Annotated in this window: 49 protein-coding genes (1 of these 49 running past the window's edge); 18 read left to right on the top strand and 31 right to left on the bottom strand. The window is 59.3% G+C overall.

Annotation, left to right across the window (positions count from 1 at the left end; all coding sequences use genetic code 11):
• Positions 1-753: 753 nt before the first annotated feature.
• The 3 genes from ED661_RS02930 to ED661_RS02940 all read right to left on the bottom strand — a co-directional run bounded on the left by ED661_RS02930 (position 754) and on the right by ED661_RS02940 (position 2,558).
• A complete protein-coding gene (locus ED661_RS02930) occupies positions 754-1,104 on the bottom strand; it encodes a RidA family protein (protein ID WP_122072463.1) in 351 nt (116 codons plus the stop codon).
• Between the two features lie 92 nt (positions 1,105-1,196).
• Entirely contained in the window at positions 1,197-1,562 is a 366-nt protein-coding gene (locus ED661_RS02935) for a hypothetical protein (RefSeq protein WP_122072464.1), read from the bottom strand.
• Between the two features lie 123 nt (positions 1,563-1,685).
• Positions 1,686-2,558, bottom strand: coding sequence for a MurR/RpiR family transcriptional regulator (locus tag ED661_RS02940; RefSeq protein WP_122072465.1), 873 nt, complete (start codon positions 2,556-2,558; stop codon positions 1,686-1,688).
• A gap of 158 nt (positions 2,559-2,716) precedes the next feature.
• On the opposite strand from ED661_RS02940, the gene ED661_RS02945 reads away from it, so the two are divergent.
• From ED661_RS02945 to ED661_RS02975, 7 genes are all read left to right on the top strand, one after another.
• A complete protein-coding gene (locus ED661_RS02945; RefSeq protein ID WP_122072466.1) occupies positions 2,717-3,502 on the top strand; it encodes an N-formylglutamate amidohydrolase in 786 nt (261 codons plus the stop codon).
• Positions 3,495-4,091, top strand: coding sequence for a TRAP transporter small permease subunit (locus ED661_RS02950; protein ID WP_122072467.1), 597 nt, complete (start codon positions 3,495-3,497; stop codon positions 4,089-4,091). The genes ED661_RS02945 and ED661_RS02950 overlap by 8 nt, the downstream gene beginning before the upstream one ends.
• Entirely contained in the window at positions 4,091-5,593 is a 1,503-nt protein-coding gene (locus tag ED661_RS02955; RefSeq protein WP_122072468.1) for a TRAP transporter large permease subunit, read from the top strand. Before ED661_RS02950 ends, ED661_RS02955 begins: the two co-directional genes overlap by 1 nt.
• Before the next feature lie 78 nt (positions 5,594-5,671).
• Positions 5,672-6,706, top strand: coding sequence for a TRAP transporter substrate-binding protein (locus ED661_RS02960; protein WP_122072469.1), 1,035 nt, complete (start codon positions 5,672-5,674; stop codon positions 6,704-6,706).
• Between the two features lie 59 nt (positions 6,707-6,765).
• On the top strand, positions 6,766-8,127 hold the full coding sequence (locus ED661_RS02965) for a glutamine synthetase family protein (RefSeq protein WP_122072470.1): 1,362 nt from the start codon (positions 6,766-6,768) through the stop codon (positions 8,125-8,127).
• 76 nt (positions 8,128-8,203) lie between these two features.
• Positions 8,204-9,586 (top strand): aldehyde dehydrogenase family protein, encoded by a 1,383-nt coding sequence (locus tag ED661_RS02970; protein WP_122072471.1) that lies wholly within the window; start codon positions 8,204-8,206, stop codon positions 9,584-9,586.
• A 91-nt stretch (positions 9,587-9,677) separates the two neighbouring features.
• Positions 9,678-10,823, top strand: coding sequence for an iron-containing alcohol dehydrogenase (locus ED661_RS02975; protein WP_122072472.1), 1,146 nt, complete (start codon positions 9,678-9,680; stop codon positions 10,821-10,823).
• A 91-nt stretch (positions 10,824-10,914) separates the two neighbouring features.
• On the opposite strand, the gene ED661_RS02980 is transcribed toward ED661_RS02975, so the two are convergent.
• Complete coding sequence (locus ED661_RS02980; protein WP_122072473.1) at positions 10,915-11,919, bottom strand: LacI family DNA-binding transcriptional regulator; 1,005 nt, start codon at positions 11,917-11,919, stop codon at positions 10,915-10,917.
• Between the two features lie 164 nt (positions 11,920-12,083).
• On the opposite strand from ED661_RS02980, the gene gap reads away from it, so the two are divergent.
• The gene (gap, locus tag ED661_RS02985; RefSeq protein WP_122072474.1) at positions 12,084-13,121 is read left to right on the top strand and encodes a type I glyceraldehyde-3-phosphate dehydrogenase; all 1,038 of its coding nucleotides are present in this window, start codon (positions 12,084-12,086) and stop codon (positions 13,119-13,121) included.
• Positions 13,122-13,297: 176 nt separating this feature from the next.
• Complete coding sequence (locus ED661_RS02990; protein ID WP_254054757.1) at positions 13,298-15,241, top strand: cache domain-containing protein; 1,944 nt, start codon at positions 13,298-13,300, stop codon at positions 15,239-15,241.
• 181 nt (positions 15,242-15,422) lie between these two features.
• Here the strand turns inward: ED661_RS02990 and ED661_RS02995 are convergent, their stop codons facing one another.
• The 8 genes from ED661_RS02995 to ED661_RS03030 form a co-directional block, all read right to left on the bottom strand.
• Entirely contained in the window at positions 15,423-16,799 is a 1,377-nt protein-coding gene (locus ED661_RS02995; RefSeq protein ID WP_254054758.1) for a sigma-54 dependent transcriptional regulator, read from the bottom strand.
• A gap of 63 nt (positions 16,800-16,862) precedes the next feature.
• Positions 16,863-18,092, bottom strand: a complete 1,230-nt coding sequence (locus tag ED661_RS03000) for a formate dehydrogenase subunit gamma (RefSeq protein ID WP_122072476.1) — start codon at positions 18,090-18,092, stop codon at positions 16,863-16,865.
• A gap of 98 nt (positions 18,093-18,190) precedes the next feature.
• The gene (gene fdh3B / locus ED661_RS03005) at positions 18,191-18,784 is read right to left on the bottom strand and encodes a formate dehydrogenase FDH3 subunit beta (protein WP_122072477.1); all 594 of its coding nucleotides are present in this window, start codon (positions 18,782-18,784) and stop codon (positions 18,191-18,193) included.
• A 12-nt stretch (positions 18,785-18,796) separates the two neighbouring features.
• A complete protein-coding gene (locus ED661_RS03010; RefSeq protein WP_122072478.1) occupies positions 18,797-21,691 on the bottom strand; it encodes a formate dehydrogenase subunit alpha in 2,895 nt (964 codons plus the stop codon).
• Positions 21,692-21,821: 130 nt separating this feature from the next.
• On the bottom strand, positions 21,822-22,013 hold the full coding sequence (locus tag ED661_RS03015; protein ID WP_122072479.1) for a twin-arginine translocation signal domain-containing protein: 192 nt from the start codon (positions 22,011-22,013) through the stop codon (positions 21,822-21,824).
• 86 nt (positions 22,014-22,099) lie between these two features.
• A complete protein-coding gene (locus tag ED661_RS03020) occupies positions 22,100-22,729 on the bottom strand; it encodes a molecular chaperone (RefSeq protein WP_122072685.1) in 630 nt (209 codons plus the stop codon).
• 35 nt (positions 22,730-22,764) lie between these two features.
• Positions 22,765-23,409 (bottom strand): DUF3306 domain-containing protein, encoded by a 645-nt coding sequence (locus ED661_RS03025; protein ID WP_122072480.1) that lies wholly within the window; start codon positions 23,407-23,409, stop codon positions 22,765-22,767.
• Positions 23,406-23,945 (bottom strand): DUF3305 domain-containing protein, encoded by a 540-nt coding sequence (locus ED661_RS03030; protein ID WP_122072686.1) that lies wholly within the window; start codon positions 23,943-23,945, stop codon positions 23,406-23,408. Before ED661_RS03030 ends, ED661_RS03025 begins: the two co-directional genes overlap by 4 nt.
• A gap of 422 nt (positions 23,946-24,367) precedes the next feature.
• On the opposite strand from ED661_RS03030, the gene ED661_RS03035 reads away from it, so the two are divergent.
• The 4 genes from ED661_RS03035 (at position 24,368) to ED661_RS03050 (ending at position 28,752) form a co-directional block, all read left to right on the top strand.
• Positions 24,368-26,329, top strand: a complete 1,962-nt coding sequence (locus tag ED661_RS03035; RefSeq protein WP_122072481.1) for a 4Fe-4S binding protein — start codon at positions 24,368-24,370, stop codon at positions 26,327-26,329.
• A gap of 175 nt (positions 26,330-26,504) precedes the next feature.
• A complete protein-coding gene (locus ED661_RS03040; protein ID WP_122072482.1) occupies positions 26,505-27,572 on the top strand; it encodes an Mrp/NBP35 family ATP-binding protein in 1,068 nt (355 codons plus the stop codon).
• Positions 27,569-28,273 carry a biotin/lipoate--protein ligase family protein gene (locus ED661_RS03045; RefSeq protein ID WP_122072483.1) on the top strand — a complete coding sequence of 235 codons (705 nt, stop codon included), beginning with the start codon at positions 27,569-27,571 and terminating at the stop codon, positions 28,271-28,273. Before ED661_RS03040 ends, ED661_RS03045 begins: the two co-directional genes overlap by 4 nt.
• Entirely contained in the window at positions 28,273-28,752 is a 480-nt protein-coding gene (locus ED661_RS03050) for a DUF6505 family protein (RefSeq protein ID WP_122072484.1), read from the top strand. The genes ED661_RS03045 and ED661_RS03050 overlap by 1 nt, the downstream gene beginning before the upstream one ends.
• Positions 28,753-29,123: 371 nt before the next feature.
• Here ED661_RS03050 and ED661_RS03055 read toward each other — a convergent pair whose 3' ends face one another.
• From ED661_RS03055 to phnC, 5 genes are all read right to left on the bottom strand, one after another.
• Positions 29,124-29,738: a chloramphenicol acetyltransferase gene (locus tag ED661_RS03055; RefSeq protein ID WP_122072485.1), complete on the bottom strand. Its 615-nt coding sequence runs from the start codon at positions 29,736-29,738 to the stop codon at positions 29,124-29,126.
• A 77-nt stretch (positions 29,739-29,815) separates the two neighbouring features.
• Positions 29,816-31,195 carry a phosphonate ABC transporter, permease protein PhnE gene (gene phnE, locus ED661_RS03060; protein ID WP_122072486.1) on the bottom strand — a complete coding sequence of 460 codons (1,380 nt, stop codon included), beginning with the start codon at positions 31,193-31,195 and terminating at the stop codon, positions 29,816-29,818.
• Positions 31,192-32,061 (bottom strand): phosphonate ABC transporter, permease protein PhnE, encoded by an 870-nt coding sequence (gene phnE, locus ED661_RS03065; protein WP_122072487.1) that lies wholly within the window; start codon positions 32,059-32,061, stop codon positions 31,192-31,194. Before phnE (ED661_RS03065) ends, phnE (ED661_RS03060) begins: the two co-directional genes overlap by 4 nt.
• Positions 32,062-32,178: 117 nt before the next feature.
• The gene (phnD, locus tag ED661_RS03070) at positions 32,179-33,081 is read right to left on the bottom strand and encodes a phosphonate ABC transporter substrate-binding protein (protein WP_122072488.1); all 903 of its coding nucleotides are present in this window, start codon (positions 33,079-33,081) and stop codon (positions 32,179-32,181) included.
• A 70-nt stretch (positions 33,082-33,151) separates the two neighbouring features.
• Positions 33,152-33,964 carry a phosphonate ABC transporter ATP-binding protein gene (phnC, locus tag ED661_RS03075; protein ID WP_122072489.1) on the bottom strand — a complete coding sequence of 271 codons (813 nt, stop codon included), beginning with the start codon at positions 33,962-33,964 and terminating at the stop codon, positions 33,152-33,154.
• Between the two features lie 183 nt (positions 33,965-34,147).
• Between phnC and rpe the strand changes: the two genes are divergently transcribed.
• Entirely contained in the window at positions 34,148-34,837 is a 690-nt protein-coding gene (gene rpe / locus ED661_RS03080; RefSeq protein WP_122072687.1) for a ribulose-phosphate 3-epimerase, read from the top strand.
• Positions 34,838-35,236: 399 nt separating this feature from the next.
• Entirely contained in the window at positions 35,237-37,081 is a 1,845-nt protein-coding gene (locus ED661_RS03085) for a methyl-accepting chemotaxis protein (protein ID WP_122072490.1), read from the top strand.
• A gap of 153 nt (positions 37,082-37,234) precedes the next feature.
• Here the strand turns inward: ED661_RS03085 and ED661_RS03090 are convergent, their stop codons facing one another.
• From ED661_RS03090 to ED661_RS03145, 12 genes are all read right to left on the bottom strand, one after another.
• Positions 37,235-38,728, bottom strand: coding sequence for a class I adenylate-forming enzyme family protein (locus tag ED661_RS03090; protein WP_122072688.1), 1,494 nt, complete (start codon positions 38,726-38,728; stop codon positions 37,235-37,237).
• A 53-nt stretch (positions 38,729-38,781) separates the two neighbouring features.
• Positions 38,782-39,564 (bottom strand): oxepin-CoA hydrolase, alternative type, encoded by a 783-nt coding sequence (locus ED661_RS03095; RefSeq protein ID WP_122072491.1) that lies wholly within the window; start codon positions 39,562-39,564, stop codon positions 38,782-38,784.
• Complete coding sequence (locus tag ED661_RS03100) at positions 39,561-40,028, bottom strand: PaaI family thioesterase (RefSeq protein WP_122072492.1); 468 nt, start codon at positions 40,026-40,028, stop codon at positions 39,561-39,563. The genes ED661_RS03095 and ED661_RS03100 overlap by 4 nt, the downstream gene beginning before the upstream one ends.
• Positions 40,009-41,151, bottom strand: a complete 1,143-nt coding sequence (locus ED661_RS03105; RefSeq protein WP_122072493.1) for an acyl-CoA dehydrogenase family protein — start codon at positions 41,149-41,151, stop codon at positions 40,009-40,011. Before ED661_RS03105 ends, ED661_RS03100 begins: the two co-directional genes overlap by 20 nt.
• Positions 41,148-42,347 (bottom strand): acyl-CoA dehydrogenase family protein, encoded by a 1,200-nt coding sequence (locus ED661_RS03110; protein ID WP_122072494.1) that lies wholly within the window; start codon positions 42,345-42,347, stop codon positions 41,148-41,150. Before ED661_RS03110 ends, ED661_RS03105 begins: the two co-directional genes overlap by 4 nt.
• Positions 42,348-42,454: 107 nt before the next feature.
• A complete protein-coding gene (locus tag ED661_RS03115; RefSeq protein WP_122072495.1) occupies positions 42,455-43,630 on the bottom strand; it encodes an acetyl-CoA C-acyltransferase in 1,176 nt (391 codons plus the stop codon).
• Entirely contained in the window at positions 43,630-45,726 is a 2,097-nt protein-coding gene (locus tag ED661_RS03120; protein WP_122072496.1) for a 3-hydroxyacyl-CoA dehydrogenase NAD-binding domain-containing protein, read from the bottom strand. The genes ED661_RS03115 and ED661_RS03120 overlap by 1 nt, the downstream gene beginning before the upstream one ends.
• 440 nt (positions 45,727-46,166) lie before the next feature.
• Positions 46,167-47,405 carry a Tm-1-like ATP-binding domain-containing protein gene (locus ED661_RS03125; RefSeq protein WP_122072497.1) on the bottom strand — a complete coding sequence of 413 codons (1,239 nt, stop codon included), beginning with the start codon at positions 47,403-47,405 and terminating at the stop codon, positions 46,167-46,169.
• Positions 47,406-47,495: 90 nt separating this feature from the next.
• Positions 47,496-48,962 (bottom strand): aldehyde dehydrogenase, encoded by a 1,467-nt coding sequence (locus ED661_RS03130; protein WP_122072689.1) that lies wholly within the window; start codon positions 48,960-48,962, stop codon positions 47,496-47,498.
• Entirely contained in the window at positions 48,845-50,464 is a 1,620-nt protein-coding gene (locus ED661_RS03135) for a tripartite tricarboxylate transporter permease (protein ID WP_122072498.1), read from the bottom strand. Before ED661_RS03135 ends, ED661_RS03130 begins: the two co-directional genes overlap by 118 nt.
• Before the next feature lie 15 nt (positions 50,465-50,479).
• Complete coding sequence (locus tag ED661_RS03140; RefSeq protein WP_122072499.1) at positions 50,480-51,010, bottom strand: tripartite tricarboxylate transporter TctB family protein; 531 nt, start codon at positions 51,008-51,010, stop codon at positions 50,480-50,482.
• A gap of 69 nt (positions 51,011-51,079) precedes the next feature.
• Entirely contained in the window at positions 51,080-52,024 is a 945-nt protein-coding gene (locus ED661_RS03145) for a tripartite tricarboxylate transporter substrate binding protein (protein ID WP_122072500.1), read from the bottom strand.
• A 174-nt stretch (positions 52,025-52,198) separates the two neighbouring features.
• On the opposite strand from ED661_RS03145, the gene ED661_RS03150 reads away from it, so the two are divergent.
• Together ED661_RS03150 and ED661_RS03155 are read left to right on the top strand one after the other, a co-directional pair.
• A complete protein-coding gene (locus ED661_RS03150) occupies positions 52,199-52,978 on the top strand; it encodes an IclR family transcriptional regulator (RefSeq protein WP_122072501.1) in 780 nt (259 codons plus the stop codon).
• Between the two features lie 61 nt (positions 52,979-53,039).
• Positions 53,040-54,395, top strand: coding sequence for an aspartate aminotransferase family protein (locus ED661_RS03155; RefSeq protein ID WP_122072502.1), 1,356 nt, complete (start codon positions 53,040-53,042; stop codon positions 54,393-54,395).
• Positions 54,396-54,592: 197 nt separating this feature from the next.
• On the opposite strand, the gene ED661_RS03160 is transcribed toward ED661_RS03155, so the two are convergent.
• Positions 54,593-55,882: a glutamine synthetase family protein gene (locus tag ED661_RS03160; protein WP_122072503.1), complete on the bottom strand. Its 1,290-nt coding sequence runs from the start codon at positions 55,880-55,882 to the stop codon at positions 54,593-54,595.
• 138 nt (positions 55,883-56,020) lie between these two features.
• On the bottom strand, positions 56,021-57,280 hold the full coding sequence (locus ED661_RS03165; protein WP_122072504.1) for a cytochrome P450: 1,260 nt from the start codon (positions 57,278-57,280) through the stop codon (positions 56,021-56,023).
• Between the two features lie 172 nt (positions 57,281-57,452).
• On the opposite strand from ED661_RS03165, the gene ED661_RS03170 reads away from it, so the two are divergent.
• Positions 57,453-57,671 carry the start of a type 1 glutamine amidotransferase gene (locus ED661_RS03170; protein WP_371412387.1) on the top strand. Its footprint extends 393 nt past the window's final position, so only the first 219 of its 612 coding nucleotides appear in the window; the start codon lies at positions 57,453-57,455; its stop codon lies beyond the right edge, outside the window.

Here is a 57,671-nt window from a genome sequence, read left to right on the forward strand (position 1 = left end):
TTGATATACAGCCGTTGATCCATCGAAACGAACCAAACCGCCCACATATCTCTTCAGTTATCATCAATGTCAAAGAGCAACACCAAAAGGCCAAAAACAAGACCACTACGCCAATTCCTTAGCGCAACCGCCTCACATCATACCATCAGATGCCCCAGTCTCTCCTGAGCGTCTCAACCGTCTTTCCGATCCGTCAGCACTGTCTTTCCAGTCCGTCAGCACTGTCTTTCCAGTCCGTCAGCACTGTCTTTCCAGTCCGTCAGCACTGTCTTTCCAGTCCGTCAGCACTGTCTTTCCAGTCCGTCAGCACTGTCTTTCCAGTCCGTCAGCACCGTCTTTCCAGTGTGTCAGCAGCGCCTCCGCCGCCCACCGTGCCGCGTCTCCGCTGCCGGTAGAGGGGGTTCTAAGTATAACTCAAAACACCCGCAAGCCCTAAATTACAAAAATCAAAACTTTCTACAAAACAATTCACATAATCAAACAAATTCAACACCTTAACACAAATCAAAGCCAAACAAACCAACCATTCAAAACCACAATACCAACCCAAAGCACCGCCCCAACCCGACTCGCAACACTTACTCACAACATTACCCACAGACTCAAACCGAATAGGTGCGCTGGGAGTCGGTTCGAGTCACAGATGCGAGTCGCAAACCTCATGTCTTAGGCCGCCTGATCACCCCAAAAGGAAAAAGGCCCGACCAGGGGTCGAGCCTTTGACTTAAGAACTGCCAGCGTCGCGCCCGCCCCTCAGGGCTTGGCAGCGGTCACGATGAACTCCACCAGGAATTCAGGCAGCGCCAGCTTGGCCTCGCCACAGGCGCGCGCGGGCGCATGGCCTTCGGGCACCCAGGCATCCCAGACCGCGTTCATCTCTTCAAAGTCGGCCATATCGGCCAGCCAGATGGTGGTCTGCAGGATTCGGGTCTTGTCCGAACCGACTTCTGCGAGCAGAGCGTCGATCTTGTCGAGGCAGTCCTGGGTCTGCTGTGCGACACTTGCCCCTCTGGTGCCAACCTGACCGGCCAAATAAATGGTATCGCCATGCATGACGATCTGGCTCATACGGGCGCCGGTGTGGAGGCGGGTGATTTCACTCATAGTAGTCTTCCTGTTTGATTGAGAAATCCCGCCGCCAGAACTGGAGCGGGAGCATTTCTGTGAGGTGGGAACAAAGCCCCCTGCCTATTGTGTTACTGCGACAGCAGCCAGGTGCCACTGGCAGATTTGCAGAACTTGCGAGACAGTTCGGACTGCGACGAACCGCCATTCGGGTAGGCCCGATGCTGGAGCGAGATGCAGCCTCCCCGCTTGGAGGTGACCTTGACCACACCGTGAGAGCTGGTTTCCGGATTGTTCCATTTCACTGAGCTGCCAACCTTTACGCCAGCATGCTCATATAGAGCCGCCTCTGCTGCCCGCATGGCATTAAAATCAGCAGGAGCCAGCGGCGATTGCGCCAGGATTTGGCTCAGAGGTTTGGCAGAAACCGGCATAGCAGCACATGCCGCAAACACAGCCAGAACAAGCGCGGGAAGAAAAGCAGCGGATTTGAACATGATATCTCAACCTAAATGGATCTTTGCAGAATACCCCAGTCGAATGAGAGGCAGACCTAAAGCAACATGGCGCAAGCCTTCCGCCCTGTCCATCCGACAAGGAGAAAATGCCCCCGAGATGCGTCAGGAGAACTTGCGAAACAGACGTGTGGTGTCAAAAAGCTCATCCAGGCGATCATAGCGATCCTTGGTCTTGTCCCAGCTCTCCTCCTGGGTGGCGGCAATCATCGCCTCCAAGAGCATCATGGTGGAAATATTGGAATCCCAGGCCGAGGGGATCTCAACCCAGCAGTTAAAGGCGTGCTCTGCCACCGCAGCTACCGGGCTGGCCCATTGATCGGTGATCAGCACCACTTTGACACCGCGCTCAGCCGCCAGTTCGGCCAGGCGTTGCAGGTTGGTTTCATAGCGACGCACATCGAACATCAACAGGGTGTCACCTGCCTCCATATCCAGCACGTAATGCGGCCAGGTGGCGGAAGACGAGGTCATATGAGTGACCCGCTGTCGGATTGCCTGGAAATGGGTAAAGGCATAATCCGCCAGGGCGCGGGTAATGCGACCACCAACCACATAGAGACGCCCGTCGGTATTGGCGAGTTGGCGCACCGCCGCATCAAACTGCTCTGAATCGACATTGGAGAAGGTCTGACCAAGGTTATCCGTCACCGCCTGGGAAAACCGGTTGAGCAAATGCCCCTCCGGCGCCTCGGACGCCCAGTTCTCCCGCCGCTGGGTTGGCCCCGAGACCTTGGCTTCCAGCTCTTTCAGCAAGGCCTGATGGAACTGCGGATAGCCCTTGAACCCCAGCTTCTGCACCATCCGCGCCACGGTGGGCGTAGAGACATCGGCATTGGAGGCCACAATAGTGATCGAAGCCAGCCCGGCCGCCGGATAATTCTCCAGCAGGGAATTGGCAAACTTACGCTCCGACTGGGTCAGGCTGGCATATTGATCCCGGATCAGCTCTCGCACGGTGAGCGGCGGTTTGGTCAAGGTGACATCCTTCCTCGGGTGATCAAAAAACAGGCGACGGGAGGTAAGCTATAGCCGAAACGGCCCCATCATTACCAGCTTCGGAGAAATCTCTTCTGAAACTATATTGACAGAATTATCCCTTCATGAAAAGATTTTTCCAAACTTGGGAGGAATGAATGGTTTTGAGCGATTCCAATGCTCACTGCGAGGCTTATGAAGTGTTCAACGGCGCAGGCCGTGGGGGGGCTTTGATCCTGTGCGAGCATGCCAGTCACCATATCCCGCATCGCTATGGCGATCTGGGATTGGCAGAGGCGGATCGCCAGAGCCATGCAGCCTGGGATCCCGGCGCAAAGGCGGTGGCGCTTGCCCTTTCTGAAGCGCTGGATTCCCCGCTCATTGCCTCTCGCATTTCCCGGCTTGTCTATGATTGCAATCGCCCGCCAGAGGTGGCGTCAGCAATGCCGGTGAAATCCGAACTGATTGACGTGCCCGGCAATCGCGGCCTGAACGCCGAACAACGTGAAGAGCGCGTTCACACGTCCTATCAGCCCTTTATCAAGGCTGTCAGCCGGATGATCGAGGCCCGCAAGGCCGAGGGGCTGGAAACCGCCTTGATCACCATTCACAGCTTTACCCCCGTCTATTACGGCACCCCCCGCGCGGTAGAGATCGGCATTCTGCATGACGACGACACCCGGCTTGCGGATGCCATGCTGGAACAGGCCCCTGCCCTGTCGCCGCGCCGGGTGGAACGCAATGAACCCTATGGGCCCGCAGATGGTGTCACCCATTCGTTGCAACTGCATGGTCTCAACAACGGGCTAGCCAATGTGATGATCGAGGTCCGCAACGATCTGCTGCGCAATCCACAAGAGGAAGCACAGATAGCGGATGAGCTTTTGACCCTGTTGCGCCCAGCGCTGGCAGCAGTGCAGCCAAAGGGAGGCCCAAGTGCCTAAAATAATTCTGCGCTATATTCGCGCCGTGGAGGCGATGAACCGGGTGATTGGCCGCTTTGCCATGTATCTCATCTTTGCCCTGATTGCGGTTCTCCTGTGGTCTTCGGTCTCAAAGACCTTTTTCAACCCTTCGCTTTGGACGCTGGAGATGGCCCAGTTCATCATGGTGGCCTATTACATCCTCGGCGGCCCCTATTCGATGCAGATGGGATCCAACGTGCGGATGGATCTGTTTTACGGCGGCTGGACCACCCGAACCAAAGCTTTCGTTGACGCCTTCACCGTGCTGTTCCTGATGGTCTACCTTGGCATTCTGCTCTACGGCGCGGTCAGTTCCATGGCCTATAGCCTCGGCTATTTTGGCCTCGAGCCTTTCTCCTTCTTTGGCGACATCATCGCCACCTTCTTTACCGAAGGCCCAAGTGCGGCCTGGGGCAAGCTTGGCTATATCGAGCGCAGCTCCACCGCCTGGCGCCCCTATCTGTGGCCGGTGAAATCCATTCTCTGCTTTGGCGTCTTCCTGATGCTGTTGCAGTGCCTAGCTGAATTGTTCCGCGATATCGGACGTCTTCGCGGAGTTGAAATCTGATGCCTTATGAATTGATCGCCATTGTCATGTTTGCCGGCATGATGCTGATGCTGATGACCGGCCAGCGGGTCTTTGGTGCCATTGGCTTTGTCGGCGCAGTCGCTGGCATGTTGCTCTGGGGCACTGGCGGGGTCGAGATTCCCTTTGCCGCCTCGATGAAGCTGATGAAATGGTATCCACTGCTGACCCTGCCGATGTTCATCTTCATGGGCTATGTGCTGTCTGAATCCAAAATTGCCGACGACCTCTACCGCATGTTCCATGTCTGGATGGGGCCTGTGCAGGGTGGCCTGGCCATTGGCACCATTGGTTTGATGGTGCTGGTCTCGGCCATGAACGGTCTGTCCGTTGCGGGTATGGCCATCGGCGCCACCATCGCTCTGCCCGAGCTGTTGCGCCGCGGCTATGACAAGATTCTGGTGACCGGCACCATTCAGGCGGGTTCCTCCCTAGGCATTCTGGTGCCACCCTCGGTGGTGCTGGTGCTCTATGCGATGATCGCGCGCCAGCCTGTTGGCCAGTTGTGGTTGGCCGGCGTGGTGCCCGGCCTGCTGATGGCCACCATGTTCATCATCTACATCTATATCCGCGCCAAGATGCAGCCGCATCTGGGCCCAGCCATGACCCATGAAGAACTGGCAGAATATGATGAGATCAGCAGCCATCCGCTGCGCCTCAACTACATCGTCCTGGCTGGGATCGTGCTGGTGCCGCTGCTGGTCAAGCTGGATGTGATTGCGCCAAAATCTGCCATTGGCTTTGCCCTTGGTGCAGCCGCGCTGGCCTTTGTGACCCGCGCCATGCCGATGTTCTACCGCGATGTCTTTCTGAAGGAGAAACACCGACTGTTGTTTTCCGGTGTGCTGCCGCTGGCGATCTTTGCCACCATGATGGTGCCCTTTGTGAATGGCTGGACCTCGCTGGTCGAAAGCTCCGCCATTGGCGCCATGACCGCCTTTGTTGCCGCGATCCTGAAGGGACGCATGAACAAGGCGATCTTTGAAACCACGGTGCGCTCGACCCTTGGCATCTCCTGCATGTTCATGTGGATCATCCTCGCCGCGCTTGGCTTTGGCGCCATCTTTGATGGCTTGGGTGCGGTGAAGGCGATTGAGGATCTCTTTACTGCGCAGCTGGGATTGTCTCCCTGGATGATCCTGATCCTGATGCAGCTCAGCTTTATTGTGATGGGCACCTTTCTGGATGACACCGCCATGCTGGTCATCGTGGCGCCGCTCTATGTGCCGCTGGTGGGCGCGCTTGGCTTTGATCTGATCTGGTACGGGGTGCTCTATACCATCACCACCCAGATCGCCTATATGACGCCGCCCTTCGGCTACAACCTCTTCCTGATGCGCGCCATGGCGCCGCCCGAGATCGGGCTCAAGGATATCTATATCTCCATCATCCCCTTTGCCGCCGTCATGGTGGTGGCCCTGGCCCTGATCATGGCTTTCCCACAGATCGCCCTGTGGCTGCCGGAACTGGTCTATGGCCGCTGATGGACCCCCAAATAACCCAAGAAGAGCCCCGCTCGGGGGCCTGATTTCAAGACTGAAATTCAACAAGGAGTGAGAGTAATGACAACAAGACGTAAGTTCCTGCAAACCGCCGGTGTGGGGGCAATGGCCGCCCCATTGGCGACCCCAGCCCTGGCAAGCTCCACCATCAAATGGCGGATGCAGACCTATGCCGGTACCGCCCTGGCGGAACACGTGGTGAAACCCGCCATCGACATGTTCAACCAGATCGCCGGTGACCGCATGCAGATCGAGCTGTTCTACGCCGATCAGCTGGTCCCCACAGGTGAGCTGTTCCGCGCCATGCAGCGCGGCACCATCGACGCCGTACAGTCGGATGATGACTCGATGGCCTCGCCAACTGAAGTCACCGTCTTTGGCGGCTATTTCCCCTTCGGCTCGCGCTACTCGCTCGACGTGCCTGTGCTGTTCAACCAGTACGGCCTGAACGAGATCTGGGACGAAGAGTATTCCAAGGTTGGCGTCAAACACATCTCGGCCGGTGCCTGGGATCCCTGCCACTTTGCCACCAAAGACCCTATCCGCAGCCTCGCGGATCTGAAGGGCAAGCGCATCTTCACCTTCCCAACTGCGGGTCGTTTCCTCAGCCAGTTCGGCGTTGTGCCTGTCACCCTGCCTTGGGAAGACATCGAAGTCGCCCTGCAGACCGGCGAGCTGGACGGCGTTGCCTGGTCCGGCATCACTGAAGACTACACCGTTGGCTGGGCCGATGTGACCAACTACTTCCTGACCAACAACATCTCTGGCGCCTGGGCTGGGAGCTTCTTTGCCAACCAGGGCCGCTGGAACGAGCTGCCCGAAGATCTGCAGACCCTGTTCCGAGTCTGCTGTGACCAGTCGCACTACTATCGTCAGTGGTGGTACTGGGGTGGCGAAGCCTCCCTGCGGGTCAATGGCCCCAAGATGGAGCTCACCACAATTCCCGACGAAGAATGGGCCACCGTCGAAGGCGCTGCGGTTCAGTTCTGGGATGAAATCGCTGCCGAAAGCCCCACCAAGGCCAAGGTTGTCGAGATCTTCAAGAAGTATAATGCTGACATGCAAAAAGCCGGTCGCCCCTACCGCTACGGCTAAACCAATCTGCTCCGGCGCGGCCTGCGCCGGGGCACCCTATCTGTACAGGAAAATGCCCCATGACTGGTGTACTGACTTTTGACGATCTGAAAGCCCAAGTTGCCGCTGGCGACGTTGATACCGTGCTGGTCTGCCTTGTGGACATGCAGGGTCGCCTGATGGGCAAGCGCTTTCACGCCGGGCATTTTGTTGCTGGCGCCTATGAGGAAACCCATTGCTGCAACTACCTGCTGGCCACTGACCTCGAGATGGCAACGCCCGATGGCTTTGCCTCGACCAGCTGGGAATCGGGCTATGGCGACTATGTGATGAAGCCGGACCTGACCACCCTGCGCGCCCTGCCCTGGCTCGAAGGCACGGTGATGGTGCTCTGTGATGTGCTGGATCATCACCACCACGAAGAGGTCCCCCACAGCCCCCGCGCCATTCTGAAGAAACAGATCCGCCGTCTGGACACGCTTGGCTTTGACGCCATGACCGCGACCGAGCTGGAGTTTTTCCTGTTTGAGAAAAGCTTTGACGAAATCCGCAAAGCGGAATTCCGCGATTTGCAGCCCATTTCGGGCTATAACGAAGACTACCACATCCTGCAGACCACCAAGGAAGAGCATGTGATGCGCCCGCTGCGCAATCACCTGTGGAACGCGGGCATCCCGGTGGAATGTACCAAGGGGGAAGCCGAGACGGGCCAGGAAGAGCTGAACATCAAATACGGCCGCGCCCAGGATACCGCCGACTTCCACACCATTGCCAAACATGCCACCAAAGAGATCGCCTGGCAGCAGGGCCACGCGGTGACCTTCCTGCCCAAATGGCACCACGACAAGGTTGGCTCCTCCTCTCACGTACATCAGTCGCTGTGGAAAGACGGCAAGCCTGCCTTCTATGACGCTGAGGATGCGCTTGGCATGTCACCGCTGATGAAAAACTACATGGCCGGCCTGCTGAAATATGCGCCCGATTACACCTATTTCATGGCGCCCTATATCAACAGCTACAAGCGCTTCATGAAGGGCACCTTTGCCCCGACCCGCATCATCTGGTCGGTGGACAACCGCACCGCCGGCTACCGTCTCTGTGGTGCTGGCAGCAAATCAATCCGGGTGGAATGCCGTATTCCGGGGTCGGATATGAACCCCTACCTGGCGATGGCCGCCATGCTGGCCGCCGGGATTGCCGGTATTGAGGAAGGGCTGGAGCTGCAGCCCCCTGCCAGCGGTGATGTCTATCAGGGCGACAGTGGCATGATCCCTGAAACCCTGCGCCAGGCGCGTCTGAGCCTGAAAGGCTCTGACATGTTGCGCGCCGCCATGGGAGACGATGTGGTGGATCACTATACCCGCGCAGCCGAGGTTGAGATCGAAGATTTTGACCGCGTGGTCACCGACTATGAAATCGCCCGAGGGTTTGAGCGCGCCTGACGGCACGCGGCCTCCGGCGGGAATATTTTTGGAAAGATGAAAGGGAGCCTCCCTTTCAAACGAGATGAGGAAGACCATGGGCCAGACCCTGAAATGTATCTCTCCGATAGACGGATCCGTCTATGCGAGCCGTGAGACACTCAGCCGTGAAGAGGGCTTTGCCACTGCCAATGCCGCTCGGGCCGCGCAAAAGGCTTGGGCCGCGCGCCCGCTGCAAGAACGCATTGACCTGGTGATGGCAGGTGTCGCCGCTGTTGGCGCCATGAACGACGAGATTGTGCCGGAGCTGGCCCATATGATGGGGCGCCCTGTGCGCTATGGTGGTGAGTTCGGTGGCTTCAACGAGCGCAGCTCCTACATGGCCGATATCGCCGAAACGGCATTGGCCGATATCACAGTGGGCGAAGACGAGAACTTCAAACGCTATATCAAGCGGGTTCCCCATGGCGTCGTCTTTATCGTCGCCCCCTGGAACTATCCCTACATGACCGCGGTGAACACGCTGGCCCCTGCGCTGATTGCAGGCAATACCGTAGTGCTGAAACATGCCACGCAGACGCTCCTGGTGGGTGAGCGCATGGCGGCGGCCTTTCATTCTGTCGGCGTCCCTGCGGATGTTTTCCAGAATGTCTTCTTGGATCATGACACCACCTCGGCCCTGATTGCCGATCGCGCCTTTGACTTTGTCAATTTCACCGGCTCCGTTGGTGGCGGCCAGGCAATGGAACACGCCGCTGCGGGCACCTTTACCGGTGTCGGCACCGAGCTTGGCGGCAAGGATCCTGGCTATGTGATGGAAGATGCCGATCTGGATGCCGCCGTTGATACCCTGATCGATGGCGCCATGTTCAATGCCGGTCAGTGCTGCTGCGGTATTGAGCGTATCTATGTGCATGAAAGCCTCTTTGACACATTTGTCGCCAAGGCCGTGGAGATCGTCAAAACCTACAAACTGGGCAACCCACTGGATAAGGCAACAACCATGGGTCCTATGGCCAATGTGCGTTTTGCAGGTGAGGTCCGCGCCCAGATCGCCGAAGCGGTGGCAGATGGCGCCGTGGCCCATATCGACACCATGGCCGAAGATGATGGCGGCGCCTACCTCACGCCGCAGATCCTGACCAATGTCACCCACGATATGCGCGTGATGCGGGATGAGAGCTTTGGCCCGGTTGTCGGCATCATGAAGGTCTCCTCGGATGAAGAAGCCATCAAGCTGATGAACGACAGCGAGTTTGGCCTCACCGCCTCGCTCTGGACCGGTGATCTGGATCGCGCCGCCCGCATCGGCGATGAGATCGAGACCGGCACCATCTTCATGAACCGCGCAGACTATCTGGATCCGGGCCTGTGCTGGACCGGCTGCAAGAACACCGGTCGCGGTGGTGGTCTGTCGGTGATCGGCTATCAAAACCTCACCCGCCCCAAGAGCTACCACCTGAAAAAGCAGACAAGCTAACATATCATCTTTCTAGAAATATTCCGGGGGAGCTTGCCAGAGGCAAGCGGGGGCAGCGCCCCCTCCCCGGTCTCAACACAGGAACACGCAGATGTCTCTCGTTGGAAACTGGTCCTACCCGACCGCAATCAAATTCGGCGCTGGCCGGATCAAAGAACTGGGCGATGCCTGCGCCGCTGCCGGTATCAAGAAACCGCTGCTGGTCACCGACAAGGGCCTGGCAGATCTGCCGGTCACCAAGGGCACCCTCGACATCATGGAGGCCGCAGGCCTGGGTCGAGGCATGTTCTTTGAGGTCGATCCCAACCCGAATGAAAAGAATCTCGAAGCCGGTGTCGCAGCCTATAAGGCCGGCGGCCATGACGGTGTGATCGCCTTTGGCGGCGGCTCGGGACTGGATCTGGGCAAGATGGTTGCCTTTATGTGCGGCCAGACCCGCCCGATCTGGGACTTTGAAGACATCGGCGATTGGTGGACCCGCGCCGATGCAGAGGCCATCGCGCCCATCATCGCCGTGCCCACCACTGCGGGCACCGGCTCGGAAGTGGGGCGGGCCAGCGTGATCACCGATAGCGTCAGCCATGTGAAAAAAATCATCTTCCACCCCAAGGTGCTGCCAGCCGTGGTGATCTGCGATCCCGAACTGACCGTGGGCATGCCGAAATTCATCACCGCCGGCACCGGTCTGGATGCCTTTGCCCATTGCGTCGAGGCTTTCTCCAGCCCCCACTACCACCCAATGTCGCAGGGTATTGCCCTGGAAGGCATGCGTCTGGTCAAGGACTACCTGCCGCGCGCCTATGCCGATGGCACGGATATCGAAGCCCGCGCCCAGATGATGTCAGCGGCGGCCATGGGCGCCACCGGTTTTCAGAAAGGCCTCGGCGCCATTCATGCCATGAGCCATCCTATTGGGGCCCATTTCAACACCCACCATGGCACCACCAATGCTGTCTGCATGCCTGCGGTGCTGGAGTTCAATGCGCCCGAGATTGCGGATCGCTTCAATATGGCGGCGGCCTATCTAGGGATTGAGGGCGGCTTTGACGGCTTCCGTTCTTACGTGCAGGAGTTGAATGACAGCATGGGCATCCCGCGCAAGCTCTCTGAGCTGGGCGTCACCGAAGCCTCGATCCCGGATCTGGTCAAAGGCGCGATCATTGACCCCTCTTGCGGTGGCAACCCGATCGAGCTGACCGAAGCCAACCTCACCGAGCTGTTCAAAGCCGCTTTGTGAGCACGCAAGTCGTCAAAAATTGAGATGCACATAGGGCCTCCAGCAGACTGCTGGGGGCCCTCTTCTTAGAAATGACTTTGTGCAAAGTTGCCTACAGTGATTGACCCAGGCTGATGCTGGGGCTGAGTGTTTCGCAAATGGGCGCTAGTTCAGTATCGCTGTCGCGCGCTTCCAACAAGATCTCAGCCGCCCGCTCCCCAATTGGGCGGCGGCAGGCATCTGTTGTGGCCAATTGCAAGGGCAGGCCCTCAAGGATCTGGAGATTGTTGAAGCCCGCCAGTGCCACATCCTGTGGCACCCTAAGCCTCGCCGCCAGGCAATGCATGTAGCCGCCCACACTCATCACATCGCTGGAATAGTAGATGCAATCCAGATCGGGATGCCTGTCCAACATCTGCGCCGTCAGCTGCCGCCCCGTGGCGATAGAACTGTCCCCGGAATACTGCTCCAGATCCACCAGTTCCAGGCCCTGCTCCGCAAGCCCCTCGGTGAAACCATCAAATCGTTTCCGGGCGCGAAAGTCCTGCGGCATCTTGGTGCCGATAAAGCCGATGCGCCGATAGCCTTGTGCCAGGATCTGCGCTGCCATGTCCCGCCCCGCCTGCAGGTGTGAAATGCCAACACAGTGCCGCAATGGCGTACCATCGACATCCATCACCTCAACCACCGGGCAATCAGCCTGCAACAGCATGCGCCGGGTGGCATCATTGTGCTCCAGCCCGGCCACGATAAGACCAGAAGGTCGCCAGCTCAGCATCTCACGGATGACCTCCTCTTCCTCGTCCAGCTCATAGCCCGAGACCCCGACAACGGGCTTTAACGGGCTTTGCTTCAGAACAGACGAAATCCCCGACAGCACCTCGGGAAAGACAAAACTATTGAGCGAGGGCACCACCACCGCCACCAGGTTCACCGATTGCGACGACAGTGATCCGGCAATTCGATTGGGCACATAGCCATGGACGCGGGCGATCTCTTCGACTTTGGCACGGGTTGATTTTGAAACATCCCGCGCGCCTCGCAGCGCACGACTGGCGGTCATTTCGCTGACACCGGCAAGCCGGGCCACATCCTTCAGGAGCATTTTCTTGGTCATGAGCGCATCGTCTTGTACTTCGTGCCCCGCCGCAAGGGCAGCTGGGCCAGACACACGGAATTGAGGGTTGCTTTCTGTAACCGTTATCGATACCGATATCGACAACGTTATCGCTAACGTTAGTTTCTTCCCTTCAAAACCCTGTCACAACTCGGAGCTTTCGCATGACCCTCAAAATCGCAATCAATGGATTTGGCCGCATTGGCCGTGGTGTGTTGCGCGCGCTTTTGGAAAGCGGTGCCCGTGACATCGAAGTGGTGGCCATCAATGATCTCGCCCCGGCGGCAAGCCTGGCACATCTGCTGAAATACGATTCCGTGCATGGCCGCCTGAAAACGCCCGTCGACTATGGCCCCGACCATCTGACCGTGAACGGGACCACCATTCGCCTGACCGCAATGCGCGACCCCAAAGACCTGCCCTGGGCGGATGTGGATATCGCCTTTGAATGTACCGGGCATTTCACCAACCGCGCCGCCGCCTCGGCCCATCTGGCCAATGGGTCCAAACGCGTCCTGCTTTCTGCCCCTGGCAAAGAAATGGACCGCACCGTGGTTTACGGCGTTAACCACACCGACCTGACAGCAGCGGATCTGATTGTCTCCAATGCCTCCTGCACCACAAATTGCCTGGCCCCGCTGGCGCAGGTGCTGGACCAGAGCTTTGGCATTCAGACCGGGTATATGACCACGATCCACGCCTATACCGGCGATCAACCCACCCATGACAGCCCGCATAGCGACCTCTACCGTGGTCGCGCCGCCGCCCTGTCGATGGTGCCAACCTCCACCGGCGCAGCCCGCGCCATCGCCGAAGTGTTGCCGCAGCTCAAGGGCCGCCTTGAGGGTTCCGCCATCCGGGTGCCAACGCCCAATGTCTCTGTGGTGGATCTGAGCTTCATGCCCGCGCGCCCGGCAACGGTCGAGGCCATCAATGCCGCCGTAAAAGCCGCAGCCGAAGGGCCGCTAAAGGGCGTGCTTTCCTTTGAACAGGACCCGATGGTCTCGGTGGATTTCAACCACGACCCGCATTCCTCCTGTTTTGCGGCGGCCCAGACCTCAGTCACTGCGGGTGGCCTGATCCGGGTGGTCAGCTGGTATGATAATGAATGGGGGTTTTCCAACCGGATGCTGGACACCGGGCGGCACATGGGCAGCCTGATTGCCGCCACGCAGCCAGAGCCCTTGGCCGAGGCGGTGTAACCCTGCAAGGCAGCCGCTCCTGACCCGGCTTTTGCTTGCTAAGAGCTGCCTGAAAATGGCATCCTTCACTTGAGCAAACTGCACGGGCCGCGCGCGGCTCCAGCCAAAGGGGAAAGCGTCTGAAATCCGTTCGTCTCAGATTGCTCTTGCTGGCCCTGCTGCCGCTGGCAGTGCTCATGCCTCTGTTGCTGACATTGGCAATGGCACGGTGGAATGCGGATTATGACGCCGTTCTTATCGCCAAGGTCGAAAGTGATCTGCGCATTGCCGAGCAATATCTGGGCCATCTGCAAACCGGCAGCGCCGAAAGCCTGCGCAGCATTGCCAATTCAACCGCCTTTCAACAGGCGCTCTCCAAAGGCCCCGCCGAGGTCCAGTCTCATCTCGAGGTCCTGCGCGAAGACCTGCAACTGGATTTTCTGGAGTATCTCACCCCGGCCGATCTGGCCTCACCTCGGGGACAATGGCCGGTCATTCAGGCCGCTACCCAGGGCCAGCGGGCTTCGCAGATCGACATATTTAGCGCTGAAGCCCTCACCGATGCGGCACCACATCTGGTCGATCAGGCCCGCATCCCCCTGATCGAGACCGAGGCCGCAGCCCCAACCACGCGCGACGTCGAAGATCGTGGCATGGTGCTGCACACAGCTGCGCCCGTTGTCGCTTTCGGTCATCACGGCGTGCTGCGCGGGGGGCGCCTGCTCAACCGCAATCTCGATTTTATCGATACTTTGAATGCGCTGGTTTACCTTGGCGGCCCGGCGGATCAGAACCGCCAGGGCACTGCCACCCTGTTTCTGGAAGATACCCGTATCTCCACCAATGTGCGCCTCTTTGAGGAGGTGCGCGCCCTTGGCACCCGCGTCTCGGCGGTGGTGCGTAACAAGGTACTGGGCGAGGGGCTGACCTGGCTGGATCGCGCCTTTGTGGTCAATGACTGGTATATCTCAGGCTATCTGCCTCTGACCGACAGCTACGGCAAACGGGTTGGCATGCTCTATGTGGGTTTCCTTGAGGCCCCCTATTCCGCCGCCAAGCGAGAGGCCTATTGGACCATTGTCGCGGTCTTCCTGGCTGTCCTTGCGCTTTCGGCCCCCTTGTTCTTATGGCTTGCCAAGGGGATCTTCTCCCCTTTGGAACGGATGAGCCTGACCATGAAGCGGGTCGAGCGTGGTGATCTGGCGGCCCGCAATGGCACCACCCGACGACAGGACGAAATTGGTCAGGTGGCCGGGCACCTGGACAGCCTGCTCGACCAGATCCAGGAGCGCGACCAGCGCCTGCGGGATTGGGCCGGAGAGCTGAACCAGAGGGTGGATCGGCGCACAGTTGAATTGAGGGCGGCCAATCAAAAGCTGGAAGAGACTTTCAAACAGCTGGTGATGAGCGAAAAGCTGGCCTCGATCGGGGAAATCACCGCGGGCGTCGCCCATGAGATCAACAATCCGGTGGCGGTGATCCAGGGCAATGTTGATGTGATGCGGATGACCCTGGGCCCTGCCGCACAGGAGGTCGGAACCGAGCTGGACCTCATTGACAATCAAGTCATGCGCATTGGCGCCATCGTCGGCAAGCTGCTCCAATTTGCCCGTCCCTCCGAGTTTGGCACTTTTGAGGAAAGCCTCTATCTCGCACCTCTAGTCAGCGACTGTCTGGTCTTGGTGGATCACGTGATCTCCCAACAGGAAATCAGGGTGGAAAAACGCTTCGATCTCGGCCCCGACCCCGTTCCACCTGTCCGCATCGACCCCGGAGAACTGCAGCAAGTGGTGATCAATCTCATCCTCAATGCTGCTCAGGCCATGGAGGGTGCAGGCCATTTACGTCTCTCACTGGAAGCTGCAAACCGCGATGGGCGCGATGGGGCTCTGCTGACGGTGGCCGACAGCGGCTGCGGCATTGCTGAGGATCAGCTCTCGGCGGTGTTCAACCCGTTTTACACCACCAAACTGGGCGAAGGCACCGGTCTGGGGCTCTCGATCAGCCAGACCCTGATACAGCGCGCTGGCGGTATCATCTGCGTGCGTAACCGCAAAGGTGGCGGCGCCGCCTTCTCCATCTGGTTGCCCGCTGCAGACGATGGGTCTCAGCAGAATGCGGCCCCAACTGCCGCCCAATAAGCAGCGCCTCATCACTCCGTCTATTTATGTATTTGCAAACATTCGGTTCTGGGTGCCCCGCGCCGTGCACAGCACGGCGCGCCCGGCCCAAGGCCATTGGCTCTGTTCTGGCGCAGCCAGAACAGAGCCTGGGCGCGGGAGAGCTACCTGTTGCAAAAAGATGCGCTGCGCAGTGGCTCGATCACACGTCCCAGCTAGAACATTTCCGATCAACGGTTTTACGCGAGACCCCCAGGCGCCGGGCCGCCTCTGCCCGGTTGCCGTCACAGGCATCCAGGACATGCATGATATGGCGCTGTGTCACCAGATCGAGGGATTCAACCGCCGCGACGCCAGCAATGCCGCCCTTGCCAGCAAACTCCTCTGGAAACTCCCCCAGGATCACCGACCGCTCAATCAAATTGCGCAATTCCCGCACATTCCCCGGCCAGTCATAGCGTGAGAATTTCAGCAGAGTTTCCTCGTTCAACTCCAGTGCGGCCATGCCCAGACTGCTGGCAAATTGCTCCATAAACAGCGCGGCCAGCTCGACAATATCCTCCACCCGATCTTTCAAGGGCGGCATCTTGATTTCAACCACATTGATCCGGTGGTAGAGATCGGCGCGAAACCGACCCTCTGCCACCGCCTGTTGCAGATCCGCATTGGTGGCAAACAGAAAGCGCAGATTGAGCGGGATGTCCCGCTCTGCCCCCACCGGCCGCACCCGCTGATCCTCCAGCACCCGCAGCAGCGCCGCCTGGACCTGATCCGGCATCTGCGCCACCTCGTCCAAAAACAGAGTGCCGCCATCCGCATGCAGGAACAATCCGTCCTTGCGTCGGTTTTGATCGTCAATCAGACCAAACAGCTCATGCGCGATGCGATCCGGCGCGATGGCTGCACAGTTCACCGCCACAAAAGGTTTTTCCGCCCGCTCCGACAGTGAATGCAGCGTGCGGGCCGCAATTTCTTTGCCGGTGCCGCTGGCGCCAGTAAACAGAACTGGCGTTGGCAGCGGTGCGAGGCGATGCAGCATATCGCGCGCCTGACTGATCGCCGTGGACTTGCCCAACAAGCGCCCGCGCGCGGCGTTGCCTTCGGCAGAAAGCTCATGCTTCAGCAGGTAGTTTTCGCGGCGCAGATACTTGCGATCCAGCGCCCTCGCCACCGAATTGAGGATCTGATTGGCCCGAAAGGGTTTCAGCACAAAATCCGCCACCCCGGCTCGCAGCGCCAGGATGGCCGTTTCCAGATCGGCATAGGCAGTGACCAGAATGGTATCGGCAAAGAGACCCACCCGCCGCTGTTCCTGCACCCATTCCAGGCCCGTCTTTCCCGGCATCACATTGTCCAGAATGATCAGATCAAAATGCGCCTGATCCAGAATGGTCGAGGCCGCCGCAGCCGAGGCCGCCTGCTCCACCCGCTTGCAGCGCGGTTCCAGAATTTTGGTGAGAAAATTGCGCATCCCCGGCTCGTCATCAATCACCAGGATCGAGGCCCCGGCCAGGTTTTCGCCATATTCGTCGCTCGTGCTGTCAGCCGGACGCATTGCCGTCACCATCCCGTCTCTCATCCCCATGCCTCCCCGAGCCTTACGCCTTTAGCTGCAAAAATCAAACCTTACGGCCTCCCTCATCTACTCTGCTGGAGAGACCGTTCCCTTGTCCTTGTCGCTTTGTGCCTGCTGCTCCTGCATCTCCTCCAGCCAGATCGAATGGTGCTGCTTGGCCCAGGCCTCATCCACCTCACCTGACCCCATGGCATCATAAGCGCCCTCCATGCCAACCGAACCGATATAGATATGGGCGATGATGATCGCCATCAGCACAAAGGCCAGAATGGCATGCCAGGCCTGAGCCAGCTGCATTTCCTCCTGCGGCGCCAGCGCAACGGGCAGCTGGCCAAGGCCCAGGAGTTCAGACAGACCTGTCGCGTTCAATAATCCAAAGGTCTTGGCAAAGAGCGGCAGCTCATAAGGGAACAACAGGGACAACCCAGACAGCGAGATCGAGGCGCCAAAGAGCACCACCGACCAGAAGATCAGCTTTTGCCCGGCGTTGAATTTCTTGGCCGGCGGATGGGCTGAGCCGATGATGCCGCCAAACTGGCGCAGCCAGGTCAGGTCAGTACGGTTGGGAATATTATGCACGACCCACATCACAAAGATCATCACCAAACCAACAATAAAGCCCCAGGCCACCACATTGTGCAGCCATTTGCTCAGGTCCAGCAGCCCCGCGTTAAGTCCCTTGCCCAAGTAAGGCGCAATAATCAGCCGCCCAAACAGAGACAGGATTCCAGTAATACCGAGGATGATAAAGGATCCCGCCAGCAGCCAATGACCAAGGCGTTCGACACTCTTGAACCGGGTCACCGTGCGACCAGTCTTTTCACCGTCAATCTTGATCCTGCCGCGCAGCACAAAGAACACCACCAGCGCCCCGATGGTGCCGAGCAGCAACCAACCGCCATAGTGGCGCAGGGGGCCTGCGCGAAATTCGAGCCAACGCATGCCGCCATCCTGCACCAACACCTTGCCCACATCGCCACCGCTGGACACTGAAACCTGAGCAGAATCATAGCGCAGCTGCCGCCAAAGCTCAGGGTCCGAGACCCCGCCCAGGGTGCCAAGCTGTTCGCTCATCCCGGCTGCGGCATCCGGATTGCCAATGTTGTCCTGACGAAAACGCTCATCCAGTTTTTGCTGCTGTTGCCGCGCCAGAATATCATCCAGGGTCTGCGCACCCCCTGTTGCACTGCGGTCCACCGTCACCCCGGCCTCAGCCTCCTGTGCCAATGCCAGACCAGGCAGCAGGGAAAAACACAGCATCAGCTGAAGGGAAAAGAGAAATGCCAGGCGCAGCATGGGCCAGACTCCTTTGCAGGTCATGGATAGAAAGTAGCAGATCGCAGGCGGCCCACATTGCGCAGGCCGCCCCCGTCTCATTTGAACATCAGAGGCGTTTAGCCGCCCTTTTGCTCATAGGCTGTGCCCCAGCCCCAGGCACCGGAGCCAAAGCCGCGGGCCACAATGCGTTCCCGGTAGATTTCGGAAACCATATCGCCGTCACCAGCCAGCAGCGCCTTGGTGGAACACATCTCAGCACAGATCGGCAGCTTGCCTTCGGCGATCCGGTTACGGCCATATTTGGAGAACTCCGCATTGGAGTGGTTCTCCTCGGGGCCACCGGCGCAGAAGGTGCATTTGTCCATCTTGCCACGGCTGCCAAAGGCACCCGCCTGCGGATATTGCGGCGCGCCAAAGGGACACGCGTAGAAGCAATAGCCACAACCAATACACAGATCTTTGGAGTGCAGCACCACGCCATCGGCTGTCTGGTAGAAACAATCCACCGGACAGACCGCCATGCAGGGCGCATCAGAACAATGCATACAGGCCACAGAGAGCGAGCGCTCTCCGGGTTGGCCGTCATTCAGCGTGACGACCCTACGGCGGTTTATGCCCCAGGGCACTTCGTGCTCGTTTTTACAGGCGGTGACGCAGGCGTTGCATTCAATGCAGCGTTCGGCGTCGCAGAGGAACTTTGCTCTTGCCATGTCTCTCTCTCCTTATGCTGCAGTGATTTTGCAAAGAGTGCATTTGCTCTCTTGCATTTGGGTGACGCTGTCATAGCCATAGGTGAAGGCCACATTGGCGCTTTCGCCCAAGACATAAGGATCTGCACCTTCGGGATATTTGTCCCGCAGATCCTTACCCTGGAAGTGACCACCAAAATGGAAGGGCATGAAGGCAACGCCTGCCCCGACACGTTCGGTGACCATGGCCATAACTTTGACCTTGCCGCCCTCGGGGCCTTCGACCCAGCACTGTTCGCCGTCCCGCACGCCCAGGTTATTGGCGTCGCGCGTGTTGATTTCGACAAACATGTCCTGCTGCAATTCTGCCAGCCAGGGGTTCGAGCGCGTCTCTTCGCCGCCACCCTCATATTCCACCAGTCGCCCGGAGGTGAGGATGATCGGATAATCCTTGGAGACGTCGTTTTTCTGGATCGAGGCATAGAGGGTCGGCAGACGGTAAGCTTGACGGTCCTCATATGTTGGGTAGTCCTCAACCAGATCGCGGCGGTTGGTATAGAGCGGCTCGCGGTGAATAGGCACCGGATCCGGGAAGGTCCAGACCATAGCGCGGGCTTTGGCATTGCCGAAGGGCGCACATTCATGCTTGATCGCCACCCGCTGAATACCGCCAGAGAGGTCGGTTTTCCAGTTGGTCTTGGGACCGGCCACGGCCTCGATCGAGGCGCGCTCTTCGTCGGTCAGATCACCGTCCCAGCCCAGATCCATCAGCATCTGCATGGTGAACTCGGGGTATCCATCCTGGATTTCCGAATTCTTGCTGTAGACGCCTTCGGCCAGCAGGTTGTCGCCATCCCGCTCAACGCCAAAACGGGCGCGGAAGGTGAGACCACCCTGAGAAACCGGTTTCGACATATCATAGAGGTTTGGCGTGCCGGGGTGGTTCATCTCAGCCGTGCCCCAGCAGGGCCATGGCAGACCGTAGTAATCGCCATCGGCGGGACCACCTACAGCCCGCAGCGTGGTGCGGTCAAAGGTATGTTGGTTGGCCATATGCAGTTTCAGCCGCTCGGGGCTTTGACCCGTGTAGCCAATGGTCCAGAGCCCCTTGTTGAACTCCCGCGTGATGCTTTCAACAACCGGTGTTTCAGCGTCTTCCATCTCAATATTGCGGAACAGACGATCGCCCCAGCCAAACTTGTTGGCGAACTTGGCCATGATGACCTCATCCGGCAGGCTCTCAAACAGCGGCTCGACAATGCGATCGCGCCACTGGAAAGACCGGTTTGAAGCAGTGACAGAGCCACGGGTTTCAAACTGGGTACAGGCCGGCAGCAGATAGACGCCATCGGTGCGATCCTGAAGCACGGCAGAGACCGTTGGATAGGGGTCGATCACGACCAGCATATCCAGCTTTTCCATTGCCGTTTTCATTTCCGTCATCCGGGTCTGCGAATTGGGCGCGTGCCCCCACAGAACCATGGCCCGCACATTGTTGGGCTGATCGATATTGTCCTTGTCCTCAAGGATGCCATCAATCCAGCGACTGACCGGAATACCTTTCAGGTTCTGCAAGCTCTTTTCCTTGCCGTCAGCCCCTGTCAGCATATCAAACTGGGCTGAGAGCCACTCGGGGTCTTCCTCCCAGACGCGCGCCCAATGAGCCCAGGCGCCTTTGGACAACCCATAGTAGCCCGGCAGCGTATGCGAGAGCACGCCCAGATCGGTGGCCCCCTGCACGTTGTCATGGCCCCGGAAGATATTGGTGCCGCCACCAGAGGCGCCCATGTTGCCCAACGCCAGCTGCAGGATGCAATAGGCACGGGTGTTGTTGTTGCCAGTGGTGTGCTGGGTGCCGCCCATGCACCAGATCACGGTGCCGGGACGGTTGTTGGCCAGGGTACGCGCAACGCGCTCGAGCTGCTCGCCTGGTGCACCGGTGACGCGCTCAACCTCTTCTGGGTTCCAGGCTTTCACCTCGTCGCGGATCTGATCCATCCCCCAGACACGGGTGCGGATGAACTCTTTGTCTTCCCAACCGTTCTCGAAGATATGCCACAGGATACCCCAGACCAGCGCCACATCGGTGCCGGGACGGAAGCGGACATATTCATCCGCATGGGCCGCGGTGCGGGTAAAGCGTGGATCACAGACGATGACCGGTGCGTTGTTCTGCTCCTTGGCCTTCAAAAGGTGCAACAACGAGACGGGATGCGCCTCAGCCGGGTTGCCACCAATGATGAAGATGGATTTGGAATTATGAATGTCGTTATAGGAGTTGGTCATGGCGCCGTAGCCCCATGTATTGGCGACGCCCGCAACGGTGGTCGAGTGACAGATCCGCGCCTGATGGTCGACGTTATTGGTGCCCCAATAGGCCGCGAATTTGCGGAACAGATAGGCCTGTTCGTTGTTATACTTGGCCGAGCCCAGCCAATAGACGCTGTCCGGGCCGCTCTCTTCGCGGATATCCATCATGCCGCCACCAACCTCGTCGATGGCCTGTTCCCAGGAGATGCGCTTCCACTCGCCGCCCTCTTTCTTCATCGGGTATTTCAGGCGGCGCTCGCCATGGGCATGTTCGCGCACCGATGCGCCCTTGGCGCAATGGGCCCCGAGATTGAAAGGGCTGTCCCAACCGGGCTCTTGCCCGACCCAGACACCACTATCCACTTCGGCCACAACGGTGCAGCCAACAGAACAATGGGTACAGACGGATTTGATGGTTTCAACCGCGCCTGCCGCGGCTGTTGCAGCCGTTGCCTGAGTGACAGTTCCACCCGTGGCACTGATGGCAGCCAGGCCGCCAATGGCCAGGCCAGAGCCGCGCAGAAATGAGCGGCGGTCAACGGAAGTTTCCGCGACATTATTGAGGATCGAGCTCCGCTGGGGGCGTCTCGCAACCCCGTTGGTCTTTTTCCTAAGCATATAAGCCTCCCTTGCTAGCCCTTTCACCAGTGAAAGGACGCGCTTGGTTCAAGGAAACCACGGGGCGGTCGGGCGTCTCGCTACCAGTTGCCTGTGGTCGATGAATCGTCTTGTCTGCAACCGGCGCTGGTTAGAACCGGGTGCTGTCGTAATAGGCGCGGGTATGCGCGGTATCCTGCATCTTGTCGGATGCCAGATTGGGCTCGGAAGCCTCGGCCTCGGTGCCGCTGCTGGCAACCGCCACCGCAGCCAGTGGCGCACCTGTCGCCGCCATTTTCAGAAAGTCGCGGCGGCTGCTGGCCCCCTCATCTTTCTTGCTCATGTGAACTCCTCCTCCTGACGCCTGGGGTCAGGTACCTGTTTCACGGGGTTACAGCGCCAAAGGTTACCCCAGCGCCCTTTTGCGGATTACTCCGCGCTCATCCGAAAGGCTTCGGCTTCGATCTCCATGAACTGCCGCCCGACGGCGCCGAGCGCGGCATAGAGAACCGAAGATTTGGCACCTTCGAGATCCGAAAAGAAATGACCGGCCCAGGGGCCGATATGTTTGGCAAAGAATTGCTTTTGTCTGGCCAGATCTGCCGCCGTGCCAAAGCGTCCGGCAATCATCGCGCCCATCATCTCCATCAGGGAGGCAATGTTGTCCTCGGGCTCATAGGCATTGGGCGCACGGGTTATCCCACCAGCCGCCATGTCCTGACGCAGCTGCGCCAGTGGTTTTTCATTCAGGAAACCGGTCAAATAATAGCTGGCATAGGGCAGCAACTCGCCCCGCCCCAAACCAATGAACAGCTTGTTGAATTCGCGCTCTGCAGAGGCGGGTTTGCTGTGGCGTGCCAGTTTGGCCAGCGCATTGATTGCGTCTCCCAAGCCACTGTCATCGCCTGCCAGTCCAGAGGTCTGCCCCAGCAGCATCTCATCCGGTGGCCCCGCCAGCATCACGCCAAGGTAGTTATAGAGGTCTGCGCGCATCTGGTCCTCTGTCCCAATCGCGACCGGTGGTACCGGGGCCTCTGGCAGGGTCTCAAGTTCTGTCATCATTTCAGGCTCCTTGCGGGTCATCTCGCTGAGGCTCATGTCGTCGCTCCTTCAAAGGAAAAGCGCATGCGCCGGGGCGCGGCTGTGATCTGTGTTTCGGTGGGTTGGGTTACATCCTCGGCCGGATTGACCGGATCAGTCCGGGGCTCGACAGAAGCCCCCACTGGTGCGGAGGCCATGGCCGGGAGTTCTGGTTCTTCCAGAGCGGCAACTTCCCCGTCAGAAGGGTGTTCCGGGTCTGCTTCCGGTGCCGCTTCGGCAGCAGCCCGTTCCGCCTCGGCCTCCTGCGCCAGGGCCTCGACATGTTTTGTCATGCCCTTGCCGACCTGATAGGCGGTTTGCATCCCCTCAATGACGCAGGCGGCATCAGTGAAATCCTCGCCGTAATCCACCAGCCCATCCACACAGGCCAGCACCGGATTGGCGCGCCACAGATGCCGCAGCGCCCGTGTCTTGATCCGGGCGGGGATCTGATCCGTCAGAAAGACCTTGAAATCATCCCCTTCCTTCAGGCTCTCAGGGTCAGGCAGCTCCAGCGCCGCCAGGATTTCTTCGTCGCTTTGCTCTGCCAATTCCGCATCACGCGCGGCAGACCGCGCTGCAACCGCTGCCTGCTCTTCAGCCTCGGCCTCTGCCGCAACCGCCGCCTGTCGACGGGACCAGAAATCCCCCCGGCTCATTGTACCCGCCCCCGCTTGGACAGAGCAGGCGAGCGATATACATCAGTGAGCTGAGAAATACGGGGGTCGCCAATACCGTCTTCGCTGGCGCCAACATCCTTTTTGTCGCGCCGCCGTTTCTTGAACTCTTCCTCGTGGAAATGCGCCAGCGTGAACTCCCGCAACCAGGCCACCAGCCCCGAAGGCATCGCCACCTTCTCCACCAGTTCTTCGCCGCTGTCGGCATAGTCCTGCGCCTCAAATGGCGAAGCGGTGACTAGCGTGACCTCCAGTGGGAAACCCCCTTCACTGGTCTCGCGCATGATCACATAGAGGCTCGGTGGATTGGTGGTCAGCGCCTGCATGTAGGCCTCGGCCTCGGCGCGGTGCAGCTCCAGCGGCAGGGTAGCGGCATGGTATTCGCTGACGCCGCCCTCGCTGCGCAGCAACTGCCATTCCGCCGCCGCAGCAGCAGGCAGCAGCCCTGAGACGGTCCAGCTCCACTTGGCCCAGCGGGTCACCCCCGGTGCGCGGCGCAGAACCACCCCAACCGGCATCACATCCGTTTTCTCTGTGCTTTGACTCACCCTGTCACGATGCCTTTTGTCATTTCCCACTGTCACAGCTGCAGCCCGATCGAATACCGCCAGACCATCATTTGTTGCAGCAAGACTGCGCCGACAGGGCGGCGCCTCGAAAGGCTGAAGTTGCGGGAAGAAGATAAAACAGCCCATGCGGGACAAATTGGGGTGCTGCAATTCCAGCTGCCCAAGGCTGCGGTCGAATTGTCTATTTTGACAAAAAAACTCAGGAAACCCGCGCACCACCAAATGGCGAATCACTTGCCCAGAATGAGAGGGTTTGGAGCCGCCTCTGACACTCAAAACCGGTTTACCTCAGCCAAGAATCAAAGCTAGTCTGACCTCCCAGCCAGCGGTCAGTCCGACAGGATCTTGCCGAAATACACGCGAGGAAAACAATGGCCAAGCAATTGATTTTATGTGATTGTTCAGGGACACAAAGCCTAGACCCTGAGGCCCTCTCGGCGGCAACGGGCCTCAGGTGCAGCCCAGTCCATTCAGCCCTGTGCACCACCCAGGCCGAGGTCACTGCTGCTGCAATTTCAAGTGGCGAATCGGTGATTTGCTGTACCCAGGAAAAAAGATTTTTTGCAGATCTCGCGGCGGAATTGGAGCAGCCAGAGCCCCCGGTGCTCGACCTGCGGGATCGGGCGGGTTGGTCCTCAGATACCGGTGATCTGATACCCAAAATGTCCGCCCTGGTAGCCGAGGCCGCTTTGGAGATTCCAGCTGGGAAATCCCTGGATGTAACCTGTGAAGGGCTGTGCCTGATCCTCGGCGCACCTGATATCGCCCTGGCAGCCGCCGAACGGCTTCAGGATGTGCTGGGGGTCACAGTTTTGCTGGAGACAGGTGCCGAAGATCCCGCGAGCCTCTTGTCGGGCCGTGAATTCGACGTGATCCGGGGTAAGTTGCGGCGGGCCAAGGGCGCGTTGGGGCAGTTTCAGGTGCATTTTGATGCCCTGCAACAGTTGGATGCAACCGGACGCCAGTGGAGCTGGACTCCGGCCCGCGACGGCGCACAATCGGACTGCGATCTCATTCTGGATCTGCGCGGCGGCACGCCGCTGTTTCCTGCCCCGGAAAAGCGCGAGGGCTACCTGCGCGCCGATCCCAAGAACCCGCAAGCCGTTGCCGATACCCTTCTGACGGCCTCGCAGATGGTGGGAACCTTTGAAAAACCGCTCTACCTGAACCACGAGCCGCTGCTCTGTGCCCATTCGCGTGCTTCCCAATCGGGCTGCAACAAATGTCTGGACCATTGCCCGACATCGGCCATCAGCTCTGCCGGGGATCATGTCAGTATTGACCCCATGATCTGCGCCGGCTGTGGCGCCTGTGCGGCGCTCTGCCCCTCTGGTGCCATCACCTATGACGCGCCCGCAACGGATGCGCAGTTTCGCCGTATTCAGACCCTGGCCAAGGCCTATCTGACAGCCGGAGGCCAAAGTCCCCGCCTGTTGGTCGTCAGCCCACATGGCAGCGAGATGATCAGCCTTGCGGCTCGTTTTGGCCGCGGGTTGCCCGCCGATGCGGTGCCGCTGGAAGTCTCCGCGCTCAATGCCTTTGGTCATGCCGAAATCCTGGCGGCCCTCGCTGCGGGGTTTGCAGATGTTTCAATCCTGCTGAGCCCGGGTGTCGACCGTGATGTACAGGAAGCCGAGCTCGCACTGGCGCTGGCAATTGGCGGCCCGGGGAAGGCGCGCCTGCTGGATATCACCGACCCCGAGGCGCTGAGCGATGCGCTCTATCAATCGGATGCGCCCGCCCCGCTGGCGACGCCAATCCGTCCGATGGGGTCACGTCGTCAGATCACCCGACAGGCGGCCATGGCGCTGCAGCCAGAGGCGCAGCACCTGTCCCTGCCCGATCAGGCCCCCTATGGCGCTGTGTTGGTCGATCAGGACAGCTGCACGCTGTGTCTGTCCTGTGTCTCGCTCTGCCCCTCTGGCGCCCTGGGTGACAATCCTGATCTGCCCCAGCTGAGGTTCCAGGAAGAGGCCTGCCTGCAATGTGGCATCTGCGCCAATACCTGCCCCGAAGATGCGATCTCTTTTGAGCCAAGGCTCAACCTGGACCCCGCCGCTCTGTCGCAGGTGGTTCTGCACGAGGAAGATCCCTTTGCCTGCGTTGAATGCGGTGCTTTGTTTGGGGTGAAATCCACCATTGAGAAGATCACCGAGAAACTGGCCGGAAAACACGCGATGTTTGCCCGTCCTGAAATGGCCCGGATGATCCAGATGTGCGACGATTGCCGGGTTCAGGCCCAGTTCCACCAAAAGGACAGCCCGCTTGCCGGGGCAGAACGGCCAAGGGTGCGCACAACAGAGGATTATCTGAGCAAACGCCGGGACCACTAAACGTTTAGAACCTTGCTTTCTTGCCCTTAGGCGCAGTTGGCGGATGCACCAAAGCTGCAAGTCAGATAGATAATAGCAAATGAATGAGGCAAGAGCGCGCCAGACCCGCGCTCTGCCCTCAAAGCCAGACAGTCAAAGCCCCCTTCCGGGCGACCATCAAAGGAGCAACTCCCGCGTGTCCATTACCCGAGAATCCGTCCTCGCGGCCCTAAAAAGCATTTCCGATCCTGTCAGCGGCCAGGACATTGTCGCTGCAGGGCTCACACGGGGCCTTACCGTTGACGGTGGCAGCGTGTTGTTTGTTCTGGAGATCGACCCCAACAAATCTGACCTCTACACCCCTATCCGGGATCAGGCGGAGGCCCTTGTCAAAGACCTCGAAGGCGCGGAAAAAGTCTCGGTGATGCTCACCGGGCATTCCGCCAAGGCGCCGCCCCCCGATTTGAAACCTTCAAAACCCGCACCAGCCCAGGGGCCACAGAAAATTCCTGGCGTTGATCGCATTCTTGCTGTTGCCTCGGGCAAGGGCGGCGTCGGCAAATCAACCGTCTCTGCCAACCTCGCCTGCGCGCTGGCGGCCCAGGGACGGCGTGTCGGGTTGTTGGATGCCGATGTCTATGGCCCCTCGCAGCCGCGGATGCTGGGCGTTTCTGGCCGCCCTGCCAGCCCGGATGGCAAAACCATCCTGCCGCTGCGCAACCATGGCGTCACCATGATGTCGATTGGGCTGATGACCAATGATGATCAGGCGGTGGTCTGGCGTGGCCCGATGCTGATGGGGGCGCTGCAGCAGATGCTGATGCAGGTGCAATGGGGCGCTTTGGACGTGCTGATCGTGGATCTGCCACCGGGCACCGGCGATGTGCAGATGACCCTGGCGCAAAAGGCCCAGGTGGATGGTGCGGTTATTGTCTCGACCCCGCAGGATGTGGCGCTGATTGATGCCCGCAAAGGCATCGATATGTTCAACAAGCTCAACGTGCCAATCCTCGGCATGATCGAGAACATGTCGACCCATATCTGCTCCAACTGCGGCCATGAGGAGCATGTCTTTGGCCATGGCGGTGTTGCGGCTGAGGCAGCCAAGCTCAACGTGCCTTTGCTGGCCGAGATCCCGCTGCATCTGGATGTGCGGCTGGCGGCAGACAGCGGCGCGCCCATCGTGGCTGCCAAACCTGACAGTGCCCAGGCACAGGCCTTTTTCGATGTCGCCAAGACCCTGGTGGACCGAGGCGCCGCATGAGTGAGCTCTCCTTCCCGCCTCTGATGTCTGGCCTTGCCGTGACCGGGCAGGAAGACCCGTTCGAGGCTGCCTGTCAGCGGGCGGTCTTGGGCTGTGACGCTGGATTGGTGACCTACAATTTGGGTGCGGATCAGTTGCGTGCCGCCCTGGTCTTTGCACCAGAGGTCCCCCTGCACAAGGCCATGGCAATGTTGCCCACCTGCGGGATCGGATTGCAAAATGCCCTGGGGGCGCTGGCGCCACCGGAAGTCGCGGTGCATCTGGAATGGGGCGGTGGCTTGCGCATCAACGGCGGGCGTTGCGGCCGGTTGCGCATCGCGGCCAGCTCCACAGACCCCGAGGTCACACCGGACTGGCTGGTGGTCGGGCTGGAGCTGCCCCTTTGGCCCGCCAGTGAAGACAGCGGCGAGACCCCAGACCAAACCGCGCTTTATGCCGAAGGCTGCGCTGAGGTGAAGGCGCCAGCTCTGCTTGAGAGCTGGGCGCGCCACGCGCTGCACTGGATTTCGCGCTGGGAACAAGACGGGCTGGAACCCCTGCATGCCGAATGGCGCGGTCTTGCCCATGGGATCGGCGAAGAGGGACAATGGCAGGACGCCACAGGTACCTTCCTCGGTGTCGACGAAGATTTTGGCATGCTTTTGCGTGACGCAGAGCGCACCCGGCTCATCCCTTTGACCACATTATTGGAGACCTCATGATGTATCTCGCCCGCGCCATCCATTTCGACGAGAGCGATCAGAATGTCTTTGCCAATCCGGCCCGCACCGGGGAATGGTGTATTTCCGGCGGCTTTGAATTTTCCAACTGGGTTGAAGGCGACCTCACCGGAAAGCAACGTCAGGCTTTTGCAAATGGTTGGTTGGGGTTAGAGACATCCGGTCGAGTGACCTTTGTTGCAGTTACACAGATTGAGCAGGGGGAGTTGGATCAATTGCTTGAGCTTCTGGCGCAGCATTTTGTATCCTTCTACGGCGCTCCGGATCTTGCCAGTGCACGCCCTGTTGCCCTTGAGGAACTGCAGCAAATGCAGGACCTCTGCGGCGAAAACCCACCCAACACCCTGCTCACTGTAGCCAGAGAACTCAATGGCGCCGGTGTCAGAGAAAACTATCGCAGCATTGAGCCGCAGTCGGCTGGACTGGAGCAATTCGCCCTTCACGTCAGCCCCGAAGACTAACCTTATCTGGCAAGCGAACTCTCCCGCCCGTCGGTAGATCCCTACGGGCTCCCCTCCCGTTGGGCCCAGCGCCGCTAACGCGGCGCAGGGCCACTTTCTGGAAGAGACAGGTCAAGGGCCGCAAAGCGGCCCTGCCGTCAGGCAGGGTTTACCCTTGAGGTGTCTTTGGCCCAATAAAATATCATGGTCCTTGCGGGGCAAACCTGCCCCTTCAAGGGCCTCTCAGCAGATCTTCCTTCTTGCGCCGCGCAGCGGCGCCACCCCCAACACCGCCAAGGTCTTATTGGCAAAGCCAATTGCACCTGCGGGGGCGGGAGCCTCCCCTTTGCATGAACTTGCGTTATCGGAAGCAGCCAGCGCACCGGCTTCACTCAGGCATATTTCTCCAAAAACGCCTCAGCCGTGAGGCTGCGAAAATCCGGCAGGCAGGCGCGCAGGCGGGCGTGGTCCCAATCCCACCAGGCCAGCTCTATCATCTGCTCTGCCACCAGTGCCTTATAGCGGCGGCGGATTAGTTGAGCGGTATTGCCGCCAACAATTGTATAGGGCGCCACATCCTTGGTCACCACCGTACCCGAGGCCACAACAGCCCCATGGCCAATGGTCACCTCCGGCTTGATCAGCGCTCCGTGACCAATCCAGGTGTCATGGCCAATGTGCGCCCGGCGACTGGCCCGATGGGCAAACCACTCCGCATCATCCGGGACATCATCCCAGTACAGAGCCGAGCGATAGTGGAAATGATGTAGTGAGGCCTTCTCCATCGGGTGGTCCGTCGCCCCAATGCGCGTTGCACTGGCGATATTGGAGAACTTCCCCACCTGAGCATTGGCAATGTCGCTGTTGCGGTCACAGTAAGAGTAGTCGCCAAAATGGCTATTGGCCACGCGGCTGCCTGCACCAATCTCCACATAGGCACCAAAACTACTGTCGCTGATCTGACAATCGGGGTGAAAAAACGGGGTCTCTGGGGATAGTTTGGCCAAGGGGTTTCTTTCCAATGTCTACCCCAGCCATTCATCTGGAATGACTGGGGGCGTAGTTCAATTTAAGGCTTGAGATTTCAGGGCAGCAGGAAGGCCTTGCCATCCGCGCGGGCTTTGCGCTTGGACGTGCCAGTTTCCCCCTTGATCAGGCGGCGGCGCAGCCAGCCGGAGAGCCAATCCATCATCATCACCATCAGGATGATCAACACGATGTAATAGGCCACCTCTTCCCAGTCCTTCTGGGTGATGATCGCTTGGGTCAGCAGCAGGCCAATGCCGCCACCGGTGATGGCCCCGATGATGGTGGCCGACCGGGTGTTGGATTCCAGGAAGTACAAGAGCTGGCTCAGCAGCACCGGCGTGATCTGCGGGATCACCCCAAAGCGGTAGCGCTGTGCCGGTTTTGCCCCGGTTGAAGAAATACCCTCGATCTGCTTCTCATCGACGTTTTCCAAGGCCTCCGAGAAGATCTTGCCGAAGGTGCCGGTATCCGTGACCAGAATGGCCAGGGCTCCGGTCAAGGGGCCTGGGCCAAAGGCCCGTGCCAGAACCACTGTCCAGATCAGCGAGTCCACGCCGCGCAGGAAGTCAAAGAAGCGGCGCACGATAAACCGCAGCGGCCCAAAGGGAGAGAAGTTGCGCGCCGCAATGAAGGCCAGTGGCAGGGCAAAGATACCCGCACCGATGGTGCCGAGGAAAGCCATCAACAGCGTCTCGGCAATGGCCCAGGCGACATCCTGATGACGCCACATCTTGTTGTTCCAAAAATCATGGAAGATTGCCCCGGCCTCACCCGTTGCGGCGCGTGTCATCACCTCGCCAAAGCCCATGCCGTGATAGGGGCTGTCGAGGGTAAAGAAGAACAGCTCCCAGCCGGTGAAATACCGGAACACTTCCGCACGGTTGCGGGTCACGGTCAGGCGTCCGGCCTCGGTTTTGATCGCCAGACGGTTTTTGGAGATGCTGATCCAGTCTGGCACCTCACCTGCGGGCAATTCCGCCTGCACGCCCTTGGCCCGCGTTGGTGTCGCGCGCACCATGCCATAGCCGGGGATGTCATATTCGATGCTCTCAGCGCCAAAGCGCACCAGATGACCGTTCTCTAGATCAATCACGGTATCGCTTGCAGCGGTGTCACCCAGAGTGACCCAGGCGGGGCTTTCCCCTTCTGGGTAGGTGCCTTTGCGTTCACCCTCAATGGCGACCGAAACAGAGGCATCGCGGTTGTCACGGGTCACATGGGTCTTGTAGCTATAGGTGTCACTCACCAGGGTCTGCGCGTTCTGCCAGCTGACCCGCTGCCAGAGACCCGGCATATCAAAGGCAAAGAACACGTAGGTCATATAGGCCAGGATCAGGGCTGGCAGGGCAAAGCCCATCAGCTTCTTCTTGAAGAACAGGCGGTCCATGTCCTGCTTCAGGCTGGCGGGAGTCAATTCGGCCTCTAGAATGGTCATGCTTTGGCTCCATTGATCAAACGGTCACGCATGCCGCTCGAGATCTGATCGACCACGACGATGGTGACAAATAGCAAAAGGAAGATGGCGGCGGCCTCGTCATAGCGCCCCTGCCCCCAGGACATGGCGTTTTTCAGCTCGTAGCCGATGCCGCCAGCACCCACAAAGCCGAGGATGGCGGAGGCGCGGATGTTGATTTCAAAACGCAACAGGGCATAGCTCACATAGTTGGGGCCCACCTGCGGGATGACACCCAGCCACATGCGCTGGCCCCAGCTGCCGCCCACGGATTCGAGCCCTTCAACGGGTTTCAGCGAGGCATTTTCATTCACTTCGGAAAACAGCTTGCCCAGCGCGCCAGCCGTGTGGATGGCGATGGCGATCATGGCCGGCACCGGTCCACCGCCCAGCAGAAAGATCAGCACCAGGGCAATGACAATCTCTGGAATGGCCCGGCAGATATCCATGATACGGCGAAACAGCGGGATTAGACGCGGCCAGGGCGCCATGCCGCGGGTCGACAAGAGCGACAGCAGGGTGCCAAAAACCAGCCCCACCAGGGTCGAGGCCGCTGCAATGTTCAACGTCTCAACCAGAGCGGGAAAGAAATTGACCAGATGGCCAGGCAGCTCAGTGAGTTTCTCGCTGGCTTCCGCCAGAACCTCACTCGGGTAGTCAAAGACATGGGTGATGCCATCGTAGAACGAGCCCGCATTGCGGCCATCGGCGGTTCGGAACCCCGCCATCATCAATGCGACAAACACCACCAAAATTATGCCACCATAAAGACGCTTGCGTCGGGTCATCTCGCCATATTGGGCGCGAATATCCGCCGTTGTTAGGGGCGCTGCGGTCAGATCTGCCATCTTTGCCGTCCTGAATTGGGAATGTGCGATCCCAGCCCTTTAGGGGGTGGGTTTTCACTGGGAAACGGGGTCCGGACACTGCTGCCCGGACCCCGCAGAAAGAGCCGCGTGAGAGTCTTAGTTGGACTTCAGCTGACGGGCTTCGATGATTGCCTGATAGGCATCATGGCCGATTGGCATAACGCCTTTGGCCTCACCGGAGAGCACACCATAGGCACATTCCGGGTCCATTGCAGGCAGCGAGGCCATCAGAGCGGTGAACTTGACTTTGACGTCTTCTGGCAGGTCTTTGCGCAGAACGATGGGGCCTTCTGGGATCGGCTTGGACTGCCAGATCTGCACCAGGTCATTCATGTCAACCAGGCCAGCATCTACAGCACGACGCAGGGCGCCGGAGTTGTAGCCATCTTCCCAGTTGCCCAGACCGTCGGCCCAGGTCACGCCGCCATCAAAGTCGCCGTTGTTGACGCCAACGATGGTCTGCTCGTGACCGCCGGAGAATTTGACTTCGCCAAAGTAGTCACCCGAGGTCATGGTGGAGCCGGTGATTTCAGGGATCTCGATCGACGGGATCAAAAAGCCAGAGGTCGAGTTAGGATCGCCAAAGCCAAAGACCTTACCCTGCATGTCTTCCAGCGAGGTGATGCCGCTGTCGGCGCGGGCAAAGCCGACCGAGTAGTAGCCGTAGCCGCCGTCAACGTTGACTTTAACCAGGATCGGCTCAACTGCCTCCGGGTCGGACAGGTAGGTTTTTGCGTAGCCGGAAGCCCCCAGCCATGCCATGTCGAGCGTGCCGCCCAGCAGACCCTGGATAACGCCGTTGTAATCGGCAGGGGCGAACAGCTTGGTTTCAACACCCAGCAGCTCCTCGGTTTTTTCGCGCAGGCATTCGTTGTTGTTCAGACGGTCCTGAGCGTTTTCGCCGCCCAAGAGACCAATGCGGAACTGGGTGATTTCTTCGGCCATGACGGGTGTGGTCAGGGCAGTCGAGGCCAGTGCGGCCAGCAGCAGTTTTTTCATCTTTTTTCTCCGGTTAAGTTTTCCCGCTCCCCCATCGGGCACGGGTGATGAAATTGGATTGTTTGGGTGTTCAGGCTTCTGCCATCTCGGCCCGGATGGTGGCATCCAGGGTTTCGATCTCGGTCGAGGTTGCCGCTTCCGAGAAGCTTGCATCGGCGCCGTAGATCTCGCGGGCAACGCCAGTTGTCAGCTGTTCGGGCAGCCCATCAAAGACGATGCGCCCATCGCGCATGCCGACAACCCGGTCGCAATAGCGGCGCGCGGTATCCAGCGTGTGCAGGTTGGCAATCACGGTGCGCCCGTCTTCTTCATAGATGCGGCGCAGGGCCTCCATAACGGTCTGGGCATTCATCGGATCCAGCGAGGCAATCGGCTCATCCGCCAGAATGATCTTTGGGTCCTGCATCAGGGCGCGGGCAATGGCGACACGCTGTTGCTGACCACCCGACAGGGCCTCGGCCCGTTTGGCGGCATGTTCGGCGATGCCAAGACGATCGAGAATATCAATGGCCTTGTGGATGTCTTCCATCGGGAACAGGTTGAACATGGTGGCAAAGGTGGAGCGCCGGTTGAGCGTCCCGTGCAGCACATTGGAGACCACATCCATACGCGGCACCAGATTGAACTGCTGAAAGATCATCGCGCATTCAGACTGCCAGGCGCGTTTGTCTCCGCCCCGCAGACCGGCAATGTCGCGGCCTTCAAATACGATACGGCCTTCGCTGGCATCGGACAGACGGTTGATCATCCGCAGCAGGGTGGATTTGCCGGCACCAGAACGTCCGATCACCCCGATCATGCAGGGTTTGTCGATGTCCAATGTCGCAGCATCCACCGCGATCTTGTCACCAAAGCGTTTAGTCAATTTGTCGATACGCAGCACAGTCGGTCCCTCTCGTTTCGGGCACTGACTAAGGCGGGCAATCAAACGATTTGTGTCAGGGGAATGAAGCTTTTGTAAATCTCATTGATTTGACTCGGCAATCTGCCCCTGTGCAGAGCGCCAGCAAGCAGGTATATGGCGGCTGAACACTCCTCTTTTGTCCTTCCAAAAGGAATCTGCGCAATGTCCTTTGACCGTAAGATCAAGATTGCCCCTTCCATCCTCTCCGCTGATTTTGCCAATTTTGGCCAGGAAATTCAGGCCATTGAGGCCCAGGGGGCTGACTGGGTGCATGTGGATGTGATGGATGGCCACTTTGTGCCCAACCTCACCTTTGGCCCGATGGCGGTCAAAGCTTTCCGCCCGCATGTCAAAACCCTGATGGACGTGCATCTGATGATCTCGCCGGTGGATGCCTATATCGACGCCTACGCCGATGCCGGGGCAGATGTGCTGACCGCGCATATCGAGGCAGGCCCGCATATCCACCGCACCCTGCAGGCGATCCGCGCGGCCGGCATGAAGGCTGGCGTCGCGCTCAACCCAGGCACCCCGGCCGAAGCGGTTGCGCATCTGTTGGACCTCACCGACCTGATCTGTGTGATGACAGTAAACCCCGGATTTGGTGGACAAAAATTCATCGACATGACCGCCAAAGTCCGCCAGCTGCGCCAGATGATCGGGGACCGCCCCGTTCATATTGAGATCGACGGTGGTGTGGATCCCAAGACGGCACCGCTGGTTGTCGAAGCTGGTGCTGACGTTCTGGTCGCAGGGTCTGCAGTGTTCAAGGGCGGTTCTGTTGCCAACCCCGATGTCTACGGCGAAAACATGCGCCTCATTCGGGCCGCAGCCGAAGGCCATTGGGCGTAATCCACGCGGCCGCAAGCGCCTCCTCCAGCTGATCTATTCACTATACGCAAAATCAGAGCGGCCCTACGGGGTCGCTTTTTTGTGCCAGATACCCGTCTCACCAATCCACCACTAACGCAGCCGCCGCGAGACTGCGGAATGAACAGTTGTGGCAAATGCAAATCGGTTTTCAGGAAAATTAACCGAATCAAGCCAGTTTGACCCTGTCGTTTTGGGTTTGGCAGTGTTTTGCCCTCTGGTGCGCAACTGCTGAAAGAAGGTTGTTTCGCTGGCAACGCCCTAGAGAATAGAAGGTTCGTATAGGTGAATAAAGACTCTCTCCTGTTCAAATTGGCTGTGCCAATCCCACTTTGCCTGTGCCTAGGCCTACTAATCGCAGGGGTGTTCCTCCCCTCCTCTATGCGAAACAATGCCATTTCAGCCGCCACCGAAGGCGCAAGTCAGACCGCTGCACAAATCAAGGCCATTCGAGGCTATTACACCAAGCATGTTATTGCGGACGTCAAAGCCTCCGGTGATCTGTCTCCCGGCAGTGAACACCAGAATAACCCAAACGTGGTTCCGCTGCCTGCAACACTTGTGCACGACATCAGCGCGCTTGTTTCAGGAGAGCAGATTAGCTTCTCGCTTTATAGCCCCTACCCCTTTGATAATCGCGCTGACCGCCCTCAGGATAGCTTCATGGAGCAGGCCTGGGAGGCCTTATCAAACGACCCAGAAACCAATTTCCAGCAAACCGAAGTTGTCGATGGGAGCACCTTCCTGCGTGTAGCCGTTGCGGATCAGATGAGTTCGGAAGTCTGTGTAGCCTGTCACAACACGGTAGCGGGCTCCCCCAAGACCGATTGGCAATTGGGAGACCTGCGCGGCGTGATCGAGGTGCGGCGAAATCTCGATCCCGTTTTGGCCAGTACCCAGGCCCTGTCGCGCAATATCCTCATCGCCCTCGCTGTAGTGGGTACCATACTGCTTGTGGTCTGCATTTCGGTTGCCCGCTCGGTCATCCGCCCAATTGAACGCATCTGCTCTGACATTGCCGCCGTCTCGGCTGGCAATCTGGAGACAGAGGTGACATCGGCAGATCGCAAAGATGAAATCGGCAAGATTGGCCAGGCTCTGGTTGAGTTGCAAACCGATCTGCAAAAGGCCCGCGTCGGCGAGGAACGCCGTGCCGCGTTGCAACAAGAACAACATGACGTGGTTCAACACCTCAGCTCCGGACTTGTCCGACTGTCTCGTGGTGATTTCTCTCAACCCATCGAGGCCGAGTTCTCCGGCGCCCATGAAAAACTCCGCCAGAACTTCAACCAGACCATTGATACCCTTTCTGGCACGGTTGCCCAGGTTATTGAGGCCTCGGAATCAATCGGCAGCGGCGCCACCGAAATCAGCCAGGCCTCTGATGACCTGTCGCACCGCACCGAGAGCCAGGCTGCAACGCTGGAGCAGACGGCAGCGGCGCTGGACCAGATGACGGCTTCGGTCAAAGCCGCCGCCGAAGGCGCCCGCAGTGTCGAAGCCACCATGGACGAAGCCAAGCATGAGGCCAAAAGCAGCGGTGAAGTGGTTGCCAATGCGGTCGCGGCCATGACCGAGATTTCAGATTCCTCCAGCCATATTGGTCAGATCATCACGGTGATTGATGACATTGCCTTCCAGACCAACCTGCTGGCGCTGAATGCCGGGGTTGAGGCCGCACGTGCGGGTGAAGCAGGGCGTGGCTTTGCGGTGGTCGCCGCCGAGGTGCGTGGCCTTGCAGGGCGCTCCTCTGAGGCCGCTATGGAAATTAAAGCGCTGATCAGCGCCAGCGCAGAGCAGGTCGGGCGCGGCGTCGATTTGGTTGGCAAAGCTGGTGAAGCACTCAACACCATTGCAGGTCGAGTGAACCAGATTTCCGAGCTGGTTTCTGGTATTACCGAAGGCGCCGTTGAGCAATCCACCGGCCTGGCCGAGATCAATATTGGCGTCACTCAGCTTGATCAGGTCACCCAGCAGAATGCCGCCATGGTTGAACAATCCACCGCAGCCGGTCATCTGCTCAAGGGCGATGCGCTCAAACTCACCCAGGTTGTCGCAGGCTTTCAAACCCTTGGCAGCCATGGCGCCGCCAAACCGCAAAGTGCCTCGCCCCCCTCTTCGGAACCCGCCGTCACCCAAGATTATCTGGCCTGGGACGATGAACCGGTCCAGCAACAGGTCAATGCCCCTTTCGATAGCGGCGAAGAAAAATGGCAGGACTTCTAAGGTCCACAGCGATTGGCGGCGAGGACAATAGTCTTCGCCGCAATCCATTTCACGGGATCAAAATTGGTAACATCCCAAAGGCACCGACCCGGCTACTTCGACCTGTCGCCCCGTCAATCGGCCCCGTCAATCCGGCCAGTCGCAATGAAACCCTCACCTAAGCTGCTGGGAAAATTGCTCCAACAGTTTGTGTTTCAGGATTTTTCCGGTCGGAGCGGCCGGCAGGGCCTTGGTCAGAACGATCTGCGCCGGGCATTTATACCCCACCAGTTGTTCGCGAACGAACCGCAGCAGATCCGCCACTTCGGGGCGATCCCCTTTGGCAAACTGCACAAAGGCCAGAACCTCTTCGTCGCCTTTGCCACGTCGCCCCACCACGGCTGATTGCACCACCTGCGGGTGGGCATTCAACGCCGCCTCGACCTCAGGCGGGAAGACATTGAAACCCCCATGAATGATCAGCTCTTTTGAGCGCCCCTCGATATGCAGGAACCCCTGCCCGTCCAACCGGCCCAGATCACCACTGCTCAACCAGCCTTCCGCATCCAGAACCTTGGCGGTCTCTTCCGGGTTGCGGTAATAGCCCAGCATCACATTGTCGCCGCGCAACTGCACCTCGCCGATGCCATCGCCACCGCCCGCCACACTCTCATCAATCCGCAGCTCCACCCCGGGCAATGGCGGCCCGACCGAGATATCAGGATCGCCGGGTGTACTGGTCTTGGTGGCACAGACGCCAGCCGTGGCCTCGGTCATGCCATAGCCGTTTTGCAAGGCCACGCCATAAAACCCCTCGGCCCGGCGTTTCCAGTCCGGGTCCAGTGGTGCCGCCCCAGAGGAGACATATTGCAACACCGGGCTATCAAGCCGGTCCAGCCCCTGTTCCTTGGCAAATTGCATCACCAGGGCATGCATCTGGGGCACCGCCGCCAGACGCGTCACCCCTCGGCGCAGCGCATCATAGAGCTTTGCCGCCGAAAACCGCGCCTCCAGCCAGACCTCTGCCCCGGCATAAAGCGCCGCTGTCATCACCGAGGCCAGACCAAAGACATGGGTCATCGGCAGAACCCCATAGATCACATCCCCCGGCACCATATCGCGCAGCTCAGCCGAGGTTTTGCCACCAAAAAGCAGGTTCTTATGAGTCAGCATCACCCCCTTGGGGTCTCCGGTGGTGCCGGTGGTATAGAGCAGCACCGCGACACCTGCGGGTGCGTCACCAGAACTGGGATAGGGGCAGGTCATATGCATCACCCCAAAGCTGCCAGAAATTTCCTTGGCTCCCAGTCGCGTCGCATGGGCCTGTGCTGTGCCCTCAACCTGGGTGGAAATCAACACCATGGCCGGGCTTGCATGGTCCAGGATCCGATCCACTTCACTGATGCTCATCCGGGCATTCACCGGCACCGCCACCGCACCACATTGCGAGGCTGCCATGAGCGAGGCCACCACCGCGCAGCAGTTTTCGGCCAGCACCATCACCCGGTCACCGGGTCGCACTCCTGCGCCTGTCATCACCTGCGACAGCTCATCCGTGGCCTTGGACAATTCGCCATAGGTCCAGCGGGTTCCCAGACTGTCACTGAAACCGGGCGCCTCGGGGTGCGCGCTGGCCTGTACTGCCAATAGATCATGCCATAGCTTCATCACCGCACCTCCCAGCTGGTTGTTGTTGCCCGACACATGTTACGAGCAAAGGACTATTTGGCCCCAAAATCCGGCGGGCGTTTTTGCAGAAAGGCCGCGATCCCCTCGCCTGCCTCCGGCGCACCCGCCGCCTGGGCCATTGCGTTGCGCTCGCGGTCGAGCTGCGCCGTCTCGCTGACCTCATAGGCCTCGGCCATCATATGGCGGATCTCTCGCTGCGCCTCGGGTGGGCCCTTGGCCAGATGATCGGCCAGGGACTGCGCCGCTGCCAAGACCTGATCGCCTGGCACCACCACGTTCACCGCCCCCAGGGCCTCCATGCGCTCCGCTGTGACAGGTCGCGCCAAGAGGCAAATCTCCATCGCCAAGGGGCGCGGCAGGATGCGCGCCAGAGAGGAGGTCAACCCACCATCCGGCACCAGCCCCGCCTTGACATAGGCCGCGGTGAATTTGACACCCGCCTCGGCCACGATGAGATCCGCCGCCAGCGCCAGCGACAGGCCTGCCCCGGCAGCTCCGCCTTCAACTGCAGCGATCACCGGCACCGGAGCGCCCCGCAGCCCGCGGATCACCCCGTGCAATTCATCAACCTTGCCCCGGCGCTCTGCCTCCGTCAGGCCACGCCGCTCGATCAGCACATTCAAATCACCACCAGCGCAGAAAAAACCACCCTCAGATGTCAGCAGAATAGCGCGAATACGGGGCTCCTGTGCCAGCGTTACCGCATCATTTATGGCCTGATACAGGTCTGGGGACAGGGCCCCACGCCGCGCCGCATTCATGTTCACCACAACGGCGCGATCACCCTGATCTTCCAGCCGAGCCAATACCGTCATTTTCTGATCCTTTTGAACACACCCGTTGCGGTGGCCAGAAGCCGCCCCTCGTCGTCGTGCAATTCCCCGAACACATGGGCAATGGAGGCGCCGCCGCCGGTCACCTTTGCGGTTGCGGCAATACCCCCGCCCCGCGCCGCTGCAACATAGGACAGCGTCAGTGAGACCGTGACCAGGGCAGCATGGTTTTCACGGTCAAAAAACTGCGAAGCGGTATTGCCGCAAACCACATCCAGCACCGTTGCCACGATACCCCCATGCAGGATGCCATGGCGGTTCAGATGCGGCGGCTGCAAATCCAGCTGCACCACACAGGAGCCATCGCGCCGATCTATGGTGGTCTTATAGCCCACCAATTGCTGCACCCCCGGATCTTCGATCTGGAAGGTCAGGTCCGTGTCTGACGGGCCAGTGTCACACTGGCCCGTTTTAGGCTGGTCTGCCTCAGGCGGCACTTTGGTCAATAAAACGCTCCAGCTGAGTATCGGTGTCACCAAACCGGTGATCCGCCATCACGATCCGCTTGGCGATATGAGCCAGCTCATACTCTTCGGTCATGGCAATGCCACCGTGCAGCTGAATGCTTTCCTCTGCGACCAGACGGCCAGCGCGGCCAACCAGGTTACGCGCCGCTGCGATCTGCAGGGCCTGCTCTGCGGCAGAGGTATCCAGGTGACCCGCCGCATTGATCACGGCAGAGCGCGCCTGTTCCAGCTCGATCAACAGGGTGGCCATCCGGTGTTGCAATGCCTGAAAGCTGCCAATTGGCCGCCCAAACTGTTGCCGCGTCAGCAGGTATTCCCGCGTCAGCTCGGTGGCGGCCTCCATCGCCCCCAGCGTTTCAGCGGCCAAAGCCACCTCTGCCCGGTTACAGGCCCGTTTCAGCGCCGGGTAGGCCGCGCCAGCCGCTCCAAGACGTGCCTCCGCCGTAAGGCGCAGGCCTTCCAGATCGACCTCAGCCGCACGCCCGCCGGCCAACAAGGCATAGCCACGCAGTGACAGGCCAGCACTGTCGCGCGGCACCAGGAACAGGGAGATCCCCGCTTCGTCGCCAGCCGCACCAGACTCGCGCGCCGTGACAATCAGGTAATCCGCCGCTTCCGCATTGATGACAACCGCCTTGCGACCGGACAGAACGATCTCGTCGCCCGCAACCGTTGCAGTGGTTTCCACCTGCGCCAGATCATAACGGCTGTTGGGCTCTCCATGGGCCAGGGCCAGGTGGATTTCGCCACCGATGACCTGCTCCACCAGTTCTTTTTGGGTCTCGTTGCCCAGGGCAGCAATCAGGCCGCCGCCCAGGATGGCGGTATCCAGCAACGGCTCCACTGCCCCCGCACGGCCCAGTTCTTCAAAAACGGTGGTGAGGTCAAAGCCCGCACCGGCAAAACCGCCATCCTCTTCGCTGAACAGGGCTCCAATCACGCCCAGCTCGGCCAGTTTGCCCCAGATCGCGGCATCAAAACCCAGGGTGTTGTCCGCATTGCCCAATCGTGTGCTGGCGCGCAGGCCTTCCTGGTTGTCCCGCAGGAACCGACGCAGGCTGTCCTGCAGCATTTGACGTTCTTCTGTCAGATCGAAGTTCATGCCCCGCCTCCCAGTTTGACTTTGGCAATGATGTTCTTCTGGACCTCGTTGGAGCCCCCAAAGATCGAGAGTTTGCGATTGTTGAAATACTGCGGAGCAGTGGCGGCGCTGCCTTCCGGCCCCATTTCGGGCTCATTGCCACCTTCCAGCGCCTCTGAAACAAAGGGCATCGCATAGGCCCCCGCCGCGCGACGTGCCAGATCATTGATCTCCTGGCGGATTTCCGTGCCCTTCACTTTCAGCATCGAGCTTTCAACACCCGGCGCCTGGCCCGAGGCCGCCCGCGAAATGATCCGCAGGTTGGTGGTAGACATAGCCATCAGATCGATCTCGGCCCGTGCCACACGGGCAGCAAAATGCGGGTTCTCGCTCAGCGGTTTGCCCCGGTGCATCTGGCTGCTGGCCATGCGTTTCACGGCGTCCAGACCGGCGCGGCTAAAGCCAACACCGGCGATGTTGGTGCGCTCATGGGTCAGCAGGTATTTGGCATAGGTCCAGCCTTTGTTTTCTTCACCCACCAGGTTTTCCACCGGCACTTTGACATCCGTAAACCAGACCTCGTTCACCTCATGGGTACCGTCCAGCAGGATAATCGGGCGGACTTCGATACCCGGCGTGTCCATGTCGATCAGCAGAAAGGAAATGCCCGACTGCTGCTTGGCATCCGGGTCGGTGCGCACCAGGCAGAAGATCCAGTTTGCGTGCTGGCCCAGGGTGGTCCAGGTTTTCTGCCCGTTGACCACATAGTGATCCCCCTCCCGCACTGCGCGGGTTTTCAGGCTGGCCAGATCCGATCCGGCACCGGGTTCGGAATAGCCCTGACACCACCAGTCTTCACCGGACAGAATGCGGGGCAGGTAGTGGTCCTGCTGCGCCTTGGAGCCGAACTTTTGCAACACGGGTGCCAGCATCGCCAGGCCAAAAGGCACGATGCGGGGCGCATGGGCGCGGCAGCATTCTTCTTCAAAGATATGGCGCTGTACCGCGTTCCATTCGCAGCCGCCAAATTCCTGAGGCCAGTTTGGCGCCAACCAACCCTGCTCATTCAAAATGGCATGCCATTTTTCATGGCCTTCTTTGCCAAGCTCGCGACCAACGCGGATGGTGTCGGACATTTCCTTTGGTAGTTTTTGTGCTAGAAACTCTTGCACTTCGGCGCGAAACGCCTGCTCTTCAACAGAGTAATTCAGATCCATTTGGTGCTTCCTCCCCGAAAGCCGCCCCCCGGCCAAAGGCCGGGGCGCGCCCATACGGGCCTCGATGGGCCGTTTGGGCGCTCCTTTGTTGGTTTAAATGCTTTAGATCAGTAGATCTCAAACAGGCCTGCAGCGCCCATACCGCCACCGATACACATGGTGACAACACCCAGCTTGGCGCCGCGACGTTTGCCTTCCCGCAGGATATGGCCAGTCATCCGGGCACCGGTCATGCCAAAGGGGTGACCAATCGCAATAGAGCCGCCGTTGACGTTGCATTTCTCGTCATCAATGCCCAACCGGTCGCGACTATAAAGCGCCTGGCTGGCGAAGGCTTCATTCAGCTCCCAGATGTCGATGTCATCCACGGTCAGACCATGGCGTTCCAACAGACGTGGCACTGCAAAAACCGGACCAATGCCCATCTCGTCCGGCTCGCAACCCGCAACGCAGAACCCTTTGAAGGCGCCCATGGCCTCAATGCCGCGCTGCTCGGCCTCTTTGCTGTCCATCAGCACAACGGCCGCCGCACCATCAGACAACTGGCTGGCATTGCCTGCGGTGACAAAATTGCCGTCGCCACGGACAGGCGCTAGACCGGACAGACCTTCGAGCGTAGTTGTTGGACGGTTGCATTCATCCCGGTCGACAACGGCCTCAACCTTGCTGATCTCGCCGGTCTCTTTATCCTTTACCGCCATGGTGGTGGTCATCGGCACAATCTCGTCATCAAAGATTCCGTTCGCCTGAGCCGCCGCAATACGCTGCTGGCTGCGCAGCCCGTAAGCATCCTGGTCTTCGCGGCTGATGCCATAGCGATCCGCAACAATGTCGGCGGTCTCGATCATGGTCATGTAGATTGCCGGCTTATTGGCCAAAATCCAGGGATCCGCCGCCGGGCGCATCTTGGACTGCACCATCGAGATACTCTCGACGCCGCCAGCAACCATGGGGCCGGAGCCGCCTTCGGTGATCGCTTGTGCGGCCAGAGCGATGCTCTGCAAACCAGAGGAGCAGAACCGGTTCACGGTCATGCCGGAGGCTGTCACCGGCAGGCCGGCGCGAATAGCGATCTGACGTCCGATGTTGCCACCGGTTTCCCCCTCGGGCAGACCACAGCCGATGATGCAATCTTCGATCTCGCTGCCAGACAGGCCTGCACGGGCGACAGCGGCTTCAACCGCATGACCGCCCATCGAGGCACCATGGGTCATGTTGAAAGATCCCCGGAAGGATTTGGCCAGCCCGGTGCGGGCGGCAGAGACAATAACGGCCTGTTTCATTAGCTGTTTTCCTTGTTGAGATCATCAAAGCTGCGGCCTTCGGCCACCAGTTCTTCCAGCAGCGGCGCGGGTTGCCAGAAATAGTCGTCTTCTTCGGCACCTGCCTTGATCGTGGCCAGAACCTTATCCAGCCCTTCGATATCCGCCCATTTCAGTGGCCCGCCGCGATAACGCGGGAAGCCATAGCCAAAGAGCAGCGTCATATCGACATCCAACGGGCGGCGCGCGATGCCTTCGCCGACAACCTTGGCGGCCTCGTTGACCATGGCAGCCATATAGCGGGTGACAATTTCCTCATCCGTGAAGGCACGTGGGGTAATCCCCTTTTCAGCGCGTTCCGCCGCGATCAGATCCGACACTTCCGGGTTTGGCGTGCCACCACGCTTGCCGGCCTCGTAGATGTAATAACCCTTGCCGGTCTTCTGACCAAAGTTGCCGGCCTCACACATCTTGTCGACATAGGAGCTGTCGCGTTCGCGTGGGTCCATGCCCTCGGCGCGCTTGCGCTTGCGCATGGCCCAGCCGATGTCGAGCCCGGCCAGATCCGCCACCGCAAAGGGCCCCATGGCAAAGCCAAAATCAGTCAGCGCCTTGTCAATCTGATAGGGCGAGGCCCCATCCAGGATCATGTGATCCGCCGCCTTGCGATAGGTCGCCAGAATGCGGTTGCCGATAAAGCCATCGCAGACGCCGGCGCGCACCGAGATCTTCTTCAGCCGTTTGCCCAGTTCAAATCCGGTTGCCACCACGTCCAGCGCGGTTTTGTCGGCAACGACGATCTCCAGCAGTTTCATCACATGAGCAGGCGAGAAGAAATGCAGCCCGATCACATCTTCGGGACGCGAAGTGCAGGCGGCAATTTCATTCACATCCAGATAGGAGGTGTTCGAAGCCAGGATCGCACCCTTTTTACAAACAGCATCCAGTTTGCCAAAGACCACCTTTTTGACGCTCATCTCTTCAAAGACGGCTTCAATGACCAGATCAACATCGCTCAGCGCCGCATAATCTGTCGCCAGAGTCAGCGCCTCTTCAGTCAATTGGGTGAACTGCGCCTCAGAAATCTTGCCACGCTTCAGCGCGCCTTGCAGATTGCCCGCAATGCGACCCTTGGCAGCCTCGGCAGCCTCCTCGGTCATCTCCAACATTACAACCGGCAGCCCTGACAACAGCGCTGCGGTGGCAATGCCCGCGCCCATGGTGCCACCACCAATAACGCCAATCGAGGCCAGCTCGCGTGGTGCAACCCCTTTGAGTTCCGGCAGTTTGCTGACTGCGCGCTCCGAGAAGAAGGCATGGATCATGCCTTGGCGCTGATCTGAATTCATCAACTCCATGAACAGTTCACGCTCGCGCTTCAGCCCCTCTTCCAGGCTGCTCGATTCAGCAGCAGCCTGAACCGCACGCACACAGGTCGCAGGCGACAACTGGCCCCGGCCCTTTTTCAGTGTGGCCTCGTAAACAGCATCAAAATTAATTGCTTCAGGGGCAGGCAATTCACCTACCGCACGACGAGGTGCGTCGTGATCCAGCAATTCCTGCGCATAGGCCAGACCTATTTCACGAGGCTCACCCTCAGAAATCTTATCGATGATACCGGCTTCCAGCGCCTCTTTGGCACCAACCTGGCGCCCGGAGGTGATCATCTCCAGCGCCTTTTCCGTGCCAGCAACGCGCGGCAGACGTTGGGTGCCACCAGCACCAGGCAAGATGCCCAGATGTACTTCGGGCAGACCCATTCTCGCTGAGGGCACTGCAATACGATAATGCGAAGACAGCGCCACTTCCAAGCCGCCCCCCAAAGCGGTGCCATGCAAAGCTGAGACCACGATCAATGGAGAGGCTTCAATACGGTTGCAGAGATCGGGCAAAAAGATGCCGCGTAGTGGCTTGCCAAATTCAGTGATATCGGCGCCCGCAAAATAGGTGCGACCCTCTCCGTAGATCAAAACCGCCTTGGCGCCCTCTTGTTCGGCCCGCTCGATCCCGGCCAGCAGGCCTTCGCGAATATCAAAGCCCAGCGCATTTACCGGCGGGTTCTGTGCTTTCAGAACCGCAACATCTCCAATGCGCTCATATCCAATGGCATCAGTCATTCCAATTTCCTCTTTCCCGGCGGCCCGCCAAACAGGTGCTCGGCCCGGCCTCAGTGTTTCTTCGATCTCAGCACAAGCCATACCGCAGCGCCAAGCCCCTGGTCGATAGGCTGCCCCAGAACCCTGCGTCACAGCCATCGCCCCCCCCTGCGGTTTGAAGCGCATCTAGCCCGAGCTTAAAATTCCATCATGCAGAACGCAGTTCCACAGAATTGGAGGCACACTAGGCAAGAGCAACGCAGTGATCAAGCAAGAATCTTGCGCAACACAGGGGAAATGCCGCGCTGCGGAAAGTGACGCTGGGGTAAAAACAGGTTGTGACAAAACCCTGCCGATGAACCGAAAAAGGACAGCAACCCAAGGCCGCTGTCCTTCTTTACCCTATGACGCCGCATTCCCCGCATCTGCCCTAGGGCAGTTTTGAACTAGGAAAGCAGACCTTAAACCGTAGTCTTGATGATACCGCTGGCGGTCCAACTGTCGAATATCTCCAGCACTTTTTCACAAAAGGCAGCATCATTGATGTGGCAATCTTGCTCGGTCAACTCGGCATTTTGAGGACAGGCGCGGCGCATCGACTCACAAAAGGCAGTCAGCCCTTCGGCATCATGCAGATCCCCGCCGGGACGATCCCATTCATTGCACCCCTGATTGGGCAAAATCACCGCCACCGGAGCCCGGGCCTGCGACAGTTTCTCGCAAATGGCCTGCGCAACGGTGCGACGTTCTTCAGGCTCCAGCACTGCTGACGACAGCAGCCGGTTATGCGCATGGGTTGGCCGCCCTTGCAGCTGTACAGGCACCCCTTGCCAGCCGACAAAATCCACCAGATCATAACAGCCCGGCGCCACCAGCTGCGGTGTCCCGGCCCGTCCCGCATTGGTCAAGCGATCCGCCCCCGCCGACAACCCGCCGAACAAGTGGTTTGATACCTCTTGCGGTGCAAAATCCATCACCACAGCAAAGGCACCCTCACCCGCAAGACTCTCAAAAGCACGTCCCCCCATGCCGGTGGCATGAAACACCGCAACCTCAAATCCACGCGCCTCCAACGCGGGTTTCAGCGTCACCATATAGCGCAGCACTGTCTTGCCAAACGAAGTCATGCCAATCAGTGGCCGCTCCCGGCGCGGCGCCTCAACAGCACGCGCAGCCCCCAAGACCGCCCCCGCAGCCTGACTCAGCGCAGCCTTGCAGATGGAATTCAACCCATATAGCCCACCGGACCAAAGGATCATCTGCACATCCGCAGGGATCCGTTCCGGCGGCATCAGCGGCGAAAATGCCACTGTAGAGACCACATATTTTGGCACCCCAACGGGCAGCGCCTGACAGAGATCTAGGGCCAGATCGGTACCCATGGTGCCGCCCAAAACGATCACCCCATGGATCTGGCCTGCGCGATACAGCTCCAGCGCCTTGGCCGCAGCTCCCGCGCCCATAATCTGCATCGCAGTATTCTCATCCCCCGAGGCAATCGCCGCTTCAATCGAACTGCCACCGGCTTCAGCCACCTGATGTTTGCTGACATCCGTCGGCCGGCTGGGATCGCCCAGCACACTGACATCCATCGACAAGACCCGACCACCCTGACCATGAATGACCTCCGCCAGATAGTGCAGCTCATCATCCTTGGTATCATAGGTCCCCGCGACCAGAATCGTTTTTACAGCCGTCATGTCACCCTCCCGACGCCATAGGCGCCCCTCTATCATCTTTCTTCAAATATTCCCGCCGGAGGCCACTGGTTTTGCCCCGCAAAACCAGTTTCACAACTGGATCCAGGCCGTTTTTAGGTCGACATATTTATCCAGCGCATGCAGGGATTTATCATGCCCATTGCCAGATTGCCCAACCCCACCCAAAGGCACGGTGTTATCCGCTCCGCCATAGGTGTTCACATGCACAACACCGGCACGGATCCCCGCAACCATGCGATGCGCGCGCGACAAGTCTGAGGTCCATACCCCGGCAGCCAGACCAAAATCGGTTGCATTGGCCAGGCTCAGGGCCTCGGCCTCCCCCTCAAATTTGGTCACTGACAGGACCGGCCCAAAAACCTCGCGCTGGAACAGCGCATGGTCGCGCGCCACATAGGTGACAATGGTCGGCGACATGTAGCTGCCGCCGGTGTCTTGCAGAATACGGCAGCCTCCGGTGATCACCTGTCCACCCTCGGACCGGGCCATATCCATAAAGGACAGATTGCGCCGCAACTGATCCTCAGAGTTCACCGCTCCAATCTGGCTGTCCAGATCCAAAGGATCGCCAACCCGCAAAGCCTCGGCCTCGGCCTTCAACAGCGCCACAAATTCATCATGCACCGAGGCCTCCACCAAGAGACGCGAGCCCGCCACACAGACCTGGCCGGAATTGCGGAAAATCCCCATGGCCGAGACCTTGGCGGCCTTGGCCAGGTCCTTTGTGTCTGCAAAGACGATGTTGGGCGATTTGCCCCCCAGTTCCAAATAGCAGCGCTTGAGGTTGGAACGCGCCGAGGCCTCCAGCAATTTGCGCCCGGTGCCGCCTGATCCAGTAAAGGTCAACACATCGACCCCCATGGACATCGCCAGGGCTGCCCCGGTTTCAACGCCAGAGCCGGTCACCACATTGAAGACCCCATCGGGCAGTCCGCATTCAACGCAGATCTCTGCCAGCCGTAGCAACGTCAAAGAGGCCGTTTCCGCCGGTTTCAACACTACGGAATTGCCCATGGCCAGGGCCGGCGCCAGCTTCCAGGCGCCGATCATCAGTGGAAAGTTCCAGGGCACGATGGCGCCAACCACTCCAACCGGCGCGCGGTGCACCAACCCCAGGACATCTGCCTGGGTTGGCGCCACCTCGCCTGCCACCTTGTCCAGCGCCTCGGCATAATAGCGAAAGGTCCCGGCAGCCGATCCCGGCTCGGCCTTCAGCGCCATGTTGAATTCGGTGCCGTTATCGCGCACGCCCAGAACCGCCAGCTCCACTGCCTCTGCATCGATCCGGTCTGCAATACGGTGCAGCACCTTTTTACGTGCGGCGGGGGACTGACCCGCCCAGCGGCCATCCTCGAATGCCCGCCGCGCCGAGGCGACAGCGCGCTCGACATCTGTTGCAGAGGCGCCCTCCAGCGTGGTTAAAATAGCCCCTTCAATCGGCGAAGTAACTTCGAGTGGCGTCCCCGAACCTCCTTGCCACGATCCTTCAAGAAAGAGTTTTTGCGGCGGAACATCAGCTTTCCGAAGCTGGTTGATGCGGTTTTGGTCTGCCATTCGGCCTCCTTCAGCTCTTTGCGGTCGCGCCAGACGCGCAGGATATGACTCGCAAGAACCAAGATGATGATAGTGAAAAGAATGAACGATATCGGTCGGTTGATGAAGTCCAGCGGCTCCTTCACCCGGGCCATGCCCGAGCGCAGCTTGACCTCCATTATGCCGCCCAGAACCATGCCCAGAATGATCGGCACCGCCGGCAGGGACAGGCGTTTGAGGATAAAACCAAAGAGCCCAAAGCCCGCCGCAATCAAGCAGTCAGTGGCTGAGTTGCGCAGGGAGTAGACCCCAACAAAGCTGAGCGTCAGGATACAGACCCCCAGGAAGCGATTGGGGATTTTCACCACTTGAACCAGTGCGCGGGTGGCAAAGAGCAAAAATCCCAGCACCAGCACATTGAGGATCAACAGTGCCAGATAGAGCGCCACAACAAAATCCATATCATTCTGGAACAGACCCGGCCCCGGAACCACGTTGTGCACGTAGAACACGCTCAGCATCATGGCCGTCAGCGCTTCGCCCGGAATGCCCAGCGCCAAAAGCGGCACCATCGCGGCGGCGGGCACCGCGTTATTGGCGGTCTCGGCAGCGATCAACCCCTCGGAGGAGCCTTTGCCAAAGTCCTGTGGCCGTTTTGAGGTCTTCTGTGCGTAGGTATAGGACATGAACTGGGCGGTGAACTCGCCAACGCCGGGGATCATCCCCATCAAGACACCAAAGCTGGCTGAGACGGCCGTGACCCGCGGATGGCGTGTCAGCTCTCGCAGGCCTTGGAACATGCCGCCGCGCAGCTTGGTGATACGGACCTTTTCGTCCTCATCCATCAGCAGTGCAAAGGCCTGGCTCAGCGCAAAAAGGCCCAGCACCACCACGATCAGGTTCACCCCGCCGCCGAGGAAGTCCTGATCAAAGGTGTAGCGCTGGGTGTATTTCACCGGCTCCATGCCGATGGTGTTGAGAAAAATCCCAAGACAGGCCAGCGCGCCGGCGATCAAGGCCTGACCGCGATGGGCGACCACCACCAGGATCAACCCCAGGAGGGCGGCGAGGAAGATCTCGCGGCTGCCAAACATCGGCGCCACCTTGGCCAGAACCGGGGCAAAGAGGATCAGACAAACGACCGAGAAAACACCACCAAAAAAGCTGGCAGAATAGGCCAGGCTCAGGGCGCGGCGCGGCTCTCCGCGGGCAGTCATCGGATAGCCATCATAGGTGGTCAGCGCATTGACGGCTGTGCCCGGCGTGTTGATCAGGATGGCCGGGATGGCGCCGCCATACATCGAGGAGCCGTAAATCCCCAACAGCACCGTCAGGCCAACGATGGGATCCATCGAGAAGGTTGCAGGCAGCAGAATGGCAATGGCTACCGCCGGGCCAACGCCGGGGATCGCGCCAATCAGGACACCACCGACCGAGCCTGCCAGCAGCGCCAGCGCCACGTCCCAGCGCATCAGGATGTCGATTGCAGAGAGGATAAGATCCATCAGAAACCCCGAGACCTAGAAGTAGAGAATGAAGAAGTTGCGCAAGGTCCCCGGCAGGTACTCATAGAGCAATGCACCGGGAATTCTGACGGCCAGGATACCTTTGAACAGCACCACGACCATCAGCGCAAAGCTGAGGCTGATGCCCATCATGAACCGACCGCGATAGCCCATACGGCGCGCCAGCAGCGGTACAAAGACCAGGGTCACAGGCAAATAGCCAATCAGAGGCACCAAAAACACATAGCCCATGAACCAAAGCGCATATTCAGCGCTGCGCCCCCATTGCCGGGTTTCCCAAAGGTCGTACCGCGAGGCCCTTCGCCAGGGCAGCTGATAGAAGTGCAATCCCCCAAGCAGCACCATGCCGCCGAGGCTGACGGCAGGCCAGAACCGGGGCTGGGCAAAGAGCTTGGCCTTTTTGACCCAGGTGGTTTGCTCGCCTATCAGCACCAGAAGCAGCACCGAGAGAGTCAGAAATACGAGGGCAAAAACCAGCTGTCCGCGCCGGGGGCCAACAAAGTGGCGTTCTCGTTCAGTGGTCATGAGGGGGATCTTTTTCGCGCTAAAACGGGAACCGGGGCCACAACGGGCCCCGGCAGGAGGAGAGGAGCGTTACTCCAGGATCGAGCTGATCTTTGCCATGGTGGCAATATCGGTTGCCACGCGGGCAGCACTGTCAGGTGCACTCTGCCAGTAGACCAGCGCGCCGGTTTCTGCAGCCACGGCCTGGGCCCGTTCGCTCATCATGGTTTTCTGTGCCACCGCGATGATCTTTTCGCGCACATCCTGTGGCGTGTCTTTGGCGACAAACAAACCGTTCCACAGGGCGATGTTCAGACCTGCGTCCAGCTCACCAATGGCAGGTGCGTCGGGGACCAGCGGGATACGCTCATCGGTGATCGAAACCAGAACCTTGACCTGATCGAGGCAGGGCAGGATCAGCTGCAGCGTGGTGTTGATCACATCCGCATCGCCCGAGGCCAGGGTGTTGCAATCCAGCGCATCAAAGGCCGCATCCGACCCCCACTCAAAACCAGCATTCTTGGCAAAGGCCTTGGTCACCTGGGTGGGCGTCAACACATCGCCAAAATGGCCCAGGGCCACGTCGTTTTCCTTTGCATGGGCGGCCAGCTCTTCCATGCTGGAGTAAGGCGCATCCGCCGAAGTGGCGATAACAAAGGGATAGGTGAGGAAGATCCCCAGCGGGTCAAACTTTTCCGGGGTCAGCGGCGGGATGTCGATCTGGTGGCCCATGACCGGCACGCCGATCACAAAGGAGCCCACGGTGTAGCCATCTGCTGGCGCATTGGCCACCTCGATCGCGCCCGGGAAGGGGCCGCCACCGCCGCCGGGCTTGTTCACTACGGCGGCAGCAACGCCATATTCTGCCTGAAAATCATCCGCGATCATCCGCGTCAGGACATCCTCCAGATCACCGGGAGGCCAGGGTACGATAAAGCTCACAGGCTTTTCCGGATATTCCGCCTGCGCTGCCACAGCGCTGAGGCCAAGTGCGGCCGCGGCAGCGGCGCCTTTCACGAGATGGGTCAGTTTCATTTCAGTCTCCCGGTTGGTGCTGAGGTTTCAGCGTCATCGGTTCATTATTTGAACCATTGGTTTGAATTTAGATTGACAGGCCACCCGCTTATCTGTCAACAAAATATCAACGCAGGTGTTTGTTTTTCCAAACTCACGCCTCTGGTTCGGCCAAAACGGAGTTTGAAACGGCACATGGGAACTGTCAGCAAAGCCCTTAAACTGTTAAGTTTTTTCTCTCCTGAGCGCACCGAGATTGGGCTCAGTGACCTCACGCGCCTGTCAAGCATGAACAAGGCAACGGTCTATCGCCTCATGGGCGAGCTGCAAGAATCAGGCTTTGTTGAACAGGGGGAAAACGACCGCGCCTACCGGTTGGGGCCGCAGGTTTTGCACCTGGCTGCCCTGCGCGAAGCCTCTACCCCGATTCTGTCGGTGTCACGCCGCGTTCTGCGCGAACTCAGCGACGAAACCGGGGAGACCACCCATGTCTCGCTTGGCCATGAGACCCAGGTACAAACCCTCAGCCACGCCTATTCCCCCAGTCATGCCACCAAGGTCACCATGGAGGACGCCCAGACCGTGACCTATCACGCCACCAGTTCCGGTCTTGCCATTCTGGCCTATGCCGATCCGGATTTTGTTGAACAGATCCTGTCACAGCCCCTGAAGGCCCATACCAGCATGACGCTGGTGAATCCTGAAGAGATCCGCGCCAAGCTAACGAGTATCCGAGAGACTGGCCTCTCTGACACCCTGGGCAGCTTTGAACTGGAAGTGCATTCCCATGCGGTGCCGATCTTTGGCGCCGACCATAAGGCCATCGGGGCCCTGGCCGTTGCGGCGCCCGCCTCACGCATGTCCCCGCCGCAGCAAGAGACCATCCGCGCAGCCCTGCGCCGTGCCGGTGCCGCCCTGACCCATCGCATCGGCGGCAGCCCACCCGCTGACTATCCTCAAAGCGCTGCCCCGTGACCTCTTTCTTTTCCTTCTCAGACAGCACGGCCCTCTCCGGGCCTCACCAGGAGTTTCCACGATGAAAGATTCCAATTTCCTCAAAGAGCACAACGCCAAATCCCTTTGGCACCCCATGGCGCATCCCGCCGACAGCCAAGCCAACCCGCCGGCCATCATCACCGGCGCGCAGGGCGTGCGGATCAGCGATATTGACGGCCATGAGGTGATTGATGCCGTTGGCGGGCTGTGGAACGTCAACCTCGGGTTTTCCTGCCAGCCGGTCAAGGATGCCATTGCCGCCCAATTGGATGTGCTGCCCTATTACTCCACCTTTCGCGGCACCAGCAACGATCAGGTCATCCAGCTGGCCGAGGTGCTGCGCGATTTCTTTGCCCCAGACGGGCTGACCCGGGCCTTCTTTACCTCTGGTGGGTCGGATTCGGTGGAAACCGCGCTGCGCCTGGCGCGACAGTATCACAAGATCCGCGGCGAGGCTGGCCGGACCAAGTTCCTCAGCCTGAAAAAAGGCTATCACGGCACTCACATGGGCGGCGCTTCGGTGAATGGCAATGCCAATTTCCGCACCCAGTATGAGCCGCTCCTGCCCGGTTGCCACCACATTCCGGCCCCCTATACCTATCGCAATCCCTTCAATGAGAGCGATCCGGAAAAACTGGCGCAGCTCTGCCTGCAGGCCTTGGAAGATGAGATCGCCTTTCAGGGCGCGGGCACGATTGCCGCCTTCATCATGGAGCCGATCCTTGGCGCTGGAGGTGTCATCCCGCCACATGAGAGCTTCATGCCGGGGGTGCGCGAGATCTGTACCAAAAATGGCATCTTGCTGATCGCAGATGAGGTGATCACCGCCTTTGGCCGCACCGGGTCTTGGTCCGGCTCGCGGCACTGGGGGGTGCAGCCAGATTTCATGTGTACCGCCAAGGCGATCACCAATGGCTATTTCCCCTTTGGCGCCGTGATGATCGCCGATGCGGTGGCAGAGGTGTTCGAGCAGGATGAAACAGGCCGTGCAGCCATTGGTCACGGCTATACCTATTCCGGCCACCCGGTTGGTGCAGCCGCCGCGCTTGCCTGTCTGCAGGAAACCCTACGTCTGGATGTGCCGACAAACGCCGCAGCCCGAGGACAAGAACTGCATCAGGGGCTGCTGGCTCTGCAAGAGAAACACGCGCTGATTGGTGATGTCCGGGGCGGGCATGGGTTGATGTGCGCGATGGAGTTGGTCTCTGATCGCACCAGCAAGACCTCGATCGACAAACAAACCACGGCCACTGTGCAAGAGGTCACCTACCAGAATGGCGCCATGGTGCGCATCTCAGGGCCCAATATCATCCTCTCGCCCCCGCTGGTTCTCACCTCGGAAGATGTCCAGAGCATCCTCTCCGCGTTGGAAGCCGGCTTTGCGGCCGTGCGCTAACAGCGCCCCAAACGCCACCGCAGCCGACCTATGGTCGGCTGCCACCAGATACCATGGCGGGCCCGAAGCATATGCTTCGGGCCCGCTGCTTTTCAAAGCGCCGCTCACGCGGCGCGGCTGTGCTATACGGTGAACTTGGCTGCTATCGCCCAAGCCAGTTTTTCGCCAAGCCCAGTGTCGCCAAATCCAAAACCCAATCAGACGAAATGAACGTAGAAATCCCGCATCCCATCCCCCTCAAGGTCGCGAGTTTTTCGTACCTCTTTGCGCTTCATAAAGACATGGTTGGCGACCAAGTCCACGCCCACGGCCTCTGACAAAACGGTATCGCGTTCCAAATCGGTGACCGCGCCTTTAAGGTCAATCGCCGTCCCCTCCCGCGCATCTGTACGGTCAAACCCGTCGCCTGTCTCCATGGCAGGCAACTCATAGCCCTTCTCCACACCCAGCAAGGACGCCTGCAGAACTGCCGCCACAGCGGTATAGGGATTAGCGGAAGCATCCGCCATCCGGTGCTCCAACCGGGCTTTCGCCCCGCCCTCCGAGCTGATCCGCGTGGTCACATTGCGATGATCCCCGCCCCAGTTCTGCCAATAGCCCGACAAAGATCCCGGCTGCAGGCGCATATAGCTGTTCGCGGTGGGCGCAATCAGCCCGGCGAGGCCCTTGTGATGCTGCAACACACCAGCCAGACAGCCGCGCGCCAGATCATTCATATGTTCAGGCCCCCCGCGCGGCCCCGAAGAGAGCGCATTGCCCCCGGCCTCATCCACAAAAGAAAAGTTGATATGCATGCCAGATCCACCGGCCTCGGCCACGGGTTTGGGCATGAAGGTCAGAACAATCCCATATTCCAAGGCAATTTCACGCGCCATCAGGCGGAACAATACAATGTCATCCACTGCCTGCACCGCATCATCAAAGGTCAGCGTGTATTCAAACTGCGGCGAGTCGAACTCCGCCGTGATCATATCCAGCGAGAACCCCATCTCATCTGCCATGGCCCAGATCCGGTCGTTAAACCGCAAAGGATCAGCAAAAGGCCCGGTGCCATAGACCACGCCTCCCGGCGCATCATAGGGCATCAACCGTCCCCGATCATCCGCCTGCAACGCATAGGCCTCCAGCTCAATCCCCACCTTTGGACTCAGCCCCTTTACTTGCCAGCCTGCAACTGCGCGCCTCAGCGCCCCGCGCGGGCACAGAGACAGTGGTTCGCCCTCAACATCATAAAGATCACCCAAAACCACCTTGGTCGAAGCATGCCAGCTGTCGCGAATATCGTCATGCTGCCAACGCAGCTCCATATCCGGCATGCCCTGTTTGACCAGGGATCCCGGCGCATCCAGCAAATCGCGATCATAATGTGTGCCAAAAACGGACCGGCAAAACCGCGTATCGCCATCGCCAATTTTGGAGTTCGGCAGGTATTTCCCCCGCATGATGCTGAGGTGGTCGCAAAACATCGCACGCAAGCGGGTCTTCATGGTGGGAATCCTTCCGGGTTGGTAACGTCGATTTGTCACGGCTGCCTTTGATCTGGCACAGCTTCTGATGATTAGTAGTTAACATATTTAGCGATTCTGAGGGACTGATTTCTAGCCTCCTCCTGAACAACCGGGGACTCAGCGGCGGGTGACACGCACTGGCAGCTCCTTGATGCCGCCCACAAAGTTCGAACGCAGGAACTTTTGCGGGCCTGCTGCCTCAATATGGCTGATCCGTTTTGCCAGTTCCTGAAACAGTACCGTGACCTCCAGCCGCGCCAGCCACATGCCCAGGCAGACGTGGGGGCCGAACTGGCCAAAGGACAGATGGCGATTGGGGCTGCGCATCAGGTTCACCCGGAAAGGCTCATCAAAATAGCTGTCATCGCGATTGGCTGAGATGAACCAGTAAAGAACCTTGTCGCCCTCCCGGATCAGCTTGTCATGCATCTCAAAATCCCGCGTCGCGGTGCGGCGGAAATAGAGCGCAGGCGTCGCCCAGCGGATAATCTCATCCGCCGCCGTCTCCCAGACCGCCCCGCCCGCCTGCATCTGTTGCAAAAGCTCGGGTTGATGACACAGGGCCTGAATGCCCGCAGCAATGGAATAGCGCGTGGTGTCATTGCCCGCCGCCACCAAAAGGCAAAAGAAATTGCGAAACTCGGTCTCGGTAATCGTGGATCCATCCTTGGCGGGCTCCAAAATCATATTGAGCACCCCGGAGGTATCTCCAGCCTTTGCCTTATCCGCCATCAACTCCTTGGCATAAACATAGAGCTCCGCCCCGGCCGGCGAGTTAAACGGCATCATCCGGTACTCATCGGTTTGCAGCTTATCCATGACATGGGCGGTGAAATCCGGATCGGTATTGGCGATCAGCGCATCGCCTTTCTCCACCAGCCAGGGCAGATCCACCTCCGGCAACCCGACCACACGGCCCAGCATTCGCATCGGCAATTGCCGGGCGATCTCTTTGGTGGCATCAAAACTGCCCTTCTCCAGTATTGGGTCAAGGATCTCGGCGCAGATATCGCGGATTTCCTGCTCATACTGCGCCATCGAGGTCTTGGAGAAGGCCTTCATCAGCTTCATCCGCACCTTGGAATGCTCCGGTGGATCAGTCTCCTGAAAGGTGCGGCGCGCCAGATATTCTTCATAGCTCTGGTCTTCCATGCGGATCCCACGCGCCGAAGAGAACACCTCGGTGTTCTTGTTCATCTGGGTGATGTCATCGTAGCGGGTTACCGACCAAAAATTTTCACCCCCTGCGTATTCGGTCCAATGCAGCGGATCCTCACGGCGCAGACGTGCAAAGGTGTTATGGGGCGCGCCCATAGCAAAGGTATCATGGCTGCTCAGATCGGCATGGCCGTCGTCCTGTGGTGTCCAGATGGTCATATTGGGCTTCCCGAATGCTTGCTTTGTGTATATTATGTGGCGCTATAAATATGTAAACATAAAACTCACGAGCCAATCCATGCACTTAGCAATTCTGGTCACTAATACAGACAAGAGCCCCTTTGCCGCTCAGCACCCACAGGATGGAGAAAAATTCACTCGACTCATCCAAATGGCGCGACCAGACTGGAAGACAACGGCCTTCCAAATCCACGAAGGCCAGTTCCCACCAGACATAACAACTTTTGATGGCGCGATGATCACCGGCAGCCCGGCCTCAACCCGCAGCGGTCTCCCCTGGATTGCGCCGCTGCTCACCCTCATTCAGGACATGGACAAAAGGCATTTCCCGCTGTTTGGCGCCTGTTTTGGGCATCAGGCAATCGCCCTG

The organism is Pseudophaeobacter sp. EL27, assembly GCF_900313025.1.
GTDB lineage: Bacteria > Pseudomonadota > Alphaproteobacteria > Rhodobacterales > Rhodobacteraceae > Pseudophaeobacter.

Bases quoted from the DNA above. Each gene is read 5' to 3' on its own strand.
- ED661_RS03160 (WP_122072503.1), bottom strand. From the start codon at position 55,882: ATGAAGACCCGCTTGCGTGCGATGTTTTGCGACCACCTCAGCATCATG.
- ED661_RS03085 (WP_122072490.1), top strand. From the start codon at position 35,237: ATGCGAAACAATGCCATTTCAGCCGCCACCGAAGGCGCAAGTCAGACC.
- ED661_RS03120 (WP_122072496.1), bottom strand. From the start codon at position 45,726: ATGACTGATGCCATTGGATATGAGCGCATTGGAGATGTTGCGGTTCTG.
- ED661_RS03090 (WP_122072688.1), bottom strand. From the start codon at position 38,728: ATGAAGCTATGGCATGATCTATTGGCAGTACAGGCCAGCGCGCACCCC.
- phnE (WP_122072486.1), bottom strand. From the start codon at position 31,195: ATGACCATTCTAGAGGCCGAATTGACTCCCGCCAGCCTGAAGCAGGAC.
- ED661_RS02970 (WP_122072471.1), top strand. From the start codon at position 8,204: ATGGGCCAGACCCTGAAATGTATCTCTCCGATAGACGGATCCGTCTAT.
- ED661_RS03030 (WP_122072686.1), bottom strand. From the start codon at position 23,945: ATGCCGGTTGGGGTGGTTCTGCGCCGCGCACCGGGGGTGACCCGCTGG.
- ED661_RS03025 (WP_122072480.1), bottom strand. From the start codon at position 23,409: ATGAGCCGGGGGGATTTCTGGTCCCGTCGACAGGCGGCGGTTGCGGCA.
- ED661_RS03110 (WP_122072494.1), bottom strand. From the start codon at position 42,347: ATGGATCTGAATTACTCTGTTGAAGAGCAGGCGTTTCGCGCCGAAGTG.
- ED661_RS03150 (WP_122072501.1), top strand. From the start codon at position 52,199: ATGGGAACTGTCAGCAAAGCCCTTAAACTGTTAAGTTTTTTCTCTCCT.
- ED661_RS02980 (WP_122072473.1), bottom strand. From the start codon at position 11,919: ATGACCAAGAAAATGCTCCTGAAGGATGTGGCCCGGCTTGCCGGTGTC.
- ED661_RS03135 (WP_122072498.1), bottom strand. From the start codon at position 50,464: ATGGATCTTATCCTCTCTGCAATCGACATCCTGATGCGCTGGGACGTG.
- ED661_RS03095 (WP_122072491.1), bottom strand. From the start codon at position 39,564: ATGACGGTATTGGCTCGGCTGGAAGATCAGGGTGATCGCGCCGTTGTG.
- ED661_RS03125 (WP_122072497.1), bottom strand. From the start codon at position 47,405: ATGACGGCTGTAAAAACGATTCTGGTCGCGGGGACCTATGATACCAAG.
- ED661_RS02975 (WP_122072472.1), top strand. From the start codon at position 9,678: ATGTCTCTCGTTGGAAACTGGTCCTACCCGACCGCAATCAAATTCGGC.
- phnD (WP_122072488.1), bottom strand. From the start codon at position 33,081: ATGAAAAAACTGCTGCTGGCCGCACTGGCCTCGACTGCCCTGACCACA.
- gap (WP_122072474.1), top strand. From the start codon at position 12,084: ATGACCCTCAAAATCGCAATCAATGGATTTGGCCGCATTGGCCGTGGT.
- ED661_RS02930 (WP_122072463.1), bottom strand. From the start codon at position 1,104: ATGAGTGAAATCACCCGCCTCCACACCGGCGCCCGTATGAGCCAGATC.
- ED661_RS03010 (WP_122072478.1), bottom strand. From the start codon at position 21,691: ATGCTTAGGAAAAAGACCAACGGGGTTGCGAGACGCCCCCAGCGGAGC.
- phnE (WP_122072487.1), bottom strand. From the start codon at position 32,061: ATGGCAGATCTGACCGCAGCGCCCCTAACAACGGCGGATATTCGCGCC.
- ED661_RS03020 (WP_122072685.1), bottom strand. From the start codon at position 22,729: ATGACAGAACTTGAGACCCTGCCAGAGGCCCCGGTACCACCGGTCGCG.
- ED661_RS03105 (WP_122072493.1), bottom strand. From the start codon at position 41,151: ATGAACTTCGATCTGACAGAAGAACGTCAAATGCTGCAGGACAGCCTG.
- ED661_RS03155 (WP_122072502.1), top strand. From the start codon at position 53,040: ATGAAAGATTCCAATTTCCTCAAAGAGCACAACGCCAAATCCCTTTGG.
- ED661_RS02955 (WP_122072468.1), top strand. From the start codon at position 4,091: ATGCCTTATGAATTGATCGCCATTGTCATGTTTGCCGGCATGATGCTG.
- ED661_RS03035 (WP_122072481.1), top strand. From the start codon at position 24,368: ATGGCCAAGCAATTGATTTTATGTGATTGTTCAGGGACACAAAGCCTA.
- ED661_RS03115 (WP_122072495.1), bottom strand. From the start codon at position 43,630: ATGAAACAGGCCGTTATTGTCTCTGCCGCCCGCACCGGGCTGGCCAAA.
- ED661_RS02995 (WP_254054758.1), bottom strand. From the start codon at position 16,799: ATGAGAGACGGGATGGTGACGGCAATGCGTCCGGCTGACAGCACGAGC.
- ED661_RS03015 (WP_122072479.1), bottom strand. From the start codon at position 22,013: ATGAGCAAGAAAGATGAGGGGGCCAGCAGCCGCCGCGACTTTCTGAAA.
- fdh3B (WP_122072477.1), bottom strand. From the start codon at position 18,784: ATGGCAAGAGCAAAGTTCCTCTGCGACGCCGAACGCTGCATTGAATGC.
- ED661_RS03045 (WP_122072483.1), top strand. From the start codon at position 27,569: ATGAGTGAGCTCTCCTTCCCGCCTCTGATGTCTGGCCTTGCCGTGACC.
- ED661_RS03145 (WP_122072500.1), bottom strand. From the start codon at position 52,024: ATGAAACTGACCCATCTCGTGAAAGGCGCCGCTGCCGCGGCCGCACTT.
- rpe (WP_122072687.1), top strand. From the start codon at position 34,148: ATGTCCTTTGACCGTAAGATCAAGATTGCCCCTTCCATCCTCTCCGCT.
- ED661_RS02990 (WP_254054757.1), top strand. From the start codon at position 13,298: ATGCCTCTGTTGCTGACATTGGCAATGGCACGGTGGAATGCGGATTAT.
- ED661_RS02965 (WP_122072470.1), top strand. From the start codon at position 6,766: ATGACTGGTGTACTGACTTTTGACGATCTGAAAGCCCAAGTTGCCGCT.
- ED661_RS03140 (WP_122072499.1), bottom strand. From the start codon at position 51,010: ATGACCACTGAACGAGAACGCCACTTTGTTGGCCCCCGGCGCGGACAG.
- ED661_RS02935 (WP_122072464.1), bottom strand. From the start codon at position 1,562: ATGTTCAAATCCGCTGCTTTTCTTCCCGCGCTTGTTCTGGCTGTGTTT.
- ED661_RS03050 (WP_122072484.1), top strand. From the start codon at position 28,273: ATGTATCTCGCCCGCGCCATCCATTTCGACGAGAGCGATCAGAATGTC.
- ED661_RS03165 (WP_122072504.1), bottom strand. From the start codon at position 57,280: ATGACCATCTGGACACCACAGGACGACGGCCATGCCGATCTGAGCAGC.
- ED661_RS02960 (WP_122072469.1), top strand. From the start codon at position 5,672: ATGACAACAAGACGTAAGTTCCTGCAAACCGCCGGTGTGGGGGCAATG.
- ED661_RS03000 (WP_122072476.1), bottom strand. From the start codon at position 18,092: ATGCTGCGCCTGGCATTTCTCTTTTCCCTTCAGCTGATGCTGTGTTTT.
- ED661_RS02945 (WP_122072466.1), top strand. From the start codon at position 2,717: ATGGTTTTGAGCGATTCCAATGCTCACTGCGAGGCTTATGAAGTGTTC.